A 57,671-nucleotide genomic window follows, 5' to 3' on the forward strand; every position below is an offset into this window, starting at 1 on the left:
TTTCTTATCTTCCAGAACAAATTACTTATTCTGCAGGAATTGACACCGATACATATAAATGCCGGTTGTCGGGTTTCATAGGGCCAGTCCCTCTACCTCTCTTGATAAGAGAATAACTATAATTTAATTTTATTTAATAATATTAAATCATTTATTCCACTTTGTCAATATTAACAATATTTAATTTTTTAATTAAGAATATAAAAAATTCTCCCCCTATAAATACAAAGGCAGAATTAATTCCGCGGTCCCACTCTGTTTACTATAAAATAAATTTATAGTAACTCTTATACTTAAATGCTCAAGAGTGCACTTCAATTAATAATATTCAAGATCTCTTCCAGCTCATTAAAGATCTCTCTCTTGGAATTCTTCTTAATTTACTCTTTCCTTCATTGCATAAAATAATTTATTTTTAAAATCTAATAAATATTACTTTTATAATTTCTTGATTTCATATATGATTATATCAAACACATAGACATATATCAAATACTTAAAATATATAGAATTGATATGAAAAACATATAAATAAAGTGAGGAAGGATTATTTTATGGATATTAGACAGCTCAAATACTTTTTGAAAATTGTCGAAAAGGGTAGTATAACTAAAGCGGCAGCAGAATTACATATAGCTCAACCCCCATTAAGTCAACAATTAAAATCACTTGAGGATGAACTTGGTATAAAACTAATAGAAAGAAATACCAGAAAGATTCAGATAACAGATGCCGGCAAAATATTGCAATATCGTTCTAAACAAATTCTAGAACTAACTAAAAATACAGAAAAAGAATTAAAGGATCTAAAACATGGCTCTAAAGGAATATTGTCCCTAGGAACTGTTCCATCTTCAGGTACTACAATATTGCTAAAAAAAATAAATCAATTTCACGAAAAGTATCCCCATATAAATTTTAAAATAAAAGAAAGCAATACTTTTGAAATATTAAAATTATTAACTATAGGGACTATAGAATTGGGCATAGTATTTACACCTTTTAATTCGGAAGCTTTCGAGTCATTGATGCTTGAAAGTGAACCAATGGTAATTGCTTTTAGATCTGGGGATTATTTTAATAACAACAACTACTACAAAATCGGTTTAAATGAACTTATAAATAAACCACTTATAATAGACCAAAAATTTAAGGATATGTTAATCCATTCATGTCAGCAATCTGGATTTGAGCCAAGGATATTATGTGAAAATCAAGATGCTAGAGCAGTACTCCTATGGGCAAATTCTGGAATTGGAATAGGGATAGTTCCTAAATCAGCTTCTCAACTTATACCAAGCTTAAATCTACAATATATAGAAATAGATGACTTAATTTTAAAAACAAGACCTGCTGTAGTATGGTTAAGAAACAGAATTCTATCTGATATCTCAAAAAACTTTTTAGAAACCTTTAAATGCAATTAATCTTTTGATTGTTTTGCATTTAAAAGAATTTTACTCTGCTTTCCACTCACCTTGATTTAAGAAATTTTTGGCACTTTGTTCTGCCTTTTTAACAATATCTTCTTTATATCCTAAAATGCCTAAAAGTTTTATGGCATTTTGAGTAGTAGATCTACCATTATGTACTTTATAGTCAAAAGATATATCATTGCCTATAATATTTTCCTGGAAATGATAATTTTCAAAATATTTTTCCAGTATATACGTGAGCTCTACATCGTGTGTAGCTGCTATACATATACAATTGCTTAAAGTCAAATATTTAAGAACCTGGGAAGATGCTGCTATTCTTTCAACTGTATTTGTACCTCTAAGAATCTCATCTATGAAACATATAGTTGGTATATTTTCATCTATACTGTCTATAATTCTTTTAAGTGATTTAGTTTCTGTTATATAGTAACTTTCTTTACTTAATATATTATCTCTCAAAGCCATGGAAGTATATATTTTTGAATAGTATGTCTTAAATTCACTAGCAGTACAGGTTCATATAGTCTGTGCAAATATACAATTTACTGCTATAGTCTTTAAAAATGTAGATTTGCCAGAAGCATTTGAACCCGTAATAAGTATGGAATCTGAAATATCTATCGAATTTGCTACACCATGAGGTATTAGAGGATGTCTTACATCTTTTAATACAATATCCTGCTCTTTTTTGTTATCACATTTATAAAGTTCTGGAATTGTATAATTTTTTACTCTGCATCTATAAGAAGCAATTGATATAGAGCTATCTATAATTCCAAGTACTTGAAAAATAGTTTTAAATTCCTCATTATCTGTCTTAAGTTTTTTGTTCATCTTCTCATAATTTATTAAATCTTTTAAGAAAATTATATTAATATAAGAAATCATAACAGATGCATCTGTACTATTACTATTTAAATCAAAGTGTACATTTTTAAATTGCTTTACTGACTTTATTACATTTTTAAGTATATTATTATAATATTCAATTTCCTTTATATTTTCCTTTAATATTAAATTTGAGCATTTTATCATTTGTATTATATACGAATAAGCTCTCAATTTATAATCAATTCTCTGTTTAACATAATAATGTAATACACTATTAATCATAAATGATATAAATAATGACATTAACCCAATACCTAAATTTAAAAACATTATACCAACAGATACTAATGGTACTATGCTTAATATTCTATATATGATTAATTTAGATTCTTGATTTTTTTGAGTATAATTTAAAAAATAACTACTTATATCTGATCCCCTTTTCCTTCCTAGTTTAGCAAGGTTATACTGAATCTTTTCTCTTTTTTCTTTATTGTTTTGAAAAAATTCAATGAGCTTGTTTCTATTTTTGAGTTTTATATCATCATAAATAGGCTCTCTTAGCATAACATATAAACATTCTTCTCCAGGTGTACTTTCCGTGCTGTTTATATACTTAAATATTTCGTCCATTTCTAAATCATTCCATGTGATTTCATCTATAAAAAATTTACCTTTATATTCGCATTTTTTATTATAAAAATATTTTGATATATAACTAATATTGTCAGAAGTATATTTTCTATCTAATTTATTTCCCCATTCCCTTTCTATTCTTCTTTTAATTTTCCTGTTATTTTTTATGTTTGATATTATAGAACATGCAAGTATTGATACTGCAGCACCTGCCAAGCAAAATATTAAAACGATATCTTTTGGTAAATTCATGCTTTATATTTCTCCTCAATTAATAAATTTTACTATAGTTTACCAGTGTTATTTGTTTATATCAAGCATTCCATATTTATAATATAAAAAAAGTATGCCTATTTAAAATAAACATACTTTTATAATCAATTATTGTATTCTATTTTCTGCTATTTATAAAATCATCAAGATGAGCCTTATCTGGATAACCATCATTATCACCAGCAGACATTACAGCAAGTGCTCCTATAGCATTTCCTCTTTGAACTGCATATTTAATACCCAAGCCTTCAAGTAATCCACTTATAAGTCCAACAGCAAATCCATCTCCTGCACCTACTGTATCCACAACTTTCTCAACCTTAAAACCTTTTACTGTAAATGATCCATCCTTAGACTTTACATAAGCACCTTCGCTTCCAAGTTTCACAACAACAGTTTTAACCCCTTTATTTAAATAAAAATCTGCAATTTCTTCTGGCTTGTCACTTCCAGTTAATATTAATCCTTCACTTATTCCAGGAAGTACAATATCACTCTTAAATGCTATATCATTTATAACCTGTTTCATTTCTTCCTTGTCTTTCCAAAGAGGCAATCTTAAATTTGGATCAAATGTAATCCTAACATTATTTTCTTTTGCAATTTCTAATAATTTATAAACAGATTCTCTACAATTCTTAGATAATGCCGGGAATATACCTGTCAAATGCATGTGTTTCAATCCATTAACATCAAGTTTATTTAAATCATTTACTGAAAAATGAGATGCTGCAGAATTTTTTCTGAAATAAAATATACCAGGATCTCCATGGCTAACTTTTGATTTTAACTGATATCCGGTAAAATATTCATCAGTCTCACCTATATAATCCGTACCTATCTTCTCTTTATTTAAACTCTCCTTTATAAAATATCCAAAAGGATCTTGTCCTATTTTAGTTATATATTGTGTTGAATGTCCAAGCCTCGAAAGCCCTACACATACATTAACTTCTGCTCCTGCCAAAAATTTTTCATAGAATTTTACATCTTTTAATTCCTTATCAACTTCATTTTCTCCACTAGCAGCAAACAATGTCAATGGCTCTCCAATAGTTAAAAATTCACTCATCATATATTCCTCCATTTTTATAAATTATTCTATATTCAACTAAACACTTTTAAGTGTTTTTTAGAAACCGGTTTATAAATAATATATACCCATCACTTAAGTACAGTTGAACCTCTTATTTCAAGTTTAGATTTTAAATAAATGCATATATTCTTTTCAGTTATTCCATCTTTTATCCTGTCTAATAATATCTTTGCTGATTTCATTCCCATATCATAAGATGGTTGTGATATAGTAGTAATTCCTGGTGGTATAAGTGATGCCCAACCCCAATTGTCATATCCACAAATTCCTACATCTTCAGGTACTTTTAAGTCAAACTTATTTATAGATTGCAATACATTTAAGAGTACTACTCCATTAATAGCAAATATAACTTTGCTCCCTTCATAATTATTTAAAAAGTCAAACAAATCAAGTTCTACATTTCCTGTGTTATTCCTGTCTACGGTGTATACATTAAAATTAGAACTATCAAGTCTACTATTACAAACATCTAAAAATGCTCTTTCCCTTTCAATTCTTACGCTTATTTTATCTACATACTGCGTAAAAAGTGCTGCATTTTTAAAGCCAGAATCAATTAAATAATTTATAGTTTTAAATGTCATATCGTAGTTGTTACTAGTAACAGAATCAAAGATTTCATCATTTATAATTCTGTCCATAGTTACAACAGGAACACCTTGATTAAGTATATCGATTAATAATTCTTCATTATGACCTGTTCCATTTACTATTAATCCATCGACATTCTGAGACATAAGAGAAAGAATATATTCTCTCTCTTTATCTTTGTCATTATCTGAATTGGCTATTATAGTATTATAAGCATATTTTCTACATTCATCACTTATGCCCTTTATGAGCAGTGATGAAAATGGATTAGTCAAATCTGCAATTATAATTCCTATAAGTTTACTTTTCTTGAGTTTTAAACTTCTAGCTACATTGTTAGGTTTGTAATTTAATTCATCTATTACCTTTTCAATGTTTTTTCTAGTTTTTTGTGACATAAATTCAAATTTCCCATTTAAATATCTAGAGATTGTTGACTTGGATACTCCTGCTTTTTCTGCTACATCATCAATTACAATTTTTTTCTCAGACTTCATATATTTAACCTCTTTTAGAAACCGATTTACTAATATTATATTATCATGTAAGGTTAACGCTTTCAATAGTTAATTCAATATTATCAAGTTAGTAATAATATTAATTGTAAACTTAAATAAGTCATCGCTTTATGATATACTGTTTTTATTAAAAAATACAGAAATATCAATAAATGATGACTTAAACATACTTTTTGATTTTATATAGATATTAAATCTTTTACACTAAAGTTGATATTAATATCATAACTTTTATTTATATTTTTATACTTTATTTTAGCAATTTTTTGTTCTGCATCATAGAACCATCCTTCTTCAATTGCCTCAAATTCCTTTTCATCTAGGAACATAGACATCTTTTTATTTTCTAAGCTTATCTGAACTGGTGCTACATCTTTGCATATTAAATCTATAGTCATTTTTTTAACTTGTTTATTATAATTTCCGTCTTTCTCAAATTTAATTTTAACTCCATTATTCTTCTTTATAGATATTATTGTTTTTAAATATTCTTTGTTTTTGTAATTGTTGGTAATACCATCATCTTCATATAATACAAAGCTGGATTCCTGTGATGGCTCTATTATAAGTTTAAGTTTTTCTGCTGAATCATTATGAATATTCATTAAATCCTCACTAATTGGTATAATTGATCCACTTCTAAGGAACATAGGAATTGAATCTAATGTAACTTCAAATTCAATCGTTTGTCCTCCTTCATATACATGTTTTGTATTCCAATCAAACCAAGTAGCTCCTTCTGGTAAATATACTTTTCTTGTTTTTGCACCTTTTTCAAGGACATTGGCAACCAATATAAAATTTCCAAGCATAAAATCAAAACTTTCATTTAATAATTTTTTATCATTTTGAAATTCATATATTAAAGGTCTCATAATTGGCGATCCACTTGCAGATGCTTCAAACAATAATGAATATAAATACGGTACCAATTTATACCTAAGCTTTATAGCATTTCTTATATATTTTGTATAGGATGGATACATCCATGGCTCTGTAACAGTATTATCAGTATTACACGAGTGTATAGAAAACCTTGGTTGAAATATTCCATTTTGAACCCATCTTACAAATAACTCAGGTTCAGGTGCAGGTCCGAAAAATCCTCCTATGTCGCATCCTTGGTTTGCTACTCCTGAAAGTCCCATCCCAAGTATTACAGGAATATTGAATTTCAAGCTCTTCCAACTTGTATTATTATCTCCTGCCCAAGTTTGAGCATAACGTTGAATTCCTGCAAATCCAGCTCTATTTACTATATATGATCTTATATTTGGATAAACCTCTTCAACTGTTTCTTTTGCCATAAGTGCCATTAAATTTGGCATTATTGGTCTTAAAGCACTTACTTCTTTCTTAATACCCTCAAAGCAACAAATAGATTCTGATTTATTTATTTCATACTCATTGTTATCGTCCCATATAGATGTAATTCCACATGAAACCAAAGATTCTTTTAGATGCTTTTTCCAAAGTTCTCTTCCCTTAGGATTTGTAAAGTCTACAAAAGAAGCTTTTCCTCCCCAATATCTATCAGTTTGAGATTTTTCTTCTTTTTCATCCTTTATATAAGCTCCAGCCTCATCAAATTCCTTGTATAGTGGGTGAGAAGTTAACATACCCGGTTTTATATTAGGTGCTAGAGAAGCTCCTTTTTCTTTCATCTGCCTTACAAAATCCTTAGGGTCTTTGAATCTATCATAATTCCAGTTAAACACATATCTCTTACCATCTTCTCCAGTAGTATATCCTGATGATAAAAAGAAACCATCACAAGGAATTCCTTTTTCACTACATTTATCTAGAAATTGTAGAATAGCCTTATCTGAATCCTTCTCTAATTCTGTGTAATACATTGTTGAGCCCATATATCCTAGAGAATATTTTGGAGGTAATTTAGTTTTTCCTGTTAAATCAGTATAATTTCTCACTACATCCTTTATTTCAGGTCCATAGATAAAGAATATATCTAAATCCCCACCATCAGCACAAAAATAACTATACTTATTCCAGTATCCGCTTCTTTCACATCCCATATCAAAAGTAGAATCATAGGAATTGTTATAGAATATTCCACTAGCTATATTATTTTTACTATTAAATTTTATATAGAAAGGTATATGCTTATATAGTGGATCTGTATATTCTGAATCATATCCTATAGTATCCACATTATGCATTCTCATTCTTCTCTTTTTCTTATTTAAGTATCCAGATTTTTCTCCAAATCCATAGAAATAGTCTGTATCTTCCATACATGAATAATGATAAAGCCTTCCTAAAGTGTCTTTTACATATGATCTTTCTTTTAGATCTGATTGTACTATATTGCCATTCTTATCTGTAATTTCTATAGCAAAAGGTTCTTTATAAATATTTATGTTTAATTTTTTAGTAGATAATTGAATATGTGTATCTAAATCTTTATATTCAGTACTAATTGCTTCTACTATTTTCCTTTCATTTTTCAGCAAATTATCCATTTTATCTTTCCATGCAGTCATAACTAAAGCATATGATGCTTCTTCCTGAAATTCTTCATCAAAAGTACAACGAATTCTTACAATTTCATCATTTAATAATATAATTCTATATTTAGCTGCATTTGTATCAATATCTAAATAATTATCGTAGTTTTTTATATTCAAAATCTTATTACTTATTTTCATTTGATTTATTCCTCCATAAAGTTAATAAAATTTCTTTAACTTATTTTTACATAAATCCTATAATTGATTCAAAAATTATCTCATAACTTTTGAGCTCTTTCTTTCTTCTAGTTCTACTAATATTTGCTTATATTTTTCATCAGTTAAATCATATAAGAATATAAATGCTAAAATAGCTATTCCTGCTCCAATAGCTGGAACTAAGAGCATTAATGATTTTAGTCCAGATAATGTTCTTGCTGTTTGCTGAACATTTGGAACATATCCTATTATAGTTAAAACTACTCCTGGAATAAACCCTGCTAAAGCCTGTGCAACTTTTCTTCCGAAACTATAAGTAGAATAAATAATACCTTCTGTTCTCTCTCCAGTTTTCCATTCTCCATATTCAATAGCATCTGATATAAATGCCCAGTTTAAACCATTCATAAAAGCTGTTCCAAACCAAGCAATAGCTGAAAGTATCATAAATGTAGTTACACTTCCTGGAAGTAAATAATTTATTAGATCAGCACCTACCCATATAAATAGTCCAAGTAAATAAGTAGCTTTCTTTCCAATTTTCTTTACAACAAATGGCATTATTGCAACACCTATTAAAGAACATCCTATACTTACAAAGTTTAAAGTTGCTGTTAATTTTGGATTCCCGAGATTATATTGAGCATAGTACACCATCATTGCTATTTTAAGGTTGTAACAAGATATTGTTAATAAACTCATTAAATTCAATACCATTAATGGTTTATTTGAACAAAGTGCTTTAAAAATCATACTTAAAGATTCTTTTTTCTTATCTGGATTATTAACTATAATATGTTCTTTAGTATTCTTATAACAAATTATATGAAATATTACACCTATAAGTGCCATTAAACCCATAGTTACTGGATAACCTATTTTAGGGTCTGAAAACTTTAAAATTATAGGTATTACAGTTATTCCTGTTATTAATAAAGCTATTGAAGATCCCGCTTGTCTAAAAGAAGCTAATTGAGTTCTTTCTACTGGGTCTTGAGTCATCGAAGCTGCTAACGAACCATATGGAATATTTATACAAGAATATGCTAATCCAAATATCATATATGTTATATATGCATAGGCTATTTTAGCACCCATTGATATATTAGGGGCTAAAAATGTTAAAACTGTAGCAATAGCAAGTGGTACAGTAGCAAAAAGAATAAATGGTCTAAATTTGCCTCTTTTTCCTATATTTTTTCTTGAATCCACAGCAGTTCCGACAGTTGTATCTGCAAAAGCATCAAATATTTTTGATATTAAGAAAACACTTCCTCCAACAGCACCTGGAATTCTTAATACATCAGTATAAAATTTTAGAAGATATGATTGACCTAAGTCAAACATAAAGCCATTTCCTAAATCTCCAAAACCATACGAAATTTTTTCTTTTAAGGTTAATTTATGTTTTGTTTTATTTTCCATATCGTTTCCCTCTTTCTTTAATATAATAACTTTTTATAATAATTTTTTAGTTAAAATTTGAAATATTTTTTTGCATTGTTATAGCATATTCCTTTAATTACATTTTCTAATAATTCCATGTCTTCCGGTACTTCTCCATTTTCAACTAACTCTCCAATTAAATTACAAACTATTCTTCTAAAATATTCATGTCTTGTATATGATAAGAAGCTTCTAGAATCTGTAAGCATTCCTACAAATCTACTTATCAAACCTGCATTGGCTAAATCTTTCATTTGGCTAATCATTCCATCCTTGTTGTCATTAAACCACCAAGCTGCTCCAAACTGAATTTTTCCTGGAATACAATCTCCTTGAAAGTTTCCTATCATCGTGCTAAGTATGTAATTATCATTAGGATTCAACGAGTATAATATAGTTTTAGGAAGAGCATTTTCCACTTCTAAAGAATCTAAAATTCTTGAAAGTTGATAAGCTATACTTCCATCTCTAATAGAATCAAATCCAGCATCTGCTCCTAACTTTTCAAACATTCTTGTATTATTATTTCTAATAGCTTGCATATGAAGCTGCATTGTCCATCCTAATTTAGAGTAAATTTTGCCCATAAATTTCAATGTATAAGTCTTATATTTATTTTCTTCTTCTAGGCTTACATTTTTACCATTTATAGCTTTTGCAAAGATGTCATCTATTTCTTCTTTTGAAGTTTTTTCATATACTACTGTATTTAACCCATGGTCTGCTATTCTTCCTCCTACAGAATCAAAGAACTTTATTCTTGATTCGATTGCATCTAAAAATTCATCATAGTTAGAAATATTTATTTTGGATACTTGTCCAAGTTTCTTTACCCATAGAATAAAATTACTTGAGTTTATCTCCATTCCCTTATCTAGTCTAAAAGTAGGGAGAACCTTTACATCAAAATTCTTATCTTCCTTAATTTTTATATGATATTCTAATGTATCAGTTGGATCATCTGTTGTGCATATAGTTTCAACATTTGATTTTTTTATTAATTCCCTAGCTCTAAAATCGTCTTCATTAAGTAGTGCATTCGCCTTTTCCCAGATTGCTGGTGCAGTTTTCTCATTTAAGACATCATATATTCCAAAAAATCTTTGAAGTTCAAGATGTGTCCAGTTATAAAGTGGGTTCCCTATAGTCATAGGTATAGTTTTTGCCCATGCCATAAATTTATCATAATCGCTTGCATTTCCAGTAATATATTTTTCATCTATACCATTGATTCTCATTGCCCTCCATTTATAATGATCACCATAGAGCCAAGCCTCAGTAATATTTTTAAATTTTTTATTCTCATAAATTTCCTTTGGATCTATGTGACAGTGATAATCTATAATAGGCATATTTTTTGCATAGTCATGGTATAACTTTACTGCCACATTATTTTGCAATAAAAAATTTTCATCCATAAATTTTTTCAATATAATCATCCTGCTTTCAAAATAAAATTTTTGCAAACTGTAAAGTTGTTAAATAATGTAATATGTGTTATATTATTTTTGTATATTTTCTTTAGGCGTTTTTGCTATTCTTTATCATGTTATGGGCAAATAACATGATAAAGATAAAATAACAAAAATGTCTACTTTTTATATAAATCTAATTTCATTAACAATTCAAATATTTTTTGAGTGTATTTCTAACTGCATCTACTCCTGCAATCATTTCAGCAAAATAATTCTCAATCTTTTCTCCAAGTCCAACTTCATAAAGATCTGAACCAAATATGTCTTTATTTGAAAGTATTGGTCTTAAAGTTCCTTTCTTGTATTCCGTTCCGACTTTTACTTCAGATAAATACTTTTCTAAAGTTTTTAAAAGTGGATCTGAACTAACTTCAAATTTTTCACCATTATCATCTATTCCAAGCATATATCTACACCATCCTGCTATAGCAAGTGGTATATATTTAAGTGATTTTACATCTAAATCTTCTCTTTTTACATATTCTTTAATTGTTTCTCCAAATCTTATTCCAACTTTCTGTGATGTGTCTGTTGCTATTCTCTGTGGTGTATCAGGAATATATGAATTTGGCAATCTTACACCTATAACTTCTTTTATAAAATCTTTTGGATCAAGTATTCCAGGGTTAGTAACTACCGGCATGCCTTCCTCATATCCTATTTTATTTATAAGTTTTACTATACAATCATCCTTCATTTCATCTGCAATAAGATTATATCCGAGTACACATCCAAATACAGACATAGCTGTATGAAGTGGGTTTAGGCATGTACATACTTTCATTCTTTCAACTTTTTCTACAGTTTCTCTATTTGTAAAATATACTCCAGCTTCATCAAGTGCTATACGCCCATTTGGAAAACTATCTTCAATAACAAGATATTCTGGTCTTTCAGCATTTACAAATGGTGCTATATAAGTATTTTTGCCTGTTATGATAGGATCGATATCACTTAATCCAATTGAATTAAGTGACTCTTTAACTTTACTTGATGGTCTTGGAGTAATCTTATCTATCATGCTCCATGGAAATGTAACTTTATCTTCATTATTTATATAACTAACAAACTCTTTTTCAACTAATTTATTTTTAGCCCATTCATTTGCAATTGTATTGATGGAATTATATAGTTTTTCTCCATTATGTGAGCAGTTATCCATACTGACTACTGCAATTGGAAGCTCTCCTGCTTTAAATCTTGTATATAAAAGTGATGCAACTTTAGCCATGACATTACTTGGCTTAATTAAACCATTTTTAATATCATTTTTTACTTCACCTGTAAATTCTCCAGATAAACTTTTTAAGTTGTATCCCTTTTCAGTTATGGTGAAACTTACCATCTTAAGTGAAGGCTTTGAAAATATCGTATTCAATCTTTTCCAGTTTTCTTCCCTTTCTGTATCTGCAGCAATACTCTCTCCGATACTTGCAATAACAGTATTATCTAATTTTCCATCAGGGTTCATAATTACCTGCAAACTCAAGTTATCATATGGTGTATATATTTTATCTATAATTTCATAATCATAGGTCTCCACAGCTGTAATTCCAGTTTCGGCTTTGCCTGAATTTAAAAGTTTCTGTTGAAGTCCTGCTATAAATCCTCTGAATATATTTCCTGAGCCAAAATGTACCCATGTTGGGTTTTCAATAGTTTTTTTGCACATTTCATTATAATCAAATTCAGGTAAACTTATATTTGCTTTACTCCATTCATCCTTTTTCTTTATATTTTCTTTATTTAAATTTAACATATAACTCCACCTCTATTTTTTATCTTCCTTTTCAAGGGTTTCCCATATTCCATTTAAATAAACAGCTCCAAGAGCTCTGTCATAAAGCCCATAACCAGGTCTTCCTGTTTCTCCCCATATCATTCGTCCATGATCCGGTCTCATTGGTCCATCAAATCCTATATCATGATAAGCCTTCATAATTTCATACATGTCAAGCGAACCATCTTCACTTCTATGTCCTGCTTCTTCAAAGCTTTTATATCCTGTAATTTTAATATTTCTTGTATGAGCAAAGTGTATTCTTCCCATGCTTCCAAAGTAACGTATCATATCTGGTATATCATTATTAGGATCTGGTCCAAGTGAACCTGAGCAAAGTGTTATTCCATTATTAGGACTATCAACTAAATGTACAAACCTATCAAGATTTTTCTTGCTTGTTATTATTCTTGGTAGTCCAAATATTGGCCAAGGTGGATCATCGGGATGTATTGCCATTTTAATATCTACCTCTTCTGCAACAGGAATAATTCTTTCCAAGAAATATTTCAAGTTATTCCATAAATCCTCTTCGCTAATATTTTTATATTGATTTAATAAATCCTTTAGACCTTCTTTTGTATAACTTTCATCCCATCCTGGAAGTGATAACTCTCCATTTAAAGGATCCATTTTATCTACAGTTTCTTTCTTATATATAAGTGCTTTAGAACCATCTTTTAATTCATAATTTAAATTGGATCTTGTCCAATCAAATACTGGCATAAAATTATAGCATACTACTTTTATACCTGCCTTTGATAAGTTTCTTAAGTTATCACAGTAATTAGCTATAAGTTTATCCCTTGTCTTAAGTCCCATTTTTATATCTTCATGAACCGGAACACTTTCAATTGTTTTTAAAGTTAACCCATGATCTTCTACTTTCTTTTTTAGTGCTAATATTTTTTCCATAGGCCAAACTTCACCTACTGGTACGTCGTATATTGCCGATACAACACCAGTTACTCCAGGTATTTGTCTTATTTGATTAAGAGTAACTTTGTCATCATCACCATACCATCTAAATGTCATTTCCATGTTAAATATCTCCTTTCATGTCAAATTTCATATTATACTATATTTCAGAATATTTAAATTGTAAATGTTTTTATTTTGTATACTTGTATACTAGCATACAAAATAAAAATAGTCAATAGTGATAATTTTTATTTTTTAAGTATAAATTATAAACTATCACTATAAAATTTATTTACTCTTTAAAATAGTCCTTATATTCAGAATCAGTATTAAAAATATATTTCCAGCCTTTTCTAGGCTTTTCAAGATGATCTGTTACAAGTGACTGAGCATTTTCAAAGTCATTATTTTTTATAACTTCAACAAACTTTTCATGCTGCTCTATAGTAATTGAATTTGAATATTTAATTTCAGCTATTAATCGTAATCTATTATAATGTGTACTTATCTTCAATATTCCATTCCAAACCTCTTCTAGATTAACACCAGAAAATATTATACCATGAAATTCAATATCTAATTTATGAAATTCTATTTCACGTTTCTGTTTTCCAGCTATAAGCCTTTGAGACATCAAACTTTTTTCAAGTTCAATTAATTTATCTTCAGGAAATTTAGTACATGCAAGTTTCATAGCTTCTTTTTCAAGATGATATCTCATAAAAAAAGCTTCTTCAACAAGTCTTCTATCTATTAACGATACATAAGTCCCAATTTGAGGCTTTACCTCAATAAGATGTTCCTCTTTTAATTTCATTAATACTTCACGAATAGGAGTTCTTGAAATACCTAATTCTTGTGCTAACTCAGTTTCACTAATGCTCTGCCCCGGTTTAAGTTCAAGAGACATAATATTATCTTTTAAAACTCTGTATGCATATTCCTTTCCATTTTCTCTGTCTAATCTCTTTGGTAAATACATTCTTAGCACTCCTCTAACAAAAATCAATATTATGCTTTATTATTTAAAGCTCATATACTAGTATACTATAAAATAGATATTTTTTTAATTAATATAATATCTTGCATACTTAAAGCAGTAAAAAGATAATTCCAGTACTTTTATACCAGGCAAGATAATTGAAGTATCTACAAAAGATTTTGTGAGTAAAAAAGATTTTGTTTAAAATTAAAAGTGTTATAATTATATATATTATTTTTATATAATTAGTGGAGGAAGCATAATGAATAATACTTCGGGAAATACGAATTTAGTCCAATCAGTTGAAAGAGCACTTGATATATTAAACGCTTTAAGTGAATTTCCTAATGGATGTGGAATCGGAGAACTTTCAAAATATGTTGGATTAAGTAAAAGTACGGTTCATAGATTACTTTCAACTTTAAAACATAAGGAATATGTAATTCAGATAAAGGATAATGACAAATATATGCTTGGAACTCAAATACTCTATTTATCTTCATGTATAAGAGGTAATATGGATATAATACATATATCTAAACCTTATATAAGCAAATTTGTAAATGAAATTGGTGAAGTAGCTCACCTCTGTATTCCAGATGAATCTTTTAAAAATATAATCTATATAGATAAAATATCTCCCAGCAATTCAAATAGAAGCATAAGTATGTCATCAAAAATAGGTAAGAAAGCCCCTATCTACTGTACAGCTTCAGGTAAATTACTACTTTCTCAATTTTCTGATGAAAAAATAAAAAACATTTTGAAAGATATTGATTTTGTAAAATATACCGATAATACAATTAAAAATATAAATGACTTGCTAGATGATATTCATGCAGTAAAAACTAACTCATATGCCCTAGATAAAGTTGAATATGAAGATGGAATTATCTGCATTGCAGTTCCTATTTTTAATTCTAAACGCGAAATAGCTGCAACTATAAGTGTATCTTGTGTAATAATATTTAAAACAATTGATAATTTATTAGAGTACAGGGAAGACTTATTCTTAATATCAAAACAAATTAGTAAATTGCTTGGTTTTATATCTTGATATATGGAATAATGTTCTGTATAATGGAACATATGATATTTAATTAATTATAAAATAAGTTTAATTAAGGAGATATAAAAAATGATTGAAAAGATTGAAACTTTAAGAAAAATCGAAGAAGTAGGTGTTGTAGCTGTAGTAAGAGCTGAAACTCCAGAAATTGCTGAAAAAATTTCCAAAGCATGTATAGACGGCGGCATACCTGCAATTGAAGTTACATTTACAGTACCTGGTGCAGATAAAGTAATAACTTCTTTAAAAAATAAATTTTCAAAAGATGAATTAATAGTAGGTGCTGGAACAGTTTTAGACAGTGAAACTGCAAGAATAGCAATACTCGCAGGCGCCCAGTACATTGTAAGTCCTGATTTTGATTTAGGAACCGCTAAACTTTGCAATAGATATCAAATACCTTATATGGCAGGCTGCATGACCGTAACTGAAATGGTAAGAGCAATGGAAGCTGGAACAGATGTAATAAAATTATTTCCTGGAAGTGCTTATGGTCCAAGTATAGTAAAAGGTATAAAAGCACCTCTTCCACAAGTTCCTATTATGCCTACAGGCGGAGTAAGCTTGGATAATGTAGACCAGTGGATAAAAAATGGCTGTATTGCTGTTGGAGTAGGTGGAAAACTTACTGGTGGAGCAAAAACTGGAGAGTATGGCAAAATAACTGAAACCGCTAAACAGTTTGTACAAAAAGTAAAAGACGCAAGACGTTAATTTATATAATACATTTTCTAATTTTAAAAGGTATGTTATGCTGCAATTCATAACATACCTTTTAATTTACTTTACATTTTAAATTTTTGAACCATTTCATTTAAAGCCTGAGCCATTTCAGCTTGATTTTGAGCAGTTGCAGCTACTTGCTCCATAGCTTTATTTACCTCATCCACACTATCCTTTATTATATTAGTATGTTCAGATGATTCCTTAGAGTTTCCAGTCATAGCTTGTACTGCTTGACTTACCTCATTTATTGTATCAGAAAGTTGTTTTGACATACACTCTATCTCACCTGACATATTGCTTATATAATCAGCATCATTTTCATACTTATCTCCAATACTGCTAAAATATTTAAACTTCTCAAGCATATTCTCCTGTATAAATTTCAATATATCGTTACTATTATTAGATAAATTTTTAAATGCATATTGAACTTTTTCTATAGTATCCTGAATACCAGTTACCGCTTCTGCCGACTGTTCTGCAAGATTTCTTACCTCATCTGCTACAACAGCAAAACCTTTACCTTGTTCTCCTGCCCTCGCTGCTTCAATTGCTGCATTTAATGCAAGCAGATTAGTTTGATCTGCTATACTTGCGATAGTTTGTGACATGACTTTTATGTCTTCTACTACCTTACCATCTTCTATAGATTTAAGTATATTATTTTGTTTTTCTTCATATAATTCCTTGCTTTCTTTTATAGAAGACTTAACTTTGCTTTTTATCTCAATAGCTCTACCTTTGGCCTCACTTGATAAATTATTTGATTCCAAAACTTTATCAGTTAATTCATTAACATTAGCGTTTATTTCTTCTACAGATGCATTAATTTTTTCAGATGAATCACTATTGTCAACTATAGCTTTTATTATCTCACTTGTAGATTGATTTATATCTTCAAACTTTGCACTTAGCTCTTCTGATGTAGCCGATAATTCTTCACTTGCAGCACTCATATCTTCAGAATCACTTGTAATTGTTTTTATAATATTTTTAATATTATCTTGAGCTTTATGAAGAGCCTCACCTGACTGTCCAAACTCATCTCCTCTTTGAATTTCCCATTTATAAGATAAATTATATTCTGAAAGAAGTTCTGCAAATTTCTTTATTTTATTAAGCGGAACATTAATATAATTAGCCATAAAAATTCCTATTATTACTGCCAATAATAACCCTATCAATATAAAAATAATCATTATAGTTCTTGATCTGATATATACCAGATAGTTATTGGTATCGGCATTTTTTGCAGTATCATCATTAATTTTTATAAGTTCGTCAAGACTTTTGAACATATCACTTTTTATATTAGACATAAAACTATACTGTTTTACTGCATTTTGTACATCATTATTATTTATATATTCAATAGCTCCTTCTCTTATGCTTGAATATCTGCTTCTTTCACTTAAAAACTTTGTCCAGATTTTCTTTTCACTTTCAGTCATATTTACACTGCTGAATTTTTGAATCTTTTCAGCATTTTGTGAAGAATTCTGCTGAATTTGCTGTTCCAATTGCGCCTTTTTAGACATATCCTTCATATAAATTAACTGTAGAATATAATTTTCATTTTCCACAGAATTTTGTTTTAAAACAGATAAGGTATATACATTCTGCAAATTGTAAGAATACATACTTCTAGAATTGGAATTAACTTTTTTAAGAGATGATATTCCAATAGCTCCCACTACTAAAATCAACAAAGCAACTATCAAAAATGATGTTATTAATCTATTTTTAATTTTGATTTTTTTAAATGTTTCCATGTTGTGTCCTCCTTTTTACTATAATTATATAATAACACTAATGTTATACTTTTTTCTATATTTATACAAAATTTACACGAAAATGAGCAGCTAAAATTTACATTTTAGCTGCTCATTTTTCATATTTTTTAAATATTTTTTGCTATCAAATCTCCCATTTTTTTAGTGCCAACTAATTTTTTACCAATTTCCATTATATCAGGAGTTCTATAATCATCATCAAGTACCTTTGATACAGCATTTTCTATATCAGAAGCTGCTTCATTCATATTGAAACTATACCTGAGCATCATAGCCGCGCTCATAATTGTAGCAATTGGATTTGCCTTATCCTGTCCCGCAATATCAGGTGCAGAACCATGTATAGGTTCATAAATTCCAACTTTTCCGTCCCCAACACTTGCAGATGGAAGCATTCCTAATGAACCTGTAAGCATAGATGCTTCATCACTTAAAATATCTCCAAAAGTATTTTCTGTAACAATTACATCAAACTGTTTTGGATCTCTAATAAGCTGCATACAAGCATTGTCTACATACATATAATTTAAATCCACATCGCTATATTCCTTTGAAATTTCAGTTACAGTTTCCCTCCATAACCTTGAACTTTCGAGCACATTTGCCTTATCTACAAGGGTTAGTTTTTTATTTCTCTTGCCTGCAATTTCAAATGCTTTTCTAGCAATTCTATCAATCTCTGGAGTCGAATAAACCAAAGTATCCCAGGCCTTTTGTCCACCTTCTATATCAATTCTCTTTTTCTCTCCAAAGTAAAGTCCACCAATAAGTTCTCTTACAATCATAATGTTCAGTCCATTTCCGAGAACTTCCGGTTTTAAATTTGAAGCTTCTTTAAGCTGTGGAAATAGAATAGCAGGTCTTAAATTTGCAAATACCCCTAACGCTTTTCTTATACCTAAAAGTCCAACTTCAGGTCTCAAATTGCTTGGTATATGATCCCATTTTGGACCTCCTACAGCACCTAGAAGTACTGCATCACTTTTTTTGCAAACATCTATAGTTTCCTGTGGAATTGGTCCTCCTGTTTTATCTATAGCTTCTCCTCCAAGCAGTACTTCCTGAAAGTCAAAATTGACCTTATATTTATCAGAAATAACCTTTAACACCTTTATTGCTTCTGTAACTATCTCTTTTCCAATTCCGTCTCCTTTTATAACTGCTATCTTCACCTGTTTGACACTTCCTTTTTAACATAATTTATAAGCCCATCCGAATCTATAATTTTCTGCATAAACTCAGGAAAAGCTGCTGCCTTGTAGGTCTTTCCTTTAGTTATATTATTTATAATTCCAGTAGTAACATCTACAGATACTTTGTCATTATTCTCTATATCCCTTGCTGCTTCAGCACATTCCATTATAGGAAGTCCAATATTTATAGAGTTTCTGAAGAAAATTCTTGCAAAACTCTCTGCAATTACGCAGCCAATTCCCGATGCTTTTATAGCTATTGGAGCATGTTCTCTTGAAGAACCACAACCAAAATTTTTTCCTGCCACAATTATAGATTTTTCTTTTGCTTTTTCACTAAATTTACTATCTAGATCCTCCATACAATGAGATGCCAATTCTTTTGGATCACTTGTATTTAAATATCTAGCCGGTATAATAACATCTGTATCTACATTATCTTTATATTTAATTACTTTTCCATCTATCATCTTTATACCTCCTCTGGTGATGAAATTTTTCCGGTTATTGCAGAAGCAGCTGCTACCGCCGGACTTGACAGATATACTTCACTTTCCGGATCTCCCATTCTTCCGACAAAATTTCTGTTTGTAGTAGATATTGCCCTTTCGCCTTTTGCCAGTATTCCCATATAACCTCCAAGACATGGGCCGCAAGTTGGGGTACTAACTATCGCTCCAGCTTTTATAAAAATTTCAATAAGTCCTTCATGCATAGCCTGTAGATAGATATTCTGGGTTGCAGGAATTATAATAGTTCTCACATTTTTATTTACTTTTTTGCCTTTCATAACCTTAGCTGCTATTCTCAAATCACTTATTCTTCCATTTGTACATGAACCTATAACTGCTTGATCTATAGCTATATCACCAACTTCATCAATAGTTCTTGTATTTTCAGGAAGGTGTGGAAAAGACACTGTTGGTTTTATAGCTGACAAATCTATCTCTATTGTTTTCTCATATACAGCATCCTTGTCTGCACTATATACCTTGTATTCTTTCTTTGAATGTTCTTTCATATACTCAATGGTTTTATCATCTACTTCAAAGATTCCATTTTTAGCTCCAGCTTCAATTGCCATATTTGTAACAGTAAATCTATCATCCATTGAAAGACTAGCTACTCCTTCTCCTGTAAACTCCATAGATTTATAAAGGGCACCATCAACTCCTATCATACCTATAATATGAAGAATAAGGTCTTTTCCACTTACCCATTTAGAAAGTTTTCCTTTTAATACAAATTTGATTGCAGGAGGTACTTTAAACCAAGCTTCACCTGTTGCCATACCAGCTGCCATGTCTGTACTTCCAACTCCAGTTGAAAAAGCACCAAGAGCACCATAAGTACAGGTATGTGAATCTGCTCCTATAACTACATCTCCTGCAACTACAAGTCCTTTTTCTGGAAGCAGCGCATGTTCAATACCCATCTGTCCAACTTCAAAATAATTTTCTATATCTTTTTCCCTTGCAAATTCTCTAACACATTTGCATTGTTCAGCAGATTTTATGTCCTTGTTTGGTACAAAATGATCCGGTACTATTGCAATTTTACTCCTATCAAAAATCTGTTTTAATCCCGTTTTATGAAATTCTCTTATAGCAACTGGAGTTGTTATATCATTTCCAAGAACCAAATCCAGTTTACAGTTAATTAATTGTCCAGCTGATATGCTATCAAGTCCACAATGCTGTGCTAAAATTTTTTGCGTCATAGTCATTCCCATTTTTATTTCCTCCCATGCTCTAACGTTAATTTTTATATTATAATTTATTACATGTAAATCAGACTCGCTCAGGTTGAATTTTGTCTGAAACATTGTTTATTTCATAATCAATTCTATTTATTGCATTTATGAAAGCTCTTGCACTAGCTTCAACAACATCTGTGCTCATACCTTTAGCGGTAAAAATTCTTCCATTATTTTCAACTTTTACAGTTACTTCTCCTATAGCATCTTTTCCACTTCCAATTGATTTTATTAAATAATCTTTAAGCTTCAAATCCATATCTGATACCTTTTCAATAGCTTTAAAAGCCGCATCTACAGGTCCATCACCACAAGAAGCTTCTCTTATAGTCTTTCCTTTATATTCAATCTCTACAGTAGAAGTTGAAACTGTAGTATTTCCACTTGAAAACTGAAAATACTTCAAATCATATGCTTCTGGTACCTGGAATATTTCATGATTCATTATAGTCTCAATGTCTTCATCAGAAACTATCTTTTTCTTTCCAGTTAAATCCTTGAATTTCTTAAAAGCTTCATTTATTTTATCCTCACTCAAATTATCATAACCAAGTTCTTTCAAGTGCTGTGCAAAGCCGTGCCTTCCAGAATGTTTACCAATAACTAAAGTGCTCTTCTTAAACCCTACAGACTCTGGAGTCATAATTTCATAAGTTGAACTACAAGCAAGCATTCCATGTTGGTGAATTCCTGCTTCATGTGCAAAAGCATTTGCTCCTACAATAGATTTATTATTTGGAATATCCATGCCTGTTGCATGACTTACAAGTTTACTTGTTTTTACAAGCTCTGTAGTTACAATATCTGTCTTACATCCAATATAATCTTCCCTTGTTTTAATTGCCATTACAATTTCTTCAAGTGCAGCATTTCCTGCTCTTTCTCCAATTCCATTAACTGCACATTCAATCTGCCTTGCACCATTTTTTACTGCTGCTATAGAATTTGCAACCGCCATTCCCAAATCATCATGACAGTGTACACTTATAATAGCTTTATCAATATTAGGCACATTATCTTTTATACCCTTAATAAATTTCCCATATTCCTCTGGAATATCATAACCAACTGTATCCGGTATATTTACTATATCGGCACCTGCATCTATAGCACCTTCAAGCACCTTGTATAAAAATTGTGGATCAGTTCTACTTGCATCTTCCGGTGAAAACTCAACACTAGGACAGATAGATTTTGCATATTTAACCATATCAACTGCCTGTTTAAAAACCTGATCTGGTGTCATTTTCAATTTATATTTCATATGAACATCAGATGTTGCTATAAAAGTGTGAATTCTTGGTTTTTCTGCATATTTCACGGCTTCCCATGCTCTATCAATATCTTTTTTTACTGCCCTTGAAAGTGCTACAATAGCAGGCTTCTTTACAGCTTTTGCAACTGCCCTTACTGCTTCAAAATCACCTTGAGAAGCTATTGGAAATCCAGCTTCTATAACATCTACATTTAATTTTTCAAGCTGTTTTGCAATTTCTATTTTATCCTTCATATTTAAATTGACTCTTGGAGTTTGTTCTCCATCCCTCATAGTAGTATCAAATATATAAACTTTATTATCATTCATTTTAAATTCCTCCTAATTTACTTATAATTATGAATTTTCATTTTATTTAATCTTTAATTTTTTACCTGGCCAGATAAAATATTTTCTTTGATTTTTAAGTATAAAAAAACACCCTCTCGCTTGGGGCGAAAAGATGCCGCGGTACCACCCAAATTATTTACTCAATTATATAACGGTTTGAACCGGATCAGCTTACTATTATTTCAGCCTGCAGCTCAAGGATGAGTTTCAACCTACACTATTTATGAGTTTCCACCATTCCTCACTCGCTTTAAAATAACGTAAATTTACTTTTTCCTGTCACAGCTTTTAATTTTACTTTTATCTTATATAGATTAATTTTAGATATAAAAAAACAGATCTTATCGCTCTGGGGCGATGGATCTGTCGCGGTACCACCCAAATTATTTACTCAATTATATAACGGTCTGCACCGGCACAGCTTACTATTATTTCAGCCTGCAACTTAAGGATGAGCTTCAACCTACACTATTTATGAGTTTCCACCATCCCTCATTCGCTTTAAAATAGTATAAATTTACTTTTTCCTATCAACGTTTTTAATAAAATTTATACTAAGTATAATATAAAATAAATAGCATGTCAATACCCTAATAAAAATATTTTAAGCACTTTTATTATCTACATCATTTGTAATAACACTGTGCTTGTAACCATAACCAAAATAAATTATAAGACCTAATATAAGCCAAATTACAAATCTAATTTGAGTTACATATGGAAGTTTGTATATGAGTGCTGCACAAAATACTATAGCTAAAATTGGAATTGTAGGAACCCATGGACACTTGAATGCCCTTTTTCTCTCAGGATCTTTCTTTCTTAAAACCAAAACTGCCGCAGCTACTATCATAAAGGCACATAATGTTCCTATATTAGTAAGTTCAGATACAATATTGATAGGTAAAAATCCAGCTACTACTGAGGTTACAACACCTACTAAAAGTGTACTTCTAACTGGAGTTTTGGTTCTTCTATTAACATGACCGAACATTTTTGGAAGAAGTCCATCTCTTGACATTGCAAACAGTACACGAGTCTGTCCAAACATCATGACAATAAGCACTGAAGTAAGTCCGCAGATAGCACCCACTGAAACAAGTGCAGCTCCCCAATGATATCCAACACTTTGAAGCGCAAAAGCTACAGGAGCAGCTGTAGTCTTAAACTTTAAATATGGTACCATTCCAGTTAAAATAGCAGACACTGCAATATAAAGTACAGTACATACAATAAGTGATAATATAATTCCTCTTGGCAAATCCTTTTGAGGATCTTTAACTTCTTCTGCTGCTGTAGATACAGCATCAAATCCTATATAAGCAAAGAATATTACAGATGCTCCTTGTACAACTCCCCCAAAACCATAAGGCATAAATGGATGCCAGTTTGCAGTATTAACATGATTTACTCCAAGAGCTATAAACATAACTACAACCGCTAATTTTATTACAACTATTATATTGTTTACAGTTGTACTTTGCTTTACACCTATAACATGAATAAATGTTATAACTGCAATTATGCATACTGCAGGTAGATTTATAATTCCTCCTTCAAATGGTGTAGTCAATATGCTATGAGGAAGATTTATTCCAAAAGATGAAAGTATATTATCCATATATCCTGACCATCCAATAGATACCGTACCAATTGCAAAAGCATATTCAAGCACAAGATCCCATCCTATAATCCATGCCCAAAATTCTCCCAATGCAGTGTATCCATAAGTATAAGCACTTCCAGCTACAGGAACCATAGCTGCAAATTCCGAATAACATAGTGCAGAACATGCACATGCAATACCTGCTATAATAAATGAAATTACAAGTGCAGGACCAGAATAATTTGCCGCCGCCACACCTGTTAATACAAATATACCTGTACCAACTATAGCTCCAATTCCAAGCATGGTAAGTCCAAAAGTACCCAGTACCTTATTTAAGCCGCCATCATTTTTTGTCTCTTCTATGAGAGAATCTATTGGCTTTGTTCTAAAAATATTCATAACATATAATCCCCCTGTATATTTTTTAAAAATATTAAATAAATTGTATGTTTTAAATATAATACTACCATTTTAAATTAAAATCAATACTTTTTCATTGTTATTTTTACTACTTATATATTTTTTATAGGTAAAATTGATAATGTAATAAATTTAATAAACTTTTTAGAATAATGATAGTACATAAAATTCATATAATTAATAAAGTCCCATAATATAAACAATTATGAGACTTTATTATTGAAGGATTATAATTCACAATCTGTTTTGTAATTTCCTATAAATCTAAAATACTGACAATCCGATTTTATGCCCTCTAAAGCATCTTTTACATTTTTATCAAGAACATTTCCATAAAAATCTATGTAAAAAAAATATCTCCATGGCTCATTTATAATTGGTCTTGATTCTATTTTTGCCATATTTAAATTATTATTTTTAAAATAGCTTAGTATATCATACAAGCTTCCAACTTTATGACTGACTGTAATTACTATGCTTATTTTATCCATTTCTTCACTTATATTATTACTTTTTCCGATGATTATAAATCTAGTATAATTATTTTTATTATAGTTTATATTTTCCTTTAATATAGAAAGTCCATATAGCTCAGCTGCTTTCTTACTTGCTATGCACACCCTGCTCTTTAGCTTAGACTCGCTTATATACTTAGCACTCATAGCTGTACTAAAATAAGGTATCATGCTCCAGTTTTTATGTTCCATTAAAAATTTCTTACTTTGAAGGAAAGCCTGGCTATGGGAATAAACTTCCTTTATGTCGCTTAATTTGGTACCTTTTACTCCAAGCAGATTGTGATTTATTTTAACGCATTTTTCACCCACTATGTAAAATCCATAATTTCTTAATAAATCATAAACTTCAAGTATACCTCCTGTTGACGAATTTTCAATAGGAACAACTCCATACTTTATTTTTCCCTCTTCTAGAGCATCAAATACATCTTTAAATTCATTACAACTTATAGCATTAATATTTCTTCCGAAATATGCAAGAAGAGCTTCATGGCTAAAAGATGCCTCCACACCATAAAAGCCGACATTACAATTACAAGAATTTTTTAAATTATCCAAAATCATCACCAATCCATCATATCAAATATACCTATAGCAGCAACAGCTTCTACCACGGGAATTGCTCTTGGTACTATACAAGGATCATGCCTGCCCTGTATCTCAATTAGAGAATCTTTCATATTTTCTATGTCAACAGTATTTTGACTTTTTGAAATTGATGCTGTTGGTTTTATTGCAGTCTTAAAAACTATAGGCATACCAGTTGTAATTCCGCCCAAAATTCCACCATTATTATTAGTTCTAGTTTTTATAACACCATTTTCTAAGTAATACTCATCATTTGCTGTAGAACCATTCATAGTAGTCATATTAAATCCTTCTCCAAATTCAACTCCCTTAACAGCTGGAACAGAAAACAACAGATGGGAAATCACACTTTCTACAGAATCAAAGAAAGGATCACCTACACCTGCAGGAACATTTGCAATACAAGTTTCTATTATTCCACCTACTGAGTCACCCTGCTTCTTTACTTCCAAAATACAATTTTTCATATCTTTGCCTGATTTTTCATCTATCACAGGAAATTTGTCTCTGGAAAGTTTTTTCAAAATATCTTTATTTACCAAAACAGGATTGAATAAATTTTTATTCTTAAAATCATCACTGATATTTCCTATAGATTTTATATGACTTCCTATAAATACTCCGTTATTTTCCAGTATACTTTTGCATATAGCACCAGCAAATACAAGAGGTGCCGTAATTCTTCCCGAGAAATGTCCTCCCCCCCTGTAGTCGTTAAATCCATTATATTTTACAAGGCCAGTATAGTCTGCATGTCCAGGACGCAAAAGATTTTTTGTTTTTTCATAGTCCCTGGAATGTGTATCACTATTTTTTATAATTGCACAAAGCGGTGTACCTGTAGTTCTTTCATTAAAATATCCGCTTAGTATTTCAAAATCATCTGTTTCCTTTCGTGGAGTCGTAAATTCACTAGTCCCCGGAGCTCTTCTTTTCATCTCATTTCTTATATAATCTAAATCTAGCTTAATTCCCGATTTTAAACCATCTATAGTGATTCCTATAGCTTTTCCATGAGATTCTCCAAAAATCGACAGTTTAATTTTGTTTCCAAACATTCCACTCATAAAAAATCTCCTATCGTTTTTAATTTATTAAAATTTTTCTATATCTCCGCCTAACTTTTCAAAATCATTCCAGAATCCAGGATAAGATTTTTTTACACAATTCGCACCATGGATAGTAAGCGTATCTGTACATTTTGATGAAATTGCCGCAAGTGACATCGCAATTCTATGATCGTTAAAACTTGACACACTACCACCATTAAGATTTTTCTTCCCTTTTATTATAAGTCCATCAGTTTTTTCTACTACATCTGCCCCAATTTTATTTAATTCCGAACTTATAGCCTTTAATCTATCTGATTCTTTTATTCTAAGTCTTCCCGCATTTATAATTTCAGTTGTCCCGCTGCTTACAGAAGCCAGCGCTGCAACAACAGGAACTAAATCAGGACACTGTGCTGCATCAACTACTGTTCCACTAGTTTCAGATTGTGATGCAATTATAGAATCTTCACTAATCTCTATGTTACATCCCATATTTTTAAGTATATCTATTATTGCTTTATCCCCCTGGTATGAACTTAAATTAAGATTGCTGCAGATCAAGCTTTCTCCAAGTGCTCCCATTGTAAGTAAAAAAGCTGCTTGAGAAAAATCTCCTTCTACAGTATAATCACAATTTTTATATATTTGGCTGCCATGAATTATAAATTTTTTGTAATTCGAATGTTTTATTTCTATTCCAAATTTTTCTAAAACATCTAATGTTATATCTATGTAGGGCCTGGATTCAAGTTTAGTAGTGATTTCTATTTCAGAATCACCATTAAGTAATGGAAGTGCTATAAGAAGTCCTGTTATAAATTGTGAACTTATATCTCCTCTAACCTTGTATACTTCTGGCTTTAATTTTCCATTTACAGTAAGTGGCAGCTTTCCAAGAGAATTTTTATAATAGATATTCTGATTTTTAAATATGTTATAATAAACGTCAAGTGGTCTCTCTACCAATTTTCCCCTGCCTGTTAAAATAATTTCTTCACCTATAGTTGCAGCAAGTGGAATTATAAATCTCAAAGTAGAACCGCTTTCTCCGCAATCTATATTTTTATTCTTAGCATATAAATTTTCATTGCCTTCTATTATTACGTATTCATCATATTTTTCAACTACAGCTCCTAAACTTTCTACTGCATTTAAAGTAGCTAATATGTCCTGGGAAAAGTATATATTTCTTATAGTACTTTTCCCTTTAGCTAGAGCTGCACAAATAATAGCTCTATGGCATCCACTTTTTGATGATGGAACTTTTATATTTCCGCTAAGTTTTTGAGGATGAATTACAACAGTATTCATTTCATGTCTCCTTATTTCAATTTAATTGATTTTTTTTCTCAAAGTTGAGCTATTTTTAAAAAATTGTTCTAAATCAACTGTATTATTATTTTCAATATCATCTTTAATTCTATCCAATGACTTTTTAAATTTTTCTATTTCATCAATTAATTTATCTGAATTCATAGTAAAAAGTTCAGTCCACAATTTAGAATTAATAAATGCTACTCTGGTTGCATCCTTAAAGCTTCCCCCTATAAATAATTCAAAATACTTTTTATCAATATTTTGATTCATAAGCGCAGTTGCTATAGCATGCGGAAGCTGACTTGTATACGCAATCATACTGTCATGTTCATGTGGAGATATATACTCGACATTTTTGCATCCAAATTTCATTGCCATATTTGCTACAAAATCAATACTGGATTTTTTATTTCTTTTGCTAGGAGTTATTATATAATTTGCACCTTTAAATATATCTTCGTCAGCATATTCTATGCCTTTGTATTCCCTGCCAGCCATAGGATGTCCCCCTATAAACTGCATACTCTGAGGCAAAAAAGAGTCAACAGAATTCATAACCATCTCTTTTACTCCAGAAGTATCTGTTATAATTACATTTGTCTTAAAATTTTGAATATTTGCTTTTATAAAATTAATAGTATCATTTGGATAAAGAGCTATTATGACAAAATCCACATCTTTTAGATATTTACCTGGCTCATCATATGCAGAATCTATTATTCCCATATGAAGAGCCTTATTTAAAGTTTCAGAATTTTTATCTATTCCAATTATATGTTTAGCATTTAACTTTTTTAATGCCATAGCATAAGAGGCACCTATTAACCCCAAACCAACAATAGCTATTTTAAAATCAAAGTCACAATCCTCCAACATTAATTTTCCTCCAATATTTTTTAAGATATAATTTTATACATTAGCAGAGCTATACACAGGTCTTACTCCTGCTCCTACTAATTTATTTATATCACACATTAAATTTTCAAATCTTTTTGGAGTTATAGATTGCTGTCCATCACACAATGCATTTTCAGGATCATTATGAACTTCTATTATAAGTCCATCAGCCCCAACTGCTACTGCAGCTTTAGCAAGTGGTTCTACCATCCACCATAACCCTGCAGCATGACTTGGATCAACTATTACTGGCAAATGACTTAATTTCTTTATTGCAGGAATTGCACTTAAATCCAAAGTATTTCTAGTATAATTTTCAAAAGTCCTTATTCCTCTTTCACAAAGTATTACATTTTCATTTCCCTCTGACATTATATATTCAGCAGACATTAAAAGCTCTTCTATAGTAGCTGAAAGTCCCCTTTTTAATAATATTGGTTTTCTTGTTTTTCCAAGTTCTTTTAATAGATCGAAATTCTGCATATTTCTAGCCCCTACTTGTATTATGTCTACATCTTCAACAAATTTATCTATCATATTCGGAGACATTATCTCAGTAACTATTGGTAATCCAGTTTCTTCTCTTGCTGTCTTTAAAAGATCAAGTCCTCTAGTTTTAAGCCCCTGAAAACTATATGGTGAAGTTCTTGGTTTAAATGCACCGCCGCGTAAAAATTTTGCCCCACTTTTCTTTACACTCTTTGCAATTTCAACTATTTGTTCTTCGCTTTCCACAGAACAAGGTCCAGCAATAACTGCTAAATCACTACTTCCACCTATAGATGCACCATTTATATCAACAACTGTATCTTCTGGATGAAATAATCTATTTGCCAATTTATAACTTTGTTGAACTTTTAGTACTTTTTCCACATATTCATTTGCCTGAATTTTTCCCACCTCAACTTTTGATGTGTCACCTATCAATCCAATAACGCAATAATTCTCTCCATCAGTTACACTTACTTGAAAACCTTGATTTTCTAATTTTCCCTTTAATACTAAAATCTCTTCCTTTGGTGCATGTGGTTTCATTATAATTACCATAGTTAATATTCTCCCATCTTAATTTTATTTTAATTTGTACCTTTAAAAGAGCTCTTTCATTTTAATATTACTTTATATAAATCAATTTATACTCCGGATTATAAATTGATATAAAACTAAAAAAGCAGGGCTCCTAATGAGTCCTGCTAATTAAAATACATTAATTACTGTTTTAAGATATATACTCTAAGTACACATCACGCATTTATAATTATTAATCTTCTCATTAGAAACGAATTGAATATTTTTTTATAGAAAAAATAACCAGCACTAAAATAATAATAGCCCCAGCTAAAACTAAACTCAAAGTAAAAGTTTTTGTTTAATTTTTCAATTCCCTTTCCAATGATATTTTTCATAATAAATAATCCTCCAAATTTCGTTTATCCTTGTCAATAATTATATCAGTTTAATTTTCTATGTCAATATAAAATTCTAAAATTTTTATTAATTTATTTTTGATGACCCAAATTCTGAAATAATACTGTATAATGTATAATTATATAAATACTATAAAAACTATTATATTATAGGGAGTGATACGTTTGAATAATCTTTTAAATAAACTTTCATATTATTTTAGAGATTCTTATGGATTTGATAAACTTTCAAAACATTTATATATTGCAGGTATAATACTTTCAATTTTCAGGAGAAGTTCTCCATTAGGATTTGTATGTATAATATATGGTACCTGGAGATGCTTTTCAAGAAATAAATATAAAAGGTATCATGAACTTCAATCTTACGAAAATTTTATCGCACCTATAACAAATAAATTTGCCGGACTTACAAATTCAATTAATCAACGTAGATATTATAAAATATTTAAGTGTCCAAATTGTTCTCTTAAAATGAGAGTCCCAAGACATAAAGGCAAAATCACCATAACATGTAAGAATTGTAAAACAACATTTAAAGGAAGATCATGAATTAATAGATTGCAAAAATGTTCTTTTAACTTTCCAATATTTATGATAATGTTTATTTATACATTAATGTTATATTTTAATTAAGAAAGGGTGATTTAAGTGATTAGAAGAATATTTTCGGCTATATTGATATCTATTTTTATTTCATGTTCAAATGCTTTCATTGTAAACGCACAGCCAAATACCACTACAGCGCCAAAAACGACTTCTGTTGCTGCATCAAAGCAAACTTCTATAGCTGTAAATATTGATGGTACTATAATGCCGTCCCAATATGTACAACCCTATATAAGCTCAAACTCCATAGTTATGATTCCTCTAAATGCAATAATTTATAAACTTGAGAATAATCCAACTATGAAGATAGAAAATGGTAATGTAACAATAAAGGATAGCTCAAATACAATAAATTTCAAAAATGGCGATAATAAAGTAACTATAAATGATAAAGTTATTACTTTATCTTCTGCTTCTACTATTAAAGATAATATAGCTTTCGTACCTATTCAATTCATAAGCGAAATATTAAATAAAACAGTAGATTGGAATAATGATACAAACACAGTTAAAATAAACACTGTATATAAAAATACTGAAAATTATTTTAACAATTCTCAATTATCAGGTCGTTATAATGATATTTCAGGAAAATTAAATACTTATTTAAATACACTACAAAATACTGATAATTTTCACGGCAGTGTACTTGTAGCTCAAGGTGGAAATATACTTCTTGACAAAGGATATGGAATGACAAACTTTGAACAAAATATTAAAAATACACCTCAAACTACATTTCCTATAGCATCAATGACAAAACAATTTACTGCTATGGCAATTATGCAGTTAGTCCAAAAAGGTGTTATTACTGAAAATGATACTTTATCTAAATTTATTCCTGATTTTCCAAGGGGAAATGAGATAACAATAAAGGATCTTCTAACCCATACTTCCGGTATTATAAATTATACTAATCTGCCAGAATTCTGGAATATGAAAATAAATGATTTAAAAAATGAAAATAATATAATTAATTTATTTAAAAATAAACCACTTCAATTTAAGCCGGGAAGTGTTTTCAGTTATTCTAATTCAGGGTATTTTTTACTAGGATATATAGTTGAAAAAGTAAGTGGAATGAGCTATGAAAATTATCTTAAGAAAAATATTTTTGAACCACTCGATATGAAAAATACAGGTATAGGTTATAATGGAACAGACAAACTATATACATCTACAGGTTATACTGGATACTTGGATATATACCCTGTTAGCGATGAAGTATCAATCAATGGTCTCTACGGTGCAGGTGCTTTATATTCAACAACAGAAGACCTGTATAAATGGGACAGAGCATTATATACAGAAAAATTAGTAAACAATAAAACAATGAAAAAAATCTTCTCCAAATATGTACAAATTTCAAAATATGGACCTTATTACGGTTATGGATGGATGTTATCCGACAGCAAATATGGAAAAGAAATCTTTCATGGAGGTAATGTATTAGGTTTTACAAGTAATATAGAGAGATATCCAGACAAAGATTTAACAATAATTATACTTACAAATTCCGGTTACTACGATGTAACCTCACTTACAAATGTTCTGGCAGATATATGCTCTGGAAATAGCTATGAGCTTCCATCAGCAAAAAGAGTGGTAAAAGTTGATAATGATACATTGAAAAAATATGCTGGGAATTACAAACTTGATGACAATCAAGGTGAAATATCTATAGAAGCGAAAGATACCCATATTTACTGGGAACAAAATAACGGCCAGGTAAAATATGAAATTTTTCCAGAATCACAGAACAAATTTTTCATGAGAATTGTGAATGCTGAACTAAAATTCGATATAAATAATAAAAATCAAGTTACAGGATTTGAATTATCACAGTCAGGTGAAAATGTACATGCCGATAAAATTAAATAATCCTATATGAAAATATATGAAAAATGCATCAGATAAATCTAATGCATTTTTCTATATTATCTTAAATTTTAAATTTCTGTACTAAATCATTCAGTCTTTGTGCTAGTTCAGCCTGGCTTTGAGCTGTTATGGCTACCTGTTCTGTAGCTTTTTGAGACTCATCAATACCTTCCTGTATTGATTCTGCATTTTCCGATGACTTTTGCTCATTTAATGACATATTTTGTATAGCTTCACTTACCTGACCAATAGTCGCAGCCAATTCTTCTGACATAGATGCTATTTCTTCCGACATTTTACTTACAAACTCAGCATCATTATAGTACTCATTTCCCATGTTTCCAAACATTTCAAGTTGTGGATTAACTTCATTATGTATAAATGTCAGCACCTCATTACTAGTATTTGATAAATTAGAGAAAGCTTCATTTACTTTTTCTATAGTATCTTGAATTCCCGTAACTGCTTTTGCAGACTCTTCTGCAAGCTTTCTTACTTCTTCTGCCACTACTGCAAATCCTTTGCCATGCTCACCAGCACTTGCAGCTTCAATAGCTGCATTAAGTGCAAGCAAATTTGTCTGCTCTGCTATACTTGCAATAGTGCCTGCCATTGTCTTTATATCTTCTACTACTTTTCCATCTTCTATAGCTTTTAATGTTTTTTCTTTCTTTTCTTCATATAATTTTTGTGTAATTTGTATGGAAGACCTTCCTTTGTTCTGTACATCAATAGCTCTTTCTTTGGATTTATTAGCGCTGTTACTTCCATCCATAGCTTTTTGAGATAGTTCATTTACACTTGAATCAATTTCTTCTATAGATGCAGTTATTTCCTCTGATGTGGCACCCGTTTCCTGTATACTGCTTGCTATAACTTTTACCGAGTTATTGATTTCTTCTGATTTAGATGAAATTTCTTCTGAAGTTGCAGATAATTCTTCACTTGAACTGCTCATTTCATCAGAGTTTTCCATAATAGTTTTAATTAAATTTGAAACATTATCCTGCGATACATTAAGTGCCTTAATAGCTTGTCCGAATTCATCTTCTCGTGTTACATCAATTCTTGTAGAAAAGTCAAATGTGGCAAGTTTCTCTGCCATTCTTTTAATTTCTAAAAGTGGTTTTGTAATATGTTTTGCCATGATAATTCCAATTAAAATTGAAAGGATTAAAATAATTAAAATAGTCAAGCTTACAAATATGTATGAAGATTTATACTGTGACACACTGTCATTATAATCATTCGAAGCTAATTTTACATTTAAATTTATATCTTCATCAAGTATAGAAATCATTTTTGCCCTATATGACTCCGACTTAATAAACTCTTCTTTTGCACCCGAGTAATTTCCCTGTTTAGCTAAATCAATAACCTTTTGCCTTGAAGTTCTCCAATTTTCCAAATATTGCTCAAATTGTCCAAATAATTTTTTATCTTGTTCAGTTACTATGGTAGCTTTATATTCTGACATTAGTTTGGTATCTTTATCTGTCTGACTTTTAATTTCATCTAATATACTTTTCAAATTATCCTTATTTGTTGGATCAATTGAAATAAGCAAATCTCCTCTTATTGTCATTAAATTTGTTTTCAATCCTTGAAGAATGTTTGTACCTTTCAAATCTACATTATACATATTATTTATATTTCTATTTATTTTACCAATTTTGATAATAGATACAGCACCAACTATAACTGTAAATATTGTTACTACAATAAATGCTATCATAAGTTTTTTAAATATTTTTAAATTTTCCAATAATTTCATAATGCAATCCTCCTTTAGTATATAAATTTTTAGCTTGTTAAATATGTATAATAATAGCAACACTGATTTTATAATTATATCATGGCACAATCATATATTAATAGAGCAAATTTATTAATTTTATAACAATTTACTTATAATTTTCTATTTATCATATGATTATATTGAAATTTTAATATTTATTTCCTAATTTATATTTTTAATCCATGTTCTTCGTCTATATTGACATATTATAGAATCAATCATATAATGTATGAGGTATCAATTAAACATTATATATATTGTGAAGATGGGAATAAGTAAATTATTACAAATTTCAAGAGAGAAACTCACCTGGTGTAAGAGTTTTAAATGAGAATAATTGAAATGCCTCCCTGAACTCTGAATTGAAATTTACCAGTAGATTTTAGTGGGTATGCCCATTATAGCATTGAGGTATTTTGTACCAAACAAATAAATTTGATTATTATGTATAACATAATAAACAGAGTGGAATAGCAGAAAAACTCCTGTCTCTGAATAGAGGCAAGAGTTTTATTTTATATTCTATTTTCATTATAAATATAATACTGGAGGAATAAATATGATAAGAATAAAAAATCTCCATAAAAAATTTAATGGAGTCGATGTTCTAAAGGGTATTAACCTTGATGTAAAAAAAGGTGAAGTTGTAGTTATAATTGGACCTTCTGGTACAGGGAAATCAACTTTATTAAGATGTATAAATTTTCTTGAAGCTCCTGAAAAGGGGTCAATAGAAATTGAAAATTTAAAAATAGATGCTGAAAAAGCTAGTAAGTCAGAAATACATGAACTTAGAAAACATACATCTATGGTTTTTCAAAATTATAATCTTTTTTATAATAAAACTGCAATTGAAAATATTATGGAGCCTTTAACACAGGTAAAAAATATGAACAAAAATGAAGCAGAAAAAAAGGCTTTTGAAATATTATCAAAAGTTGGACTTCAAGATAAAAAAGATTATTATCCATCAAAGCTTTCGGGAGGCCAGCAGCAAAGAATAGGAATAGGACGAGCAATGGCTGTAAATCCTGATATAATGCTTTTTGACGAGCCTACATCAGCTCTTGATCCGGAACTTGTTGGAGATGTACTAGCTGTAATAAAAAAGCTTGCAGAGAAAGATACAACCATGCTTATAGTAACTCATGAAATGAGATTTGCCAAAGAAGCAGCTGACAGAGTTGTATTTATTGATGGAGGGACTATTGTTGAACAGGGTACACCTGACGAAATATTCAATAATCCTAAAAATGAAAGAACAATTAAATTTTTAAAACAAGTTGAACTTAAATAAAAATAAGGAGTTATAAAAATGAAATTCGATTTAGTATATTTTCTTAAAATATTTCCAGATTTAATTAAATATCTGCATTATACAATCTCTATGTCTATCATATCAACATTAATCGGTTTTATAATAGCAAGTATTTTTGTAGCAATAAAGCTTTTAAACATCAAAATTTTAACAAAAATAATCAATGTGTATATATCATTTTTTAGAGGTACACCTCTCCTTGTACAATTATTCATATTTTACTATGGTATACCTCAAATAATAAAACCACTAAAAAACATATCACCTTTTGGTGCAATGATAATTGGCTTAAGTTTATGTGGTTCTGCATATATGACTGAAATTATAAGAGGGGCAATAGAATCTGTGCCTAAAGGTCAATTGGAAGCCGCATTATCTATAGGTATGACCCAATTGCAGGCATTTAAAAGAATTGTATATCCTCAAGCCATTAGAATAGCTGTACCAGGTATAGGAAATGAATTTGTGGATTTATTAAAGAGTTCTTCTCTCGCATTTGTTCTTGGACTTACAGAAATTCTCGCGAGAGCTCAGATGGATGCAGCTTCAAGCTTTAAAGTTATGGAAACTTATTTAGCTCTTGCTATAGTTTACTGGATAGTAGTTGAAATATTTAATTTCATTCAGAGAATAATAGAGAAAAAATTATCAAAAGCTTATTCATAATTTAAATATATTATTTTTATAATGGGGGTCTAAAAATGAAGAAAAAGATATTAACACTAATTTTAACATCATTACTGGCAATAGGAGTATTAAGTGGATGTTCCAGCAGTAGTACTAGCAGTACTACTTCATCAAATGATTCAAATACAATTAAAGTTGGAACTTCTACAGATTACAGGCCTTTTGCATTCATAAACCAGGGTGAAAGCCAGGACAAAGTAAAAGGATTGGAAATTGATGTATGGAATGAAATAGCTAAAAGAAACAACTGGAAAGTACAATATGTGATTGCCAACTGGAATGGTCTTATAGGAATGCTTGATTCAGGTAAGGTAGATACTATTGCCCATCAGGTAACAATAACTCCTGAGAGAAAACAAAAATACTATTTTTCAGATCCATATGTATATTCAGGAGTTCAGCTAGCTGTTAAAAAAGGAAATAATTCTATAAAATCTTTAAAGGATTTAAACGGAAAAACTGTAGCCGTTGAATCAGGAATGAACTTTTACAAAGCAATAGAAAAATATAATAGTCAAGGTGGATCTGTAAAAATAAAGCAATATAGTGATTACAATTCAATTTTTTCAGAAGTAAACCTTGGAAGAGCAGATGCTTTAGTTGAAGATAAACTTGCAATAATGGATACAATCAAACGTTCGAATTACAATCTTCAATTGGCAGAACAACCTATAGAAAAGATGCAAAATGCTTTTCCAATGCTTAAAAATGACCAGAATAAACAAAAAATAGAAAAAATAAATAAAACATTAAAAGCAATGAAACAAGATGGAACATTAAAGAAGATATCAGAAAAATGGTTTGGTTCGGACATAACAACTGATAAATAATAAAAATTCATTAATACTAAAAAACAAAAATATTAAAAACACTATAATTTTAATGATAACTAGATAGAAGCATTGTTATGCTAATATCTAGTTATTTTAAACTATTCAATATAAAATATTCCCATTTATTAAATCATATGGATAATCATACAATATTTTTATAATTTGAATTTTTCTAAACTTTCATCAATTTCTTTTGCAACCTCATTAAAATTTTTCACCATACATTTTTTTACTTCATTAATAGGTATATTTAAAAATGTATTTAAAATTCCACTATCAAGCTGCGTACCAGCACATTCTTTCATAATTCTAATCGCTTTATTATGTTCCATTCCATTTCTATAAGGTCTATTTGTAACTAATGCAGAATAAGTATCCGCAACTGCTATAATTCTAGATTGTATGGGAATATTATCCGCATCTATATGATAATATCCTTTTCCATCCATACGTTCATGATGATATAGTATCCAATCTGATATTTCATTAAAACCACTTATAGGTTTAATAATATCTCTGCTCATTTTAGCATGAGTTCTCATTATATTCATTTCAGAATCACTCAATTTACCTGGTTTATTCAATATATACTCTGGTACCCCTATTTTGCCTACATCATGTAAAAGTCCTGCATATTCAATCATTTTCATATTAAATTTTTTTGATAAATTCTTACAGATTAATATACTTAAATTGGCCACATGCTCTGAATGTCCCTCAGTATATTTATCTCTAACTTCTATAGCCCTTGTCAAAGACCTAATTGTTTGCATATATGTTTCATCTATTAGTCTTAACATTTTAGATTGAATTATTATTCCTATAAATACAAATATGGCCCCCAAAAATAATATAACTCCAGTAAGAAGTAATCTAATTATTATGATGCGTCCTCTTATTGTACAAAATGCCATTAATAAATATCCGAATAAGAAAAAACATATTAAAGTTAAATGGATTTCACATAATATGTTTATAGATTTTCTTCTTTTAACAGGTATTAGTTTTAATTTCTTATATATGTTAAAACTTATTTTTATGTTGACACTCATAATAACTGCACCTAACACAATTAATATGAAACTTGATATTAAATTTGGATTCATTTTCTGCCCCCTTGTTTATATTTTTAAATTTAATAAAAAAAGCCACCAATTAAATTAAATAATTGATGGAAAAAAATTCATCATAATCTCCAAAATCAGATAAGCAAATTATATCACTATATCAGAAATTAATAAACCTATAAATTTATTTAATTATCTTTAAATTTACATATACTTTCAAGATTAAAAATCTCTTTCACAAAAATACATTCATGCTAAATCACTAAAATTCTTCGTAGGTCCTGGGATCCTGCTTGTTATTTCTTCCTGATTCACGGGTAAGTTGAAAAATTCCTTTCATTTCTTCTTCTGACAATTCAAAATCAAAAATATCCATATTTTCATGCTGGTGCTTGCTTGAAGATGCTTTTGGAATTGGAACTGCCCCAAGCTGCAGGTGCCAGCGTAAAATTACCTGTGAGACAGACTTTTTATGAGTTTTAGCTATTTTATTAATAATTTCTTCTTTAAGTATACTATTTCCTCTTCCAAGCGGACTCCATGACTCTGTTACAATTTTATGTTCTGAGTCCCATAGTCTCTGTTTCTCTTGATTAAAATATGGATGGAGCTCAATCTGATTTATGCTTGGAGCTTTACCTGTTTCTTTTATCAATCGTTCTATATACTCCGGAATAAAGTTACAAACACCTATTGATCGAATCAGCCCTTGATTTTTTAATTCTATCAGAGCTTGCCATGCCTCAACATATAAATCCACTCTGGGGTTAGGCCAGTGAATCAAGTATAGATCATAATAATCAAGTCCAGCCCTAAACAATGACTCCTGAACCGTTACAATTGCCTGCTTATACGAATGATGACGTCCCGGCAATTTGGAAGTAATCAAAAGTTTATCTCTTGATACAGAGCTTTGACGAACTGCTTCACCTACGGTTCCTTCATTTTCATAATTAAATGCGGTATCAATCAATCTATATCCCATATCAATTGCGTTTTTTATTACTTCTACTCCATCAGTACCATTTAATTTATAGGTTCCAAAGCCAATGGAAGGTATTTTTAATCCATCATTTAACTCCATTTCTTTGATTTTTTCCATTTAATATACACACTCCTTAATCTCTATAATTTTTGTATTTTTAATCCCAAATTATAATTATTGGATTATTTTATACATTTTATTTCCTAGTTTAATACTTCACTCATATGTAAAGTTCTCCTTTTTTTATAATTATAATTCATAAGCAGTGTCAATACAATTTAATCTATAAATTTGTCTTTTGTCCCTTATTTTATTCAAAAAAATAAAAGCATTAACTTTTAATAATTGGGTAAATGCTTTTATCTTTTTATTATCATCTCATCCAACGAATAACACCACATGCTAATCTTCTGCCAGATCCCCCTGCTGGCTGTGTTCTATAGTCATCTGGACCTTCGTGTATTATTACAGATTTTCCTACAACTTGAGCAACTTTAAATTTATTAGTAAAAAAGGTCATTCTAGCATAGCCGTTATTTGAAAATAGAACCGGAAAATCACCTGCATGGTTGCCATGAGGCTGATTGGTTGGATTCCAATGTCCTCCTGCAGCTGTAAATGGTTCTCTAGAATCGCCTATACTACAGTTTCCATTTTCATGTATATGAAATCCATGAGGTCCAACTTGTGGTCTGCCTCCTCCTGCAGGTCTATATTGTGGAAGTCCATTAATCTGAACAGAAACTTCAGTTCCTCCTCTTACATCTGTAAATGTTACATTACCTCTTATATTAGGTGCCAATGGTCCTCCTGTTATATTTGCAACAGCTCTTCTAGTCCGCTGCCTATCCATATTTTCATCATTCCTATATCCATAGTAAGTATAGTTCAAAAAAGGACATCGTGCATAATTAAAGTTCATGAATACCTCCAAATTTAAATATTACAATTAATTTATTTTATTCATTTAATTGTAATTTGTTACAACTATGGATAGATTATAAAGGTATACTAATTAGGATGTATTTTAAATTATCTGAATAATTTACTAAGTATATCTTTATGTAAAAGTATAAAACTAATACTGATATGGAGGTGTTAATAATGAGTAGAAAACCTTTAGTTCCAGGGGCTAAAAAAAAGTTAGAAAAACTAAAAACAGAATATGCAAATGAATTTGACGTTAATTTTAATAATGGCAGCAAAGCTGACAATCCTTCCAAATTAAATGGAGCCATTGGAGGACCTGTTGGTGGATTAATGACTAAAAAAATGGTAGAGGCTTTTGAAAAAAATTTAATTAATAAGTAACCCTCATTTTCAACTTATTATTAGAGAACGTACTTAGATTTGTGTAAATCAAATCTAAGTACGTTCTTCTGATTCTTTAAATTTAAATATTTCTAATATATCATAATTCATTTGAAAGTTGAGTTAGCATATATTTTAATTTTTACGACAGATTTTTTCCAGCATAAATCTTTGATTTAAAGAAAAAGAATATTATTATTAAAATTGTAAACAAAGGTGAAATGTATTCAGGTACTTCAATATGAAACCCTTCAAGAACCATAACAATGCCAAGACATAGTACCGAGTACATAGCACCATTTTTAAGATAAATATATTTTTTAATTTTCTCTATACTTCCCATTGTAATCTTTCTAACAACAATAGCCCCTAGACCATTCCCCACTATAATTAATGGAATTGACATTGTAAATGCAAATGCCCCTAAAACTCCATCAATTGAAAAGGTAGTATCTATTATCTCCAAGTACAATATTTTGCTTACATCGGACATTTCGCTAGTATTATTAAGCAACTTTTTCTCGTTTTCTTCTGCATTTTTTTTAAATCCATCGGTTATAAAAAATGCAGATGATCCAATTACAGCTGATAAAGCAAGTACTGGATTGTATTTTAAAGCTAATGCTACAATACCAACTAAAATGATCGAAACAACAGCATAAAACCAAGTACCATTTTTAAGAAAGAATTTTTCAGTTACAAGTCCTAAATGCTTATCTTCAATAAATAGCCAATGAAGAAACAAGAATATAAGAAATACTCCACCTCCAAGCATAAGTATAGGCGTTGAATATTCTATAGATTCTATTATATGTGGATCATTGGAAAAAGTTGCAGTTAATGCTCCTATAGGACCAAGGGATTGATTTGTAGCCCATACAATAGCCCAAGGCAATAATCCCCTTACTACAAATACTGCAAATAATATTCCATATAATAAGAACCATTTTTTTGCCTTTTCAGACATGGTTGATAGAACTTCAGCATTTATTACAGCATTATCTATACTTGAAACTACTTCAAATAAACATAAGCCTATTGTGATAAAAATGATTGATATAATTCCCATAAAATTAATCCTTTCAAATAAAAATTTCAGTTTTTAAATAAGTAAGTATATTATTATTTACTTTCTTTTTTTATATATTTACCTTTTAAGTTTTAATAATATAAATTTGCGATTGTGTCTTAATTAATTCTAGTATATCATGAAATCTAAGTAATTAAATCATTGAAGTATAGCAACTAATTCGTATTATAAGTTAACTCTTATCTGCTTTAACTTCAAAATATCTGTGCTTGCTGTAATTTCCATGTACCATGCAAATCTTATCTTTTTATTTGACGGACCAAGAGCTGTCCATTGTGTCTCAGTTTAAAATTCTTTCAATTTCTTTTACTTTCTGGATATTTTGAACATAAAAAAACTAGCTCAATATTCAATATACTAAACTAGTGTTATTTTAAAATATGACTACTCCATTTAGGAATTATATCTCTTTTCCATTTAATTACTCCATCACATATATAAGCTATATGCCTAAATTTATTTGTATTATCATATATATTTATTTCATTGCATAAATCTGATATCTTTTTTAAGTTGTCCAATGATTCATAATATCTTCTTTCTATAACTTCTTCTGGAATTCCGTGTCTACCTTTTGAAACTCTAATTTTAACTCTTTCTTTAGCAACATCAGGATTATCAACCCCAATGTAATTCATCACTACATAAAAACCTTCCTGCCTTGCTTTTCTTATATTTCTAACAATACTTTTGCCTTAAAGAGTAGTTTCTTGGTTAAATGATATATTGTTTTTAATATAGTAATTTATAAGTTTTACAGCCTCTCTTGCACACTTAATTTGAAGATTGCTATCTTTCCACGAACCTATTCTTGCCACCATCTCATCTGTATTTATTCTTTTTTCATTTTTGTCTCTTTCACAATAAATAGACTCATATATTGATGTTTTTCCAGCCCCATTTACTCCTGCAAATATAGTATAAGTAGCCATTACTTTTTACCTATTACTCTTTCCTGTTCCTTTTGTAGTACCAAATCAGATAATGTAATTATAAATGAGAAAAAATGAATACAAATATTTACAGTATATATTTATAATATCATTAAGCAACTTTCATAGTTTTTAAAACAGTCTCAAACGAAATACCATTTTTAGCAGATTCATATATCCATTGAATATTATCTTTTTTAACCTGATTTCTCCTTAATATAAGTCCTTTTCCGAAGGAATCATTGACATTCTCATGTATTGAACAGTAAATATATGTCAAAGAAATCAATAATAATATTCGATCAATAGATTTGGTAGATCTAACTTGATATTTATTAATACCTAGGTTATTTTTTGTCTGCCTGAAAAATATTTCTATGGGCCATCTTTTACTATAATACTCAAGGATAGTTTTGTTATCTAATTCTATATCGGTACACAGAAAAGCATGAAGTGCTCCATTTTTTTTAAAAGCACTCTTGTGCCAGCATAGTAAAACTACTGCATTATCAATACCATTAAGATTACCTTCATAACGATAAACCCAGTATTTAGAATTGTTTACTGTAACGAGGCAAACATCATTCTTTTCAATATATTGAGTAAATTGTTTAATCTGAATATGAAATCCTTGAGGATAGATAATGCGATTAGTTTTTAAAGCACCTATAAGATGATAACCTTTTTTTAAATGAGCATTTATAACCTGTTTATTTGTAAACCACGAGTCACAAAGGCCGTAGGCTGCGCCTTTTGATGAAGGAAGAGTTTCTGCAATATCGCAGACCATCTGTATTTTACTCTTTTCACCTTTTTTATAACGTTCAATGGAATATGGCAGTACTTTTTTACCGCATGAAAGCATAGTTGCAAGCAGCTGGTGTCCATATACCTGTTTTCCTTTTAAATGCGAGTGATGAAAACTTGCTTCCGCAATTGGATTAATAGCCTTTGACTGGGGCTTAGTTTTTTCAGAAATAGTATCATCATAAATAGCAAATATAGGTAAACTGGATGATGAACATTCATAAATTGTACGCACAACAAATTTTCTAATTGCTCTCCATGCAAAAGTAATATTCCAGACACCCTGGCTTAAAAATTTACCGAAAGTAGTTCTATGGCAGTTAGCAAGGCTTAAAAGAACAATATCCGTTACTGTTCCTTTATAACCTTTTTGAATAGAACCTTTTATAAATTGCTCAATATGTTTTAACACAGGTTTTGAGAAGTATAATAAAAATCCAAGCTTAAATAAAAATTGATTAATAGGTGACTTTTCTGTTAAAATGTTTTTATGAGACATCTACTTCACTCCTGTTGTTAAAATTTTTCTGCAAATTAATTTATACAACAAAATGTGAGATTTGTCTCTATTTTTTTATAAATTTTTAACTGTAAATATATGTTATGAAATTTTCTCAACTATAGTAATGTAATATAAAAATCCTGTTCTTCTTTCGTTTTTGCTTTTTTAAATAGTTCTTTTAGATCTTTATATGAATATCTCAAAAATTGCTCATATAAGTTATTTTGTTGATTTATCTTCTCCATAATAATTCCTCCAACAAATAATACTTTTATTATATTATAGCCTAATACATCACTTATATAAACAATTTTCCGTCTATCCTATAAAATCTTAATTGTTTATACCTTTTTAATAAACCCCGTATATATCATAATTTGCACTTCATTTTCTAATTTTATTTTAACAGTTATAGGTTTTTCTCCTACATAACCTACTACCCAACTACATCTTCCATAGTCTTGCATTTTTTAACCTCTTCCTTATAATTAATATCTGGTATTTCGAAATCCTTCATCTGGAATTCCTCCTTAAATTTATTTAAGTATATTATTCCAAATATACCAATTAACTATACGAAAAAATGTCAGTAGATTTGGTTTTTACACAAATCTACTGACATCCCCGAATAGACATAAATCTCATTAAAAATCATGAATTTCTATTACTAAGAGAAGGTCATAGAATTCGTCAATTTTCAGATAACTTATTTGATAGTACAGGACTTAGGCCAAAGATATTTCTTGAAAGTAGAAGTGTAGAAACTTTATTAAGAGCTACATTCAATGCCTTCTCCTCATCTGAACTTATATCAACGACTACGCATTCAATTTCCTTAGCACCTTCCTGCTTTAAAACCTTAAATCTTTGATGTCCTCCCACTATGTTCCCTGTTTTCTTATTCCAAATTACTGGTTCAACATAGCCAAAGGTTTCAATTGATCTTTTAAGTTTTTTATATTTGATTTTTAGCCTATACCCTCCTATGGAATTTTGCGATTTTTTACAGGTCGGGGACCACCCAGCCTTTCCGGCACAACTCCAATCTTTCACCTCTAAAATATTTTGATGCATTAAAAAACCCCCGGAATTTTACCGAGAGTTTGTGTTTTTTCAATAGTTAATCAATTTCTCCTGCATATTTTAGAATCTGATTATATAATTTTACCGACATTCTAAATCCATTTTCTATTAGTATATCTAAATATTTCTTTACGCTTTCAATCTTTTTATATTCTTTTGACAATAATAAAATTCCCATTAATCCAATTGATCTTAATAACATTGTTTCTGCAAAATGCCTAGCTGATCTATCATCAATTATTACTCTTTTTATTTTTAATTCTTTTGCTGCAACCATTACTTCAAGTTCTCCTCTATGAAGTCTTCCATATAACTGCTCCACCAAAAGCTTATTTTTTACACTATATATTTTTATATGATTATTTTTAACGGCTTCAATTAATTCCTTTGACCCTATTTTTCTAATCTTTTCATTTATTGTTACTTCTTTATAAACCTCTTCTGTAATATAAACTTCATCAAAAATTTCCCATAGTAAATCTAATTTCTTAATAATACTTAATCCTATAATTGGACTTGAATTACATACAGCTTTAATCATTTCTATTTTCTCCTAGTTCATCTTTAAAATCTTTTACTGCAATTTCATCAAAACGAAATTCATCTTCTGTATATTCATTCCATGGTATATTTTTATTCTTAAGTAAAGTCATAAAATCTGCAAGCTCCATTTCTGCTATTTCAGCTGCACGTGCTAATGATACTGACTTACTTGTAAATAATGCAATTGCTATAGATATTGTTATATTATCATTTAAAGATTTTGAAAGGCCTAAATCTTCTATAAGAGGTATTAAGTCATTAGATAAATTTAAATCAACTTTTACTTTTTCAGAACTCATTTATTTCACACCCTTAATTTAATTAAATCACATGAACCCTTTTATTTATTATACCCTATAATATAAATAATTTGAATTGTATATTTATCTAAGCACTGCCTGTATTATTTTAATTAGCTGTTTTTTGCTAAGTGCTTGTAAGTATTCCTGTCTTTTCTTATATGAACATTCTTCAAGGCTTTTTTGATTTCTACCTTGCTTTATAAAAATTCCTGATAGTTTCAAGTCATCTCTATTTGATTCTAAGTAATGCCTTCTCCAAATATTGTAATACCTAATTGCATTATTTTTATTAATACCTCTTGCAACAGGCTTTTTAATAGCATCAGATCTATTACACATTTCAAAGCTATTACAAAGATTATATATTTTTTCTAGGTCTATCATTTTTATTAACCCTCTTACTTTTTCTTATACATTTTGGTAACATACAAAATACATGATTTTCATCTATTTTGTCGCTCCATACACATCCTCTACATTTATTCATAATTCCTCCAGCAATAACAAAAGCCTCAGAACATAAGTCTGAAGCCTTAATTTTTTGTATAATAAAAGCCCTAAGAGTTCTATCTCTCAAGGCCACTAATTCTTATTCTTTTTCTATACTACTATAATAACACATATGAACCGGACAAAACGGACAAGTTTTAAATTTTTTACTCATTATAAGTTATTTATTTTATTAAAAAGATCTGTGCTGTAGTCTCTAATATCAGATATATTCAACATATTATACTTCATCTTTATTTCATTAAAGTACTTTCCTATTAGTTCTTTATTAATAATTCTATCTGACAATTCATTATCATCTAATCCTTTTCTAGTAATTCTCCAAGGCTTTTCACTATGAGTCATTTTCTCTAAAATCTTTCCGCTATAACATCCTAAGTTTATAATTATGCTGTCAATCATATCTCTTTCCATTTTAGTTAGTTCTATATCACTAAATTCGATATTTTCTTCAATAGGATTGTATCCATAATTTTTATATTTATGATAGATATCTTTATATACCGGGCCATGAACCCATGCTTCACAATCATTATTAAATAAATATTGTTCATTAAAAACTTTATAGAACCCCTGACAATAGTATAGCAATTTTTGCAATGCCAAAGGTGTTATATCTATACTTTTATATAAAATATATTTAACTATGCTGTCTATTTTATCCTCATTTTCTATAGTAAGTGCTCTTTGGTCTTCTTCAATTTTTTCTATAGATAATTTACAAAGATTATATGCTCTTTCAGAAATTCTACCTTTATTCTGTTCTAACATTTCAATCATATATGATGGATTTTCTAAGATCCTTTTTAATATATCTGAATATTGTTTTGTTGGAATATCTCCATTTAAATATCTAGTTAATGTTCCTTCTCCCCACCCTAATAGCAATGATAATGGTCTTTTACCAATATCATATTTATTGAGTATATCCTCTATCTCTGAAACAAGAATTAATTTTTCTTCTTTTCTATAAGCTTTATCAAGCATTTTTAAATTATAATCTCTAATATCAGATACAAATATTGGTTCTCCGCATTCATTACAATAGGTTTCTTTACCTTTATATTTTATATTTTTACCTTTAATAGACTTATTTTTATCAACTTCTTTAATTGAATATTCAATCATGTCATGGCATTTTTCACAAAAACCCAACATTTTGAATTCCTCCTTATTCGCACAAATTTACTATTTTATTTAAATAAATATTTAATTGGTTTATTTCTTTTATGAAATGATATAACTATCATAAAATCATCGCCTTTTCTTGTTTGAGTAATATTTGTTTTAATATATATGTCTACAAGTTCTAAAGGTCCCCAATTATCTAATTTGTGTTTTTTACAAAATATGTATAACTTCTCATATGAAAATTCTTTTTTATAGTTATCAACAGCATAACAAAAGTCATCATACTGAATGCCTAATAAAATTTCTTTTTCTTTTTTACTATCTACCTTATAATCCTCTATAAAATCTATATTTTCCTTTCTATTTTTATTTTTGGATATAATATATCTTCCCTCAAGAATTAATTTTCTAAAATTATCAAGGTATTCCTTAATTTCATCTGAAGTAAAATCTATATACTTCTTTGTTTCTGTATTAAAAGAACTCAATTTACAATCTCTCCTTAATAATATTATAGTTCAATTATATATTAAATATACATATTTCACAATATTTTTGTATTAATTGATACATTTATTTTTTATTTGTGTATCATTAGTTTGATAGTTTTTCTTTAAGGCCATCAATTTTTTTATACTAAAAAAGCCATGAGAAATTCATTTCAAATAACTAATACTTTTTTTATTTTTATAATGTTATACATACAAACTCTATAAATTTTAACTTTTAATTTCTAAACTAGTCGAATTCGACCAGTTTAGAAATTAGCTTGTCTTATTTTTTCTTAAAAATCTGTCATGTGCTTTTCTTCCTTTTCTTTTGATGCTTGTACTTCTTTAGGTTCTTCTTTTATTTGAACCCCTGTTTTCATTTGTGGTAATGCTTCAGCTAAAGCTAGTAAAGCATTCATAATATCTGGAGAATCAACTCTCACCCTAATATTAATATCCATCTATAACACCCCTTTCTTTTTAGATAAAGTATCTACTGACTCTTCTGGAAATACTCTTAAAAGTCCACTTGCAACCTTGCGGCCTACGCCTCTTTTTCCACTAAGAACCCTGCTTATAGTTCCTTTTGATACATTAGCCTTGGCAGCTAACTTATTTTGAGATAAACCATTTACCTCCATTAGTTCTTTCAATTTTGAAAAATTTAAATCCATAACTATCCCCCTCTTGTGTTATCTTTTATGCTTGTTAGCTAATTTGCTAACATAGAGTTAAAAAAGTATGTACTTAACAGCACATTAGCAATACGCTAATTGTGCTGTTTCTTCCCTTACAAGTTTTAATTGCCTCAGCCTAATTGAAGCTGCCTGTATTGATACGTTAAATATTCCAGCAAGTTCTCTTGACATATCATTTGCAAATTCATAAGTATCAAAATCTCTATCTAAAGTTATATAGCCATCACCAATACCGACTTCTTTAAATATGTTTTGTGCCGCTATTATAAATGTTCTTTTAGGCATTATCAAACATGATGATGTATAATTTGCCTGCCATTCCATCCAGTCATTGTCTGTTTTAAATGTTCTTTTCTCTGAATAATCTTCAAAACTTCTTTTCAGACACTTTATTGATTTAGCTTCTTCATTATCTAGCATATTAAATTTATCTAGCATATTAAATTTATTTAGCATATCAAAAATATTAAGCTGCTTTTCATGTGTCTCAAACATTTCTCTATGAAGTATCCAATGACCACATTCATGTCCGTTAGTAAATCTGCATCTTCCTTCTTGATCTTCTGTAAGTAAATCATTGTTTATAACTACAGTACCTTTTTTCACATATATATCCTTTAGAGTATAAACCAGGTCAAGTGGTTGAAGTAGATTGGAGCGGTAAGCATATGGAAATTGTAAATATAGATACAGGCGAAATTACAAAGATTCATCTCTTTGTAGCCTGCCTACCATATAGTCAATACGCATATGTAGAACCTACTCTAGATGAAAAGCAAGACACCTGGCTTAGATGCCATATCCATATGTATGAGTTTTTCTCAGGTGTTCCTGTAAAAACTGTATGTGACAATCTTAAGGTGGGAGTTGTAAAGCATCCGAAAGAAGGAGATATCATACTTACAGATGCCTATGAAGCTCTGGGAAGCCATTACGTTACTGCTATAATGCCTACTGGAGTAAGAAAACCTAAACAAAAAAGCTCTGTAGAAGGTACCGTTGGTAAAGTAGCAACTGCTATCATTGCCAAATTACGTCAACATACTTTTTATTCAGTATATGAATTGAAAGAAGCTGTTTCAAAGGCTTTAAAAGCATTTAATAATGCACCATTTCAGAAGCGTCAGTACAGTAGAATTGAGGTCTTTGAGGAAGAAAGAAGCTACCTTAGAGAGCTTCCTAAAGTTCCTTATGAAGTAGCTGGATGGGAGTACAATCACAAAATATATCCTAATAGCCACGTATGTATCGAAAAGAATTATTATTCTGTGCCATTTGCTTTCGTTGGTCAATATGTGGATGCAAAACTCACAGATAGTGTTGTAGAAATATATAATAATCATAAGCGTATTTCTACACATCCAAGATTTCCGCTTTATGTGAGCAACAAATATTCTACCCATAAAGAAGATATGTCTGATGCCTTTAGTCAACCTGAAATGAATGATATCCGTTTGAAACAATGGGCAGCTAGTATAGGTGCTCACACAAGCGAAGTTATTGAGCGTATATTTAAAAGTGTAACCATAAAAGAGCAAGGTTATAACTCTGCTCTATCAGTTTTAAAATTGAGTAAGAGTTATTCGGAGGAACGTCTTGAAGCTGCATGTGAAATAGCTTTGCCTATGACACGTGTACCTCGTTATAAACAACTTAAGTCAATTCTTGCTAGCAATCAAGATGTTATCTATCTTGAGAAGAAAAGTGCCCATCTTAAAACAGTAGAGTCAAATACTAATTCTCATGGCTATATAAGAGGCTCAGAATACTATGGAGGTGGCAGATATGATAAGTGATGAAACCAAACGAAAGCTTAGAGAACTAAACCTCGATGAAATGGTTGATATATTAAAAATACAAGGTGACGATCAACCTCTCTATACAACCATGACGTTTGATGAAAGAATAACTTTAGCTATAGATAGTCTATACCAGTGTAAAAATAACAAACGTTCAAATCGTTTAATGAAGCAAGCTCGATTTAGGTTTGCAGATGCGGATGTAAACTCAATTTACTATGCAAATAGGGGGCTTGATAAAAATCAAATTATTGAACTTTCAACCTGCCAATACATGCGTAATAACTATAGTGTTGTGCTTAATGGTTTCACAGGTTCAGGTAAAACTTTTTTAGCTTGCGCATTAGGAAAAGCTGCCTGTAGACAGTTATATCGAGTACGTTACATAAGAGTACCAGAACTTTTAGAGCTTCGTGCTGAAGCTGCTCTGCAAGGTAAAGGAATTAGCAAACTAGTAAGTAAATTTTCTAACTATCATCTCTTAATACTAGATGAATGGCTCCTACAAGAATTATCTGATGAAGATGTTAGATTCATTTTTGAACTTACAGAAAAACGATATGATTGCCATTCAACCATATTTTGCACCCAGTATAAAGTGTCAGATTGGCATACTCGATTAGGTGGCGGCACTGTAGCTGATGCTATTTTAGACCGTATCGTACACAAATCCATTCGTATTGATACAGGAAGTATGAATATGAGAGAACATTTTTCAGAAAAAACACTTTTATAATCAAATTTTTAAGGTGCCGCCATTAGGCGGTACCAACAAGTGAAACGATGGTTTTTTACTGTGAATAGATAGTTTCAAAAATATGAAACTACGGTTCTAATGGAGCGTAATATTCACTAAGCATATAAATTTAGATTCGCACTTTAATATGCTCATTTTTATAATAGTAATTAAATTAGCTAAAAAATCTTTTTTCTATATCTTCTCTTCCCCTAATCATAAGATTACTATAGTTTAAAAAATCATACTTCTTCTTTTCAGTTTCTAAACTTTGAATTAGGCTTGCCCTTTTTTCCATAGTAGCACAACCTATAATCAAATTTTGAGTAATCTTCTTTTCACTAGCAAAATCAAATAATTTATTCAAATACAGTATAATATTATATTTGAAATTTTTAGGTCCAACTTTTATTTCATAAAATTCTGCATCTTTAGAATTATATCCTGCAATGTCAACTGTCTTTTTAGTACAATCAATATTGTGATAAATATCTTCATAAATAATTTCTGTTTTATCTATAATTACTTTACAACCACATTCCATAATACTATCTCTTTTGCAATAAATTGGGGCATACTTTTCTTTCATAATTACTTCAAATAATTTACCTCTAAAATCATTTATCTCTTCATCATTTCTTGATTTATTGTATGTATCTGAAATTTCTTCACAAAAGCTCTCTATATTTTCAATATCAAAAATTTCAGCATATTCCTGCGTTTTCTCTAGCCACTCTCTAAAGCAAGCTTCAAAATACTCTTTACTTCTAAATTTTAATAAAAAGATACATAATATATCAAAAATTTCTTCGCTATTTATATATTTTGATATTCTTCGTGCTCTATTTTCTATCATTCTGGTATACTCATTATTTTTATCAAGAACTTGAAGTTCCACGTTACCAAGACAAGACATTTCTATTCCTCCACATTCTTTCTTTCCTCGTTCATTATATCCATCATTTTATTAATATTTAGAGCTGGAAGAACAATTGGTGGAAGTCCCATTTTGAGCATAACATTGTTTATAGTTTCTCTTGCGTAAGCCCAAAGCATAGGTACGCTTTGTATTTTAAGATAAAATTTCATATTTTTTTCTTCAATTGGTCTTATAGCTTCACATAATCCTCTATAATTTACCTCTATATAAAAAAGCTCATTGTCCTTATTTTCAAATTGTACTTTTACTTTCAAATATGATATACCTCTAGTGCTAGATATTACTGTACTCTCATTTTTTAATTCTATATGTAATGGCAGTGGTGTATTTATTTTTTTACCAGTATCAATTTTCTCATTCAAATAACAATTGATGCCTATCATTTGAATATTTTTTAATTGTATATCATGATACAAAGTTCTATCAAGTTTCATTGTAATGCCTCCCTAATATTATAAAAAGAAGCCTGCAAATCTGTAGGCTTCTCCAAATTATTAATAAAATTCAAACTTAAGCAATCCGTTTCCCATGGATTGTAATCACCTAATTCAATGTCATACAAAATTGAATTATCTTCATCTTTTACACTTTTCCTAGTATTATTTCTTATAACAAACTTATTAACTTTAATAAAAGGATCTATTAAACCCTCTGTTAAAAAAGTTTGAATAGTTTCTGGATCATTATATACAGAATCTTCAATAAGGTAGTTATAATATTTTAATACTTTAAAGATTTTATCACTTTCATAATTATCTGTATTTAAACTTTCTATAAAATTAATAATATTGTTTAGTCCTTCACCATCTTTAAAAAACCAATCACAAAAAGCTTTAATATCTACATCTTGCTGATTGTCTATATATTCTTTTAAGTCATAGATGTTTTTTAAACTACTAAAACTAAAGTTCATATTCTTATTTTTAATATATTTTTGAAGGAAATAGAAATAATTATAAACATAATTATAACCTATAAGTTTATCAAAACTAATATCACTTGAATTATCAATATCATTAATATCTTTTTTTTCGAACAAAGTACTTTTTTCTTGAAATTCTACAGATGAAAAAGTATATGAATCTTTTAACCAATTATGAATATTCACGATATCCATATAATTTTTAATTATCATACACCCCATCCTCTCTTTCTATAAATAACTATACTTATATATATGCATATAAAAGCCTACATTTTCATGTTGTAATTAAATAATAGCATATTAAAATTTTAATTTCAATGTCAATACTATTAATTATTTTGGACTAATTGCTTTAGTTTTATTCAAAATGGCATTATAATTCTTTCTTCCATCCTTTTAAGTATTCTAAGAAAGTACCTATATTTTGCTTTATTTCAAATTTTATATCTATAATAATTTGTTTTACTTTATTTTTCTGATTTTTCCATTATACATTTTTCAAAATCATCACAAAGTTTATCTACTAAATCATCCATTTCTTTAAAAAAATACTCTCCTACTTTTTTACGGTTAAGTGCTTTATATTTTCTATATATTTTCGCAAAGTCATCATAGATTTCTGATTCTGATACATGAGATTTCATTTTAACTATTAATCTTGTACCTTCATTAGCATTTTCTACATAATCAAAAAAATCTTTAATTTTAGATTCAAAATCATTAATAAGTAAAGCAGTTTTAGCCTCATGCTCATTACGTGCTTCAATGATTGCAAGAATATCGAACTGATAAGAGCCATAGGATTCTTTTGCTTCTGCTACCTTAGTTGGTTTCTTTTTTTCTTCATTTGTTTCAGAAGTTTCTACTTCAATAATACCAATTTGATTATCAAAATAAACCTCAATAGGATCTTTTATATCTTTACTTTTATGCATTGTGTTATAAAAAGTATTAAATTTACGCCAGAAAAATAGGAAACTTTCCTCATTGTACTTAGCATCCAGGTCAATCACATATTCAATTCGGTTTAAAATAGTAAAATACTGTGCTTCCTTAGCCTTTACATCAGCAGTATGTTTGGGGTTTAAATCTATGTATTTTTTTAAACTATTTTCAAAATCTAAATAATTTTCCGGATTATCTTTTTTAGCTTTGTCATTATATATATCCATAAACATAGTAAAAAATTTATCAAATACATCTGATTTTTTCAAATGTAAAAAGAGTATATCTAAAACTCTCTTATCACCAAAGGGATCAAAATCACTTACCACCACATCAGAAAAATGTTCAAATGCATCCTTGATATTCTGAACATTTACATTATTATAAGAAAAATCGACAATTTTGCAATCATTCTTATATTTAGTGGTTCGATTTACACGGGAAATAGTCTGAATTGCACTAATACCCCTAATCTCTTTATCTAAAAATAGAGTATGGAGCTTTTTCTCATCAAAACCTGTTTGAAGCTTTGCTACCACAATTATCAAACCGTTTTTCTTTTGTGCAAAGTTATCCAATACATCTTTTTCACTTAAGTTATTATTAAGACTAGCAGCCTTTTGTTCATCCTGATTATCAGAATATACTATATAAATAGGAGCTTCTTTATACTTTGAATATTTTGGTTCTGAAACTAGCTCATTAAAGTACTTGGTAATTGCCTGTTTATAAGCAATTGCAGATTTAATAGAATGTACTGCCAGCATAGCTTTACCAGTTCCACGGATTTGGCGATATACATCTTTTACTAACAAATCTGCTACATATTTAGCAATTGCATCTATGCGTTCACGATTTTCATAAATCTGTTTTTTCTGGGCATCTTTATATTCTTTTTCAGTAAAACCTTCTAGTTTGTTACTCGGTAAATCGAACAACATCTTAGTTGCTACAGGTACAATATTTTCAAGTGGGTTTAAAATATATCCATCATCAATTGCCTCTTTCATAGTATAAGAATCAAATGGTCTCCACAATTTTTCACTTTCCGCATAACCACTAAATTCTCCAAATCTTGCTAGTGTGTGGTCATCTGGGGTTGCAGTAAAACCAATTATTAAATTTTTCTTTTTACGTATCTGTAAATATTTTTTATTATTATCAAAGGGTTCTTGCAATTCATCAAATATACTAAGCATTTCTTCATGTTGTTCACCACTATTTGAACGATGAATCTCATCAATTAAAAATACAATACGCATTTTAGCTAGTTTTTGTAAGACTTCATCATCTAGCATATCCTTTACCGAACCAAACTTTTGTAAGTTTACAATAACTATGCGCATATCAGAAGCAAGCGCTTCTTGAAAAGTTTTCTTGTTGCTAGCTTCAACATACATACGATTATCTATGTTCATATTAAGCATTTTTGAATCAATTTGTCCACGCAGCTGAAGTCTATCCACTACAATCATAATTTTATCATAAAAATACTCACCATTCCGACGTAAATCTTTTAGCTGCAAAGCAGACCATCCTATAATATTAGACTTTCCAAAACCAGCTGCATATTGCATAAGCAAAGAATAAACGTTTTTATTATTAGAATAGGCCCTTCGCTTTTCTAAAAGTTCTTTTTTCTTTGCTTCCGATACACCTGCTAGCTGTTTTTCTAATAGTTTACCAAAATAATCATCCTCTTGTTCATGGGCTAAAAGCTCATCAATTTTAGCCATTATCTTATCAGTACCAAACTTTTGCTTTGGTCGTGGTGAAATCAAATGCCCCTTTTCATCCTTTAATTCTTTACCATTTTTAGTGACACATACATCACGTTCTATAAAATTATAATATAAAATCTCTTTTTCAATAAAGGTTTTTCCATATAATACCGTAAATAGCTCCTTAAGCTTGTCCTTCTTATCAGCATTTGGTTTTAATAGTGGGTAAGGCTTAAAAGAATCTTTAATTTCTTTTTCTATATCTTCATAGTCAAACTTACCCTGACGGCAATTAGCAAGTATCTCCTCAAAATAATCAGATATATTACGAATAACATAAGTCTCACCAATATCCGTAGTGGTGATATGAATCGCTTTTTCAAAAATCTTCAAAAAATCTTTACGATAGAAATCTTTTTCTTTTTCACCTAATATATAACTGCTATCAAAATATTTATGGTATACTCTCACTGCCTCAAAATAATCTTTAATCACCTTGCCCCTACCATTTTTACTAGCACTTTGATTGGTATAATTAGATTTTAATTCACTGTACCCTAAATAAATCCCGTTCACAAACAACGTAATATCTGGTCTGAAAGAGAATATTTGCTTACCCTCATAATCATACTTATACGGCAATTCTTGCACTACTGAAAAAATATTTTCATCAAATAGGTCATTGTTATGAATCACACTATCACCTGTATAAAACAAATTAAGTTTGATATTCTGCAGAGTAACCGTCTTATTATTATTAATGAATAGTGCCATATTACGGTTACTTCCTATACGATCTTTTATCAACTCAATTAAATCCCTAAGCAGTTTATTTTTATCTCCACTGTATCTTTTTAATAAAGCCTCATAGGGCTTTTTATTTAGCTCTGTTTCAGATATAAATTCCTGTAAGTCCTCTTCAATAATTAAGGAATTAGTTATTGTATTAGCTTTTACCTCTCGATATCCAAGGCTCTCTCTAAAAAAAGGTAACAAGAATTTATCCTGTAGATTAAGCTCATTCATACTTATTCCCCTTCCGTAATCACTTTAATTTTTCCAGTAACAACATCATTAATAAGTGTTTTACGTAGTTCTTTCAGTTTTTCAATTTCAGTATTAATGGTTTCTACAATACGATCAATTTGAGCGGTTTTAGTGTCTAAGTAGTTGGCGATGGCTTTTTGTTCTTTATATTCAGGTATAACAACATCAATAGAATAAAAGTTATCACTATAGAGACGCAATCTTGATTCAATTATTCCTGTGGAATTTCGCTTAAATTCTACTATTGCCCTGTTAGACCGAAATAAGTAATGAAAGTATGCTGAGCATATAGACTTATTAGGAGAATATACAGCATAAGATGGGCTAA

54 protein-coding genes, 2 pseudogenes, 1 riboswitch and 2 other annotated features (1 of these 59 only partly in view) are annotated in these 57,671 nt (G+C 29.5%); of the genes and pseudogenes, 11 read left to right on the plus strand and 45 right to left on the minus strand.

Annotated elements, in window-relative coordinates:
- Position 1: 1 nt before the first annotated feature.
- Positions 2-111: riboswitch (SAM riboswitch) on the minus strand.
- A 443-nt stretch (positions 112-554) separates the two neighbouring features.
- Positions 555-1,427 (plus strand): LysR family transcriptional regulator, encoded by an 873-nt coding sequence (locus tag J2Z42_RS06420; RefSeq protein WP_209701826.1) that lies wholly within the window; start codon positions 555-557, stop codon positions 1,425-1,427.
- A 30-nt stretch (positions 1,428-1,457) separates the two neighbouring features.
- Here the strand turns inward: J2Z42_RS06420 and J2Z42_RS14435 are convergent, their stop codons facing one another.
- The 10 genes from J2Z42_RS14435 to J2Z42_RS06465 all read right to left on the minus strand — a co-directional run bounded on the left by J2Z42_RS14435 (position 1,458) and on the right by J2Z42_RS06465 (position 14,681).
- Complete coding sequence (locus J2Z42_RS14435) at positions 1,458-1,916, minus strand: MutS-related protein (RefSeq protein ID WP_342590002.1); 459 nt, start codon at positions 1,914-1,916, stop codon at positions 1,458-1,460.
- A gap of 39 nt (positions 1,917-1,955) precedes the next feature.
- Positions 1,956-3,158 (minus strand): P-loop NTPase family protein, encoded by a 1,203-nt coding sequence (locus J2Z42_RS06425; protein ID WP_245331517.1) that lies wholly within the window; start codon positions 3,156-3,158, stop codon positions 1,956-1,958.
- A 139-nt stretch (positions 3,159-3,297) separates the two neighbouring features.
- Entirely contained in the window at positions 3,298-4,251 is a 954-nt protein-coding gene (locus J2Z42_RS06430) for a sugar kinase (protein WP_209701827.1), read from the minus strand.
- Between the two features lie 92 nt (positions 4,252-4,343).
- Positions 4,344-5,366, minus strand: a complete 1,023-nt coding sequence (locus J2Z42_RS06435) for a LacI family DNA-binding transcriptional regulator (RefSeq protein WP_209701828.1) — start codon at positions 5,364-5,366, stop codon at positions 4,344-4,346.
- 200 nt (positions 5,367-5,566) lie between these two features.
- Positions 5,567-8,056, minus strand: a complete 2,490-nt coding sequence (locus J2Z42_RS06440; RefSeq protein ID WP_209701829.1) for a glycoside hydrolase family 31 protein — start codon at positions 8,054-8,056, stop codon at positions 5,567-5,569.
- A 75-nt stretch (positions 8,057-8,131) separates the two neighbouring features.
- Entirely contained in the window at positions 8,132-9,502 is a 1,371-nt protein-coding gene (locus tag J2Z42_RS06445) for a glycoside-pentoside-hexuronide (GPH):cation symporter (RefSeq protein WP_209701830.1), read from the minus strand.
- Positions 9,503-9,552: 50 nt separating this feature from the next.
- Positions 9,553-10,953 (minus strand): glucuronate isomerase, encoded by a 1,401-nt coding sequence (gene uxaC, locus J2Z42_RS06450; RefSeq protein WP_209701831.1) that lies wholly within the window; start codon positions 10,951-10,953, stop codon positions 9,553-9,555.
- 187 nt (positions 10,954-11,140) lie between these two features.
- On the minus strand, positions 11,141-12,757 hold the full coding sequence (locus tag J2Z42_RS06455) for a mannitol dehydrogenase family protein (protein ID WP_209701832.1): 1,617 nt from the start codon (positions 12,755-12,757) through the stop codon (positions 11,141-11,143).
- Between the two features lie 12 nt (positions 12,758-12,769).
- Entirely contained in the window at positions 12,770-13,819 is a 1,050-nt protein-coding gene (gene uxuA, locus J2Z42_RS06460) for a mannonate dehydratase (protein WP_209701833.1), read from the minus strand.
- Between the two features lie 172 nt (positions 13,820-13,991).
- On the minus strand, positions 13,992-14,681 hold the full coding sequence (locus tag J2Z42_RS06465; protein WP_209701834.1) for a GntR family transcriptional regulator: 690 nt from the start codon (positions 14,679-14,681) through the stop codon (positions 13,992-13,994).
- Positions 14,682-14,943: 262 nt separating this feature from the next.
- Here J2Z42_RS06465 and J2Z42_RS06470 point away from each other — a divergent pair, with 262 nt between their 5' ends.
- Positions 14,944-15,738 carry an IclR family transcriptional regulator gene (locus J2Z42_RS06470; RefSeq protein ID WP_209701835.1) on the plus strand — a complete coding sequence of 265 codons (795 nt, stop codon included), beginning with the start codon at positions 14,944-14,946 and terminating at the stop codon, positions 15,736-15,738.
- Positions 15,739-15,819: 81 nt separating this feature from the next.
- Complete coding sequence (locus J2Z42_RS06475; RefSeq protein WP_209701836.1) at positions 15,820-16,464, plus strand: bifunctional 2-keto-4-hydroxyglutarate aldolase/2-keto-3-deoxy-6-phosphogluconate aldolase; 645 nt, start codon at positions 15,820-15,822, stop codon at positions 16,462-16,464.
- Between the two features lie 71 nt (positions 16,465-16,535).
- Here J2Z42_RS06475 and J2Z42_RS06480 read toward each other — a convergent pair whose 3' ends face one another.
- The 11 genes from J2Z42_RS06480 to aroF form a co-directional block, all read right to left on the minus strand.
- Positions 16,536-18,248: a methyl-accepting chemotaxis protein gene (locus J2Z42_RS06480; protein WP_209701837.1), complete on the minus strand. Its 1,713-nt coding sequence runs from the start codon at positions 18,246-18,248 to the stop codon at positions 16,536-16,538.
- 128 nt (positions 18,249-18,376) lie between these two features.
- The gene (gene leuB / locus J2Z42_RS06485; protein ID WP_209701838.1) at positions 18,377-19,441 is read right to left on the minus strand and encodes a 3-isopropylmalate dehydrogenase; all 1,065 of its coding nucleotides are present in this window, start codon (positions 19,439-19,441) and stop codon (positions 18,377-18,379) included.
- A complete protein-coding gene (gene leuD, locus J2Z42_RS06490; RefSeq protein WP_209701839.1) occupies positions 19,438-19,932 on the minus strand; it encodes a 3-isopropylmalate dehydratase small subunit in 495 nt (164 codons plus the stop codon). The genes leuB and leuD overlap by 4 nt, the downstream gene beginning before the upstream one ends.
- Positions 19,933-19,934: 2 nt before the next feature.
- Positions 19,935-21,200, minus strand: coding sequence for a 3-isopropylmalate dehydratase large subunit (gene leuC / locus J2Z42_RS06495; RefSeq protein ID WP_501039602.1), 1,266 nt, complete (start codon positions 21,198-21,200; stop codon positions 19,935-19,937).
- 52 nt (positions 21,201-21,252) lie between these two features.
- On the minus strand, positions 21,253-22,803 hold the full coding sequence (locus J2Z42_RS06500; RefSeq protein ID WP_209701841.1) for a 2-isopropylmalate synthase: 1,551 nt from the start codon (positions 22,801-22,803) through the stop codon (positions 21,253-21,255).
- Between the two features lie 118 nt (positions 22,804-22,921).
- Positions 22,922-23,116, minus strand: a binding site (T-box leader).
- Positions 23,117-23,171: 55 nt separating this feature from the next.
- Positions 23,172-23,367 (minus strand) — a binding site (T-box leader).
- 61 nt (positions 23,368-23,428) lie between these two features.
- The gene (gene bcaP / locus J2Z42_RS06505; RefSeq protein WP_209701842.1) at positions 23,429-24,832 is read right to left on the minus strand and encodes a branched-chain amino acid transporter BcaP; all 1,404 of its coding nucleotides are present in this window, start codon (positions 24,830-24,832) and stop codon (positions 23,429-23,431) included.
- 248 nt (positions 24,833-25,080) lie between these two features.
- A complete protein-coding gene (gene pheA, locus J2Z42_RS06510; protein WP_245331518.1) occupies positions 25,081-25,929 on the minus strand; it encodes a prephenate dehydratase in 849 nt (282 codons plus the stop codon).
- Between the two features lie 5 nt (positions 25,930-25,934).
- Complete coding sequence (aroC, locus tag J2Z42_RS06515; RefSeq protein WP_209701844.1) at positions 25,935-27,026, minus strand: chorismate synthase; 1,092 nt, start codon at positions 27,024-27,026, stop codon at positions 25,935-25,937.
- Between the two features lie 27 nt (positions 27,027-27,053).
- On the minus strand, positions 27,054-28,322 hold the full coding sequence (aroA, locus tag J2Z42_RS06520; protein WP_209701845.1) for a 3-phosphoshikimate 1-carboxyvinyltransferase: 1,269 nt from the start codon (positions 28,320-28,322) through the stop codon (positions 27,054-27,056).
- A 21-nt stretch (positions 28,323-28,343) separates the two neighbouring features.
- On the minus strand, positions 28,344-29,204 hold the full coding sequence (locus J2Z42_RS06525; protein ID WP_245331519.1) for a prephenate dehydrogenase: 861 nt from the start codon (positions 29,202-29,204) through the stop codon (positions 28,344-28,346).
- A 33-nt stretch (positions 29,205-29,237) separates the two neighbouring features.
- Positions 29,238-30,272, minus strand: a complete 1,035-nt coding sequence (aroF, locus tag J2Z42_RS06530) for a 3-deoxy-7-phosphoheptulonate synthase (RefSeq protein ID WP_209701846.1) — start codon at positions 30,270-30,272, stop codon at positions 29,238-29,240.
- A gap of 536 nt (positions 30,273-30,808) precedes the next feature.
- On the opposite strand from aroF, the gene J2Z42_RS06535 reads away from it, so the two are divergent.
- The gene (locus J2Z42_RS06535) at positions 30,809-31,204 is read left to right on the plus strand and encodes a hypothetical protein (protein WP_439897317.1); all 396 of its coding nucleotides are present in this window, start codon (positions 30,809-30,811) and stop codon (positions 31,202-31,204) included.
- A 99-nt stretch (positions 31,205-31,303) separates the two neighbouring features.
- On the plus strand, positions 31,304-33,142 hold the full coding sequence (locus J2Z42_RS06540) for a serine hydrolase (RefSeq protein WP_209701848.1): 1,839 nt from the start codon (positions 31,304-31,306) through the stop codon (positions 33,140-33,142).
- A 61-nt stretch (positions 33,143-33,203) separates the two neighbouring features.
- Here the strand turns inward: J2Z42_RS06540 and J2Z42_RS06545 are convergent, their stop codons facing one another.
- Entirely contained in the window at positions 33,204-34,916 is a 1,713-nt protein-coding gene (locus J2Z42_RS06545; RefSeq protein WP_209701849.1) for a methyl-accepting chemotaxis protein, read from the minus strand.
- Between the two features lie 583 nt (positions 34,917-35,499).
- Here J2Z42_RS06545 and J2Z42_RS06550 point away from each other — a divergent pair.
- Genes J2Z42_RS06550 through J2Z42_RS06560 form a run of 3 tightly spaced genes read left to right on the plus strand, consistent with a single transcriptional unit; the run spans position 35,500 to position 37,775 of the window.
- Entirely contained in the window at positions 35,500-36,237 is a 738-nt protein-coding gene (locus J2Z42_RS06550) for an amino acid ABC transporter ATP-binding protein (protein WP_209701850.1), read from the plus strand.
- Between the two features lie 18 nt (positions 36,238-36,255).
- Entirely contained in the window at positions 36,256-36,924 is a 669-nt protein-coding gene (locus tag J2Z42_RS06555; protein ID WP_209701851.1) for an amino acid ABC transporter permease, read from the plus strand.
- 35 nt (positions 36,925-36,959) lie between these two features.
- Entirely contained in the window at positions 36,960-37,775 is an 816-nt protein-coding gene (locus J2Z42_RS06560; RefSeq protein ID WP_209701852.1) for a transporter substrate-binding domain-containing protein, read from the plus strand.
- A 158-nt stretch (positions 37,776-37,933) separates the two neighbouring features.
- Here the strand turns inward: J2Z42_RS06560 and J2Z42_RS06565 are convergent, their stop codons facing one another.
- The 3 genes from J2Z42_RS06565 to J2Z42_RS06575 form a co-directional block, all read right to left on the minus strand.
- Positions 37,934-38,884, minus strand: a complete 951-nt coding sequence (locus tag J2Z42_RS06565; RefSeq protein ID WP_209701853.1) for an HD-GYP domain-containing protein — start codon at positions 38,882-38,884, stop codon at positions 37,934-37,936.
- A gap of 223 nt (positions 38,885-39,107) precedes the next feature.
- A complete protein-coding gene (locus J2Z42_RS06570; protein ID WP_209701854.1) occupies positions 39,108-39,947 on the minus strand; it encodes an aldo/keto reductase in 840 nt (279 codons plus the stop codon).
- A 256-nt stretch (positions 39,948-40,203) separates the two neighbouring features.
- Positions 40,204-40,683 carry a superoxide dismutase family protein gene (locus tag J2Z42_RS06575; RefSeq protein WP_501039603.1) on the minus strand — a complete coding sequence of 160 codons (480 nt, stop codon included), beginning with the start codon at positions 40,681-40,683 and terminating at the stop codon, positions 40,204-40,206.
- Between the two features lie 251 nt (positions 40,684-40,934).
- Between J2Z42_RS06575 and J2Z42_RS06580 the strand changes: the two genes are divergently transcribed.
- The gene (locus tag J2Z42_RS06580; RefSeq protein ID WP_209701856.1) at positions 40,935-41,141 is read left to right on the plus strand and encodes a small, acid-soluble spore protein, alpha/beta type; all 207 of its coding nucleotides are present in this window, start codon (positions 40,935-40,937) and stop codon (positions 41,139-41,141) included.
- A gap of 142 nt (positions 41,142-41,283) precedes the next feature.
- Here J2Z42_RS06580 and J2Z42_RS06585 read toward each other — a convergent pair whose 3' ends face one another.
- The 15 genes and pseudogenes from J2Z42_RS06585 to J2Z42_RS06640 form a co-directional block, all read right to left on the minus strand.
- Positions 41,284-42,210, minus strand: coding sequence for a DUF475 domain-containing protein (locus tag J2Z42_RS06585; protein WP_209701857.1), 927 nt, complete (start codon positions 42,208-42,210; stop codon positions 41,284-41,286).
- Between the two features lie 389 nt (positions 42,211-42,599).
- Positions 42,600-43,163: pseudogene (locus J2Z42_RS06590) on the minus strand (ATPase).
- 112 nt (positions 43,164-43,275) lie between these two features.
- Complete coding sequence (locus J2Z42_RS06595) at positions 43,276-44,469, minus strand: IS701 family transposase (protein WP_209701858.1); 1,194 nt, start codon at positions 44,467-44,469, stop codon at positions 43,276-43,278.
- Between the two features lie 119 nt (positions 44,470-44,588).
- Positions 44,589-44,717 (minus strand): hypothetical protein, encoded by a 129-nt coding sequence (locus J2Z42_RS14655; RefSeq protein WP_281063529.1) that lies wholly within the window; start codon positions 44,715-44,717, stop codon positions 44,589-44,591.
- Positions 44,718-44,813: 96 nt separating this feature from the next.
- Positions 44,814-44,939: a hypothetical protein gene (locus tag J2Z42_RS14660; protein ID WP_281063530.1), complete on the minus strand. Its 126-nt coding sequence runs from the start codon at positions 44,937-44,939 to the stop codon at positions 44,814-44,816.
- A 295-nt stretch (positions 44,940-45,234) separates the two neighbouring features.
- Positions 45,235-45,435: pseudogene (locus J2Z42_RS06600) on the minus strand (ParB N-terminal domain-containing protein); the annotation flags it as partial.
- A 157-nt stretch (positions 45,436-45,592) separates the two neighbouring features.
- The gene (locus J2Z42_RS06605) at positions 45,593-46,096 is read right to left on the minus strand and encodes a PIN domain-containing protein (RefSeq protein WP_209701859.1); all 504 of its coding nucleotides are present in this window, start codon (positions 46,094-46,096) and stop codon (positions 45,593-45,595) included.
- Positions 46,089-46,397 carry a UPF0175 family protein gene (locus tag J2Z42_RS06610; protein ID WP_209701860.1) on the minus strand — a complete coding sequence of 103 codons (309 nt, stop codon included), beginning with the start codon at positions 46,395-46,397 and terminating at the stop codon, positions 46,089-46,091. Before J2Z42_RS06610 ends, J2Z42_RS06605 begins: the two co-directional genes overlap by 8 nt.
- An 84-nt stretch (positions 46,398-46,481) precedes the next feature.
- Positions 46,482-46,784, minus strand: coding sequence for a hypothetical protein (locus J2Z42_RS06615; RefSeq protein ID WP_209701861.1), 303 nt, complete (start codon positions 46,782-46,784; stop codon positions 46,482-46,484).
- A complete protein-coding gene (locus J2Z42_RS14665; RefSeq protein WP_281063531.1) occupies positions 46,759-46,887 on the minus strand; it encodes a hypothetical protein in 129 nt (42 codons plus the stop codon). The genes J2Z42_RS06615 and J2Z42_RS14665 overlap by 26 nt, the downstream gene beginning before the upstream one ends.
- A 176-nt stretch (positions 46,888-47,063) precedes the next feature.
- A complete protein-coding gene (locus tag J2Z42_RS06620; RefSeq protein WP_209701862.1) occupies positions 47,064-48,068 on the minus strand; it encodes a type II TA system antitoxin MqsA family protein in 1,005 nt (334 codons plus the stop codon).
- 35 nt (positions 48,069-48,103) lie between these two features.
- Positions 48,104-48,529, minus strand: coding sequence for a hypothetical protein (locus J2Z42_RS06625; protein WP_209701863.1), 426 nt, complete (start codon positions 48,527-48,529; stop codon positions 48,104-48,106).
- A 296-nt stretch (positions 48,530-48,825) separates the two neighbouring features.
- Positions 48,826-48,993 carry a hypothetical protein gene (locus J2Z42_RS06630; protein WP_209701864.1) on the minus strand — a complete coding sequence of 56 codons (168 nt, stop codon included), beginning with the start codon at positions 48,991-48,993 and terminating at the stop codon, positions 48,826-48,828.
- Positions 48,994-49,206 (minus strand): helix-turn-helix domain-containing protein, encoded by a 213-nt coding sequence (locus J2Z42_RS06635; protein ID WP_209701865.1) that lies wholly within the window; start codon positions 49,204-49,206, stop codon positions 48,994-48,996. It abuts the gene before it with no gap.
- 84 nt (positions 49,207-49,290) lie between these two features.
- Positions 49,291-49,836 carry an ImmA/IrrE family metallo-endopeptidase gene (locus J2Z42_RS06640; protein WP_209701866.1) on the minus strand — a complete coding sequence of 182 codons (546 nt, stop codon included), beginning with the start codon at positions 49,834-49,836 and terminating at the stop codon, positions 49,291-49,293.
- A gap of 2 nt (positions 49,837-49,838) precedes the next feature.
- Here J2Z42_RS06640 and istA point away from each other — a divergent pair, with 2 nt between their 5' ends.
- Together istA and J2Z42_RS06650 are read left to right on the plus strand one after the other, a co-directional pair.
- The gene (gene istA / locus J2Z42_RS06645; protein WP_342590003.1) at positions 49,839-51,026 is read left to right on the plus strand and encodes an IS21 family transposase; all 1,188 of its coding nucleotides are present in this window, start codon (positions 49,839-49,841) and stop codon (positions 51,024-51,026) included.
- Positions 51,016-51,765 (plus strand): ATP-binding protein, encoded by a 750-nt coding sequence (locus J2Z42_RS06650; protein WP_209701868.1) that lies wholly within the window; start codon positions 51,016-51,018, stop codon positions 51,763-51,765. Before istA ends, J2Z42_RS06650 begins: the two co-directional genes overlap by 11 nt.
- A 175-nt stretch (positions 51,766-51,940) precedes the next feature.
- Here the strand turns inward: J2Z42_RS06650 and J2Z42_RS06655 are convergent, their stop codons facing one another.
- The 5 genes from J2Z42_RS06655 to J2Z42_RS06675 form a co-directional block, all read right to left on the minus strand.
- A complete protein-coding gene (locus J2Z42_RS06655; protein ID WP_245331520.1) occupies positions 51,941-52,681 on the minus strand; it encodes a hypothetical protein in 741 nt (246 codons plus the stop codon).
- Between the two features lie 2 nt (positions 52,682-52,683).
- On the minus strand, positions 52,684-53,139 hold the full coding sequence (locus J2Z42_RS06660; protein WP_209701869.1) for a protein-export chaperone SecB: 456 nt from the start codon (positions 53,137-53,139) through the stop codon (positions 52,684-52,686).
- Entirely contained in the window at positions 53,136-53,840 is a 705-nt protein-coding gene (locus tag J2Z42_RS06665) for a hypothetical protein (RefSeq protein ID WP_245331521.1), read from the minus strand. Before J2Z42_RS06665 ends, J2Z42_RS06660 begins: the two co-directional genes overlap by 4 nt.
- Positions 53,841-54,097: 257 nt before the next feature.
- Positions 54,098-57,322: a DEAD/DEAH box helicase family protein gene (locus J2Z42_RS06670; protein WP_209701871.1), complete on the minus strand. Its 3,225-nt coding sequence runs from the start codon at positions 57,320-57,322 to the stop codon at positions 54,098-54,100.
- Between the two features lie 2 nt (positions 57,323-57,324).
- Positions 57,325-57,671, minus strand: partial view of a restriction endonuclease subunit S gene (locus J2Z42_RS06675; protein WP_209701872.1) — the 3' end only. 985 nt of this gene lie beyond the right edge of the window; 347 of the gene's 1,332 nt are visible here — the last part of the coding sequence; its start codon lies off the right edge, out of view — the gene reads right to left on this strand; its stop codon occupies positions 57,325-57,327.

Source organism: Clostridium algifaecis (genome assembly GCF_017874415.1).
GTDB classification, from domain to species: Bacteria; Bacillota; Clostridia; order Clostridiales; family Clostridiaceae; genus Clostridium_B; species Clostridium_B algifaecis.

Coding starts and splice junctions, on each gene's coding strand:
- J2Z42_RS06420 (WP_209701826.1), top strand. CDS start 555: ATGGATATTAGACAGCTCAAATACTTTTTGAAAATTGTCGAAAAGGGT.
- J2Z42_RS06425 (WP_245331517.1), bottom strand. CDS start 3,158: ATGAATTTACCAAAAGATATCGTTTTAATATTTTGCTTGGCAGGTGCT.
- J2Z42_RS06430 (WP_209701827.1), bottom strand. CDS start 4,251: ATGAGTGAATTTTTAACTATTGGAGAGCCATTGACATTGTTTGCTGCT.
- J2Z42_RS06435 (WP_209701828.1), bottom strand. CDS start 5,366: ATGAAGTCTGAGAAAAAAATTGTAATTGATGATGTAGCAGAAAAAGCA.
- J2Z42_RS06440 (WP_209701829.1), bottom strand. CDS start 8,056: ATGAAAATAAGTAATAAGATTTTGAATATAAAAAACTACGATAATTAT.
- J2Z42_RS06445 (WP_209701830.1), bottom strand. CDS start 9,502: ATGGAAAATAAAACAAAACATAAATTAACCTTAAAAGAAAAAATTTCG.
- J2Z42_RS06455 (WP_209701832.1), bottom strand. CDS start 12,757: ATGTTAAATTTAAATAAAGAAAATATAAAGAAAAAGGATGAATGGAGT.
- uxuA (WP_209701833.1), bottom strand. CDS start 13,819: ATGGAAATGACATTTAGATGGTATGGTGATGATGACAAAGTTACTCTT.
- J2Z42_RS06465 (WP_209701834.1), bottom strand. CDS start 14,681: ATGTATTTACCAAAGAGATTAGACAGAGAAAATGGAAAGGAATATGCA.
- J2Z42_RS06470 (WP_209701835.1), top strand. CDS start 14,944: ATGAATAATACTTCGGGAAATACGAATTTAGTCCAATCAGTTGAAAGA.
- J2Z42_RS06475 (WP_209701836.1), top strand. CDS start 15,820: ATGATTGAAAAGATTGAAACTTTAAGAAAAATCGAAGAAGTAGGTGTT.
- J2Z42_RS06480 (WP_209701837.1), bottom strand. CDS start 18,248: ATGGAAACATTTAAAAAAATCAAAATTAAAAATAGATTAATAACATCA.
- leuD (WP_209701839.1), bottom strand. CDS start 19,932: ATGATAGATGGAAAAGTAATTAAATATAAAGATAATGTAGATACAGAT.
- J2Z42_RS06500 (WP_209701841.1), bottom strand. CDS start 22,803: ATGAATGATAATAAAGTTTATATATTTGATACTACTATGAGGGATGGA.
- bcaP (WP_209701842.1), bottom strand. CDS start 24,832: ATGAATATTTTTAGAACAAAGCCAATAGATTCTCTCATAGAAGAGACA.
- aroC (WP_209701844.1), bottom strand. CDS start 27,026: ATGAGTGGAATGTTTGGAAACAAAATTAAACTGTCGATTTTTGGAGAA.
- aroA (WP_209701845.1), bottom strand. CDS start 28,322: ATGAATACTGTTGTAATTCATCCTCAAAAACTTAGCGGAAATATAAAA.
- J2Z42_RS06525 (WP_245331519.1), bottom strand. CDS start 29,204: ATGTTGGAGGATTGTGACTTTGATTTTAAAATAGCTATTGTTGGTTTG.
- aroF (WP_209701846.1), bottom strand. CDS start 30,272: ATGGTAATTATAATGAAACCACATGCACCAAAGGAAGAGATTTTAGTA.
- J2Z42_RS06545 (WP_209701849.1), bottom strand. CDS start 34,916: ATGAAATTATTGGAAAATTTAAAAATATTTAAAAAACTTATGATAGCA.
- J2Z42_RS06550 (WP_209701850.1), top strand. CDS start 35,500: ATGATAAGAATAAAAAATCTCCATAAAAAATTTAATGGAGTCGATGTT.
- J2Z42_RS06555 (WP_209701851.1), top strand. CDS start 36,256: ATGAAATTCGATTTAGTATATTTTCTTAAAATATTTCCAGATTTAATT.
- J2Z42_RS06560 (WP_209701852.1), top strand. CDS start 36,960: ATGAAGAAAAAGATATTAACACTAATTTTAACATCATTACTGGCAATA.
- J2Z42_RS06565 (WP_209701853.1), bottom strand. CDS start 38,884: ATGAATCCAAATTTAATATCAAGTTTCATATTAATTGTGTTAGGTGCA.
- J2Z42_RS06570 (WP_209701854.1), bottom strand. CDS start 39,947: ATGGAAAAAATCAAAGAAATGGAGTTAAATGATGGATTAAAAATACCT.
- J2Z42_RS06575 (WP_501039603.1), bottom strand. CDS start 40,683: ATGGATAGGCAGCGGACTAGAAGAGCTGTTGCAAATATAACAGGAGGA.
- J2Z42_RS06580 (WP_209701856.1), top strand. CDS start 40,935: ATGAGTAGAAAACCTTTAGTTCCAGGGGCTAAAAAAAAGTTAGAAAAA.
- J2Z42_RS06585 (WP_209701857.1), bottom strand. CDS start 42,210: ATGGGAATTATATCAATCATTTTTATCACAATAGGCTTATGTTTATTT.
- J2Z42_RS06595 (WP_209701858.1), bottom strand. CDS start 44,469: ATGTCTCATAAAAACATTTTAACAGAAAAGTCACCTATTAATCAATTT.
- J2Z42_RS14655 (WP_281063529.1), bottom strand. CDS start 44,717: ATGGAGAAGATAAATCAACAAAATAACTTATATGAGCAATTTTTGAGA.
- J2Z42_RS14660 (WP_281063530.1), bottom strand. CDS start 44,939: ATGCAAGACTATGGAAGATGTAGTTGGGTAGTAGGTTATGTAGGAGAA.
- J2Z42_RS06605 (WP_209701859.1), bottom strand. CDS start 46,096: ATGATTAAAGCTGTATGTAATTCAAGTCCAATTATAGGATTAAGTATT.
- J2Z42_RS06610 (WP_209701860.1), bottom strand. CDS start 46,397: ATGAGTTCTGAAAAAGTAAAAGTTGATTTAAATTTATCTAATGACTTA.
- J2Z42_RS06615 (WP_209701861.1), bottom strand. CDS start 46,784: ATGATAGACCTAGAAAAAATATATAATCTTTGTAATAGCTTTGAAATG.
- J2Z42_RS14665 (WP_281063531.1), bottom strand. CDS start 46,887: ATGAATAAATGTAGAGGATGTGTATGGAGCGACAAAATAGATGAAAAT.
- J2Z42_RS06620 (WP_209701862.1), bottom strand. CDS start 48,068: ATGTTGGGTTTTTGTGAAAAATGCCATGACATGATTGAATATTCAATT.
- J2Z42_RS06630 (WP_209701864.1), bottom strand. CDS start 48,993: ATGGATATTAATATTAGGGTGAGAGTTGATTCTCCAGATATTATGAAT.
- J2Z42_RS06635 (WP_209701865.1), bottom strand. CDS start 49,206: ATGGATTTAAATTTTTCAAAATTGAAAGAACTAATGGAGGTAAATGGT.
- J2Z42_RS06650 (WP_209701868.1), top strand. CDS start 51,016: ATGATAAGTGATGAAACCAAACGAAAGCTTAGAGAACTAAACCTCGAT.
- J2Z42_RS06655 (WP_245331520.1), bottom strand. CDS start 52,681: ATGTCTTGTCTTGGTAACGTGGAACTTCAAGTTCTTGATAAAAATAAT.
- J2Z42_RS06660 (WP_209701869.1), bottom strand. CDS start 53,139: ATGAAACTTGATAGAACTTTGTATCATGATATACAATTAAAAAATATT.
- J2Z42_RS06665 (WP_245331521.1), bottom strand. CDS start 53,840: ATGATAATTAAAAATTATATGGATATCGTGAATATTCATAATTGGTTA.
- J2Z42_RS06670 (WP_209701871.1), bottom strand. CDS start 57,322: ATGAATGAGCTTAATCTACAGGATAAATTCTTGTTACCTTTTTTTAGA.